The sequence below is a fragment of the Streptomyces sp. NPDC092296 genome, from assembly GCF_044755465.1.
Classification (GTDB): domain Bacteria; phylum Actinomycetota; class Actinomycetes; order Streptomycetales; family Streptomycetaceae; genus Peterkaempfera.
On the sequence record NZ_JBIVRB010000003.1, the window covers coordinates 533,939 to 591,609 of the forward strand.

General features: G+C 73.9%; 47 protein-coding genes (1 of these 47 cut by a window edge). 38 read left to right on the top strand and 9 right to left on the bottom strand.

The window, feature by feature from the left end:
- The 17 genes from ACIQGZ_RS12785 to ACIQGZ_RS12865 all read left to right on the top strand — a co-directional run.
- On the top strand, window positions 1-366 hold the end of the coding sequence (locus tag ACIQGZ_RS12785; protein ID WP_402601354.1) for a hypothetical protein. The gene continues 798 nt to the left of window position 1, outside the view; only the last 366 of its 1,164 coding nucleotides appear in the window; its start codon lies beyond the left edge, outside the window; its stop codon occupies window positions 364-366.
- Window positions 356-1,966 (top strand): CpaF family protein, encoded by a 1,611-nt coding sequence (locus tag ACIQGZ_RS12790; RefSeq protein ID WP_402601355.1) that lies wholly within the window; start codon window positions 356-358, stop codon window positions 1,964-1,966. Before ACIQGZ_RS12785 ends, ACIQGZ_RS12790 begins: the two co-directional genes overlap by 11 nt.
- Entirely contained in the window at window positions 1,966-3,060 is a 1,095-nt protein-coding gene (locus ACIQGZ_RS12795; RefSeq protein WP_402601356.1) for a type II secretion system F family protein, read from the top strand. Before ACIQGZ_RS12790 ends, ACIQGZ_RS12795 begins: the two co-directional genes overlap by 1 nt.
- Window positions 3,057-3,944, top strand: a complete 888-nt coding sequence (locus ACIQGZ_RS12800) for a hypothetical protein (protein ID WP_402601357.1) — start codon at window positions 3,057-3,059, stop codon at window positions 3,942-3,944. The genes ACIQGZ_RS12795 and ACIQGZ_RS12800 overlap by 4 nt, the downstream gene beginning before the upstream one ends.
- Window positions 3,945-4,002: 58 nt before the next feature.
- Window positions 4,003-4,269, top strand: coding sequence for a hypothetical protein (locus ACIQGZ_RS12805; RefSeq protein WP_402601358.1), 267 nt, complete (start codon window positions 4,003-4,005; stop codon window positions 4,267-4,269).
- A 50-nt stretch (window positions 4,270-4,319) separates the two neighbouring features.
- Window positions 4,320-4,688, top strand: a complete 369-nt coding sequence (locus ACIQGZ_RS12810) for a TadE/TadG family type IV pilus assembly protein (RefSeq protein ID WP_402601359.1) — start codon at window positions 4,320-4,322, stop codon at window positions 4,686-4,688.
- Window positions 4,685-5,158, top strand: a complete 474-nt coding sequence (locus ACIQGZ_RS12815; protein ID WP_402601361.1) for a TadE/TadG family type IV pilus assembly protein — start codon at window positions 4,685-4,687, stop codon at window positions 5,156-5,158. The genes ACIQGZ_RS12810 and ACIQGZ_RS12815 overlap by 4 nt, the downstream gene beginning before the upstream one ends.
- A gap of 117 nt (window positions 5,159-5,275) precedes the next feature.
- On the top strand, window positions 5,276-5,677 hold the full coding sequence (locus tag ACIQGZ_RS12820) for a hypothetical protein (protein ID WP_402601363.1): 402 nt from the start codon (window positions 5,276-5,278) through the stop codon (window positions 5,675-5,677).
- Entirely contained in the window at window positions 5,674-9,399 is a 3,726-nt protein-coding gene (locus ACIQGZ_RS12825; protein WP_402601364.1) for a LysM peptidoglycan-binding domain-containing protein, read from the top strand. Before ACIQGZ_RS12820 ends, ACIQGZ_RS12825 begins: the two co-directional genes overlap by 4 nt.
- Window positions 9,400-9,693: 294 nt before the next feature.
- Window positions 9,694-11,337, top strand: a complete 1,644-nt coding sequence (locus ACIQGZ_RS12830; protein ID WP_402601366.1) for a hypothetical protein — start codon at window positions 9,694-9,696, stop codon at window positions 11,335-11,337.
- 170 nt (window positions 11,338-11,507) lie between these two features.
- Complete coding sequence (locus ACIQGZ_RS12835) at window positions 11,508-12,509, top strand: LacI family DNA-binding transcriptional regulator (RefSeq protein ID WP_402601367.1); 1,002 nt, start codon at window positions 11,508-11,510, stop codon at window positions 12,507-12,509.
- 182 nt (window positions 12,510-12,691) lie between these two features.
- The gene (locus ACIQGZ_RS12840) at window positions 12,692-14,410 is read left to right on the top strand and encodes an ABC transporter substrate-binding protein (RefSeq protein ID WP_402601369.1); all 1,719 of its coding nucleotides are present in this window, start codon (window positions 12,692-12,694) and stop codon (window positions 14,408-14,410) included.
- A gap of 88 nt (window positions 14,411-14,498) precedes the next feature.
- Complete coding sequence (locus tag ACIQGZ_RS12845; protein ID WP_402601371.1) at window positions 14,499-15,665, top strand: ABC transporter ATP-binding protein; 1,167 nt, start codon at window positions 14,499-14,501, stop codon at window positions 15,663-15,665.
- Window positions 15,662-16,642 (top strand): ABC transporter permease, encoded by a 981-nt coding sequence (locus tag ACIQGZ_RS12850; protein WP_402601373.1) that lies wholly within the window; start codon window positions 15,662-15,664, stop codon window positions 16,640-16,642. The genes ACIQGZ_RS12845 and ACIQGZ_RS12850 overlap by 4 nt, the downstream gene beginning before the upstream one ends.
- Window positions 16,643-16,645: 3 nt before the next feature.
- The gene (locus ACIQGZ_RS12855; protein ID WP_402601374.1) at window positions 16,646-17,647 is read left to right on the top strand and encodes an ABC transporter permease; all 1,002 of its coding nucleotides are present in this window, start codon (window positions 16,646-16,648) and stop codon (window positions 17,645-17,647) included.
- Window positions 17,644-18,696: an ABC transporter ATP-binding protein gene (locus ACIQGZ_RS12860; RefSeq protein WP_402601376.1), complete on the top strand. Its 1,053-nt coding sequence runs from the start codon at window positions 17,644-17,646 to the stop codon at window positions 18,694-18,696. The genes ACIQGZ_RS12855 and ACIQGZ_RS12860 overlap by 4 nt, the downstream gene beginning before the upstream one ends.
- A 93-nt stretch (window positions 18,697-18,789) precedes the next feature.
- Window positions 18,790-20,211, top strand: a complete 1,422-nt coding sequence (locus ACIQGZ_RS12865) for a GH1 family beta-glucosidase (RefSeq protein ID WP_402601378.1) — start codon at window positions 18,790-18,792, stop codon at window positions 20,209-20,211.
- A 111-nt stretch (window positions 20,212-20,322) separates the two neighbouring features.
- Here the strand turns inward: ACIQGZ_RS12865 and ACIQGZ_RS12870 are convergent, their stop codons facing one another.
- Window positions 20,323-21,462: an aminopeptidase P family protein gene (locus ACIQGZ_RS12870; RefSeq protein ID WP_402601379.1), complete on the bottom strand. Its 1,140-nt coding sequence runs from the start codon at window positions 21,460-21,462 to the stop codon at window positions 20,323-20,325.
- A gap of 322 nt (window positions 21,463-21,784) precedes the next feature.
- Here ACIQGZ_RS12870 and ACIQGZ_RS12875 point away from each other — a divergent pair, with 322 nt between their 5' ends.
- From ACIQGZ_RS12875 to ACIQGZ_RS12915, 9 genes are all read left to right on the top strand, one after another.
- Window positions 21,785-23,098 (top strand): ABC transporter substrate-binding protein, encoded by a 1,314-nt coding sequence (locus ACIQGZ_RS12875; protein ID WP_402601381.1) that lies wholly within the window; start codon window positions 21,785-21,787, stop codon window positions 23,096-23,098.
- A gap of 19 nt (window positions 23,099-23,117) precedes the next feature.
- Window positions 23,118-24,080, top strand: a complete 963-nt coding sequence (locus tag ACIQGZ_RS12880) for a carbohydrate ABC transporter permease (protein WP_402601382.1) — start codon at window positions 23,118-23,120, stop codon at window positions 24,078-24,080.
- Window positions 24,077-25,000, top strand: a complete 924-nt coding sequence (locus ACIQGZ_RS12885; protein ID WP_402601383.1) for a carbohydrate ABC transporter permease — start codon at window positions 24,077-24,079, stop codon at window positions 24,998-25,000. The genes ACIQGZ_RS12880 and ACIQGZ_RS12885 overlap by 4 nt, the downstream gene beginning before the upstream one ends.
- Before the next feature lie 223 nt (window positions 25,001-25,223).
- Complete coding sequence (locus tag ACIQGZ_RS12890) at window positions 25,224-26,294, top strand: S1 family peptidase (RefSeq protein ID WP_402601385.1); 1,071 nt, start codon at window positions 25,224-25,226, stop codon at window positions 26,292-26,294.
- An 84-nt stretch (window positions 26,295-26,378) separates the two neighbouring features.
- Window positions 26,379-27,050 carry an HAD family hydrolase gene (locus ACIQGZ_RS12895; RefSeq protein WP_402601386.1) on the top strand — a complete coding sequence of 224 codons (672 nt, stop codon included), beginning with the start codon at window positions 26,379-26,381 and terminating at the stop codon, window positions 27,048-27,050.
- Window positions 27,047-27,892: a DUF1932 domain-containing protein gene (locus ACIQGZ_RS12900; protein WP_402601387.1), complete on the top strand. Its 846-nt coding sequence runs from the start codon at window positions 27,047-27,049 to the stop codon at window positions 27,890-27,892. Before ACIQGZ_RS12895 ends, ACIQGZ_RS12900 begins: the two co-directional genes overlap by 4 nt.
- 136 nt (window positions 27,893-28,028) lie before the next feature.
- Window positions 28,029-28,634: an AAA family ATPase gene (locus ACIQGZ_RS12905; protein ID WP_402601388.1), complete on the top strand. Its 606-nt coding sequence runs from the start codon at window positions 28,029-28,031 to the stop codon at window positions 28,632-28,634.
- Window positions 28,631-29,251, top strand: coding sequence for a guanylate kinase (locus tag ACIQGZ_RS12910; protein ID WP_402601390.1), 621 nt, complete (start codon window positions 28,631-28,633; stop codon window positions 29,249-29,251). The genes ACIQGZ_RS12905 and ACIQGZ_RS12910 overlap by 4 nt, the downstream gene beginning before the upstream one ends.
- Before the next feature lie 97 nt (window positions 29,252-29,348).
- On the top strand, window positions 29,349-30,797 hold the full coding sequence (locus tag ACIQGZ_RS12915; RefSeq protein WP_402601391.1) for a hypothetical protein: 1,449 nt from the start codon (window positions 29,349-29,351) through the stop codon (window positions 30,795-30,797).
- Between the two features lie 69 nt (window positions 30,798-30,866).
- Here the strand turns inward: ACIQGZ_RS12915 and ACIQGZ_RS12920 are convergent, their stop codons facing one another.
- The 3 genes from ACIQGZ_RS12920 to ACIQGZ_RS12930 form a co-directional block, all read right to left on the bottom strand.
- Entirely contained in the window at window positions 30,867-31,769 is a 903-nt protein-coding gene (locus ACIQGZ_RS12920; RefSeq protein ID WP_402601392.1) for a serine hydrolase, read from the bottom strand.
- A gap of 183 nt (window positions 31,770-31,952) precedes the next feature.
- Entirely contained in the window at window positions 31,953-32,954 is a 1,002-nt protein-coding gene (locus ACIQGZ_RS12925) for a TauD/TfdA dioxygenase family protein (protein WP_402601393.1), read from the bottom strand.
- Between the two features lie 270 nt (window positions 32,955-33,224).
- Window positions 33,225-33,320: a putative leader peptide gene (locus ACIQGZ_RS12930; RefSeq protein WP_402601395.1), complete on the bottom strand. Its 96-nt coding sequence runs from the start codon at window positions 33,318-33,320 to the stop codon at window positions 33,225-33,227.
- A 353-nt stretch (window positions 33,321-33,673) separates the two neighbouring features.
- Between ACIQGZ_RS12930 and ACIQGZ_RS12935 the strand changes: the two genes are divergently transcribed.
- From ACIQGZ_RS12935 to ACIQGZ_RS12960, 6 genes are all read left to right on the top strand, one after another.
- Window positions 33,674-34,933, top strand: a complete 1,260-nt coding sequence (locus ACIQGZ_RS12935) for an ROK family protein (RefSeq protein ID WP_402601396.1) — start codon at window positions 33,674-33,676, stop codon at window positions 34,931-34,933.
- Window positions 34,934-35,555: 622 nt separating this feature from the next.
- Window positions 35,556-37,154 carry an ABC transporter substrate-binding protein gene (locus tag ACIQGZ_RS12940; RefSeq protein WP_402601398.1) on the top strand — a complete coding sequence of 533 codons (1,599 nt, stop codon included), beginning with the start codon at window positions 35,556-35,558 and terminating at the stop codon, window positions 37,152-37,154.
- Window positions 37,155-37,156: 2 nt separating this feature from the next.
- On the top strand, window positions 37,157-38,101 hold the full coding sequence (locus ACIQGZ_RS12945) for an ABC transporter permease (protein ID WP_402601399.1): 945 nt from the start codon (window positions 37,157-37,159) through the stop codon (window positions 38,099-38,101).
- A gap of 3 nt (window positions 38,102-38,104) precedes the next feature.
- Window positions 38,105-39,043, top strand: coding sequence for an ABC transporter permease (locus ACIQGZ_RS12950; RefSeq protein WP_402601401.1), 939 nt, complete (start codon window positions 38,105-38,107; stop codon window positions 39,041-39,043).
- Window positions 39,040-40,953 (top strand): dipeptide ABC transporter ATP-binding protein, encoded by a 1,914-nt coding sequence (locus tag ACIQGZ_RS12955; protein WP_402601402.1) that lies wholly within the window; start codon window positions 39,040-39,042, stop codon window positions 40,951-40,953. Before ACIQGZ_RS12950 ends, ACIQGZ_RS12955 begins: the two co-directional genes overlap by 4 nt.
- A 24-nt stretch (window positions 40,954-40,977) precedes the next feature.
- Window positions 40,978-43,362 (top strand): arylsulfatase, encoded by a 2,385-nt coding sequence (locus ACIQGZ_RS12960; RefSeq protein WP_402601403.1) that lies wholly within the window; start codon window positions 40,978-40,980, stop codon window positions 43,360-43,362.
- Between the two features lie 314 nt (window positions 43,363-43,676).
- Here ACIQGZ_RS12960 and ACIQGZ_RS12965 read toward each other — a convergent pair whose 3' ends face one another.
- On the bottom strand, window positions 43,677-45,002 hold the full coding sequence (locus ACIQGZ_RS12965) for an FAD-dependent oxidoreductase (RefSeq protein WP_402601405.1): 1,326 nt from the start codon (window positions 45,000-45,002) through the stop codon (window positions 43,677-43,679).
- A gap of 688 nt (window positions 45,003-45,690) precedes the next feature.
- Here ACIQGZ_RS12965 and ACIQGZ_RS12970 point away from each other — a divergent pair.
- Window positions 45,691-46,188, top strand: coding sequence for a transglycosylase SLT domain-containing protein (locus ACIQGZ_RS12970; RefSeq protein ID WP_402601406.1), 498 nt, complete (start codon window positions 45,691-45,693; stop codon window positions 46,186-46,188).
- A gap of 327 nt (window positions 46,189-46,515) precedes the next feature.
- Here the strand turns inward: ACIQGZ_RS12970 and ACIQGZ_RS12975 are convergent, their stop codons facing one another.
- A complete protein-coding gene (locus ACIQGZ_RS12975) occupies window positions 46,516-46,935 on the bottom strand; it encodes a DUF2809 domain-containing protein (RefSeq protein WP_402601407.1) in 420 nt (139 codons plus the stop codon).
- A 373-nt stretch (window positions 46,936-47,308) separates the two neighbouring features.
- Here ACIQGZ_RS12975 and ACIQGZ_RS12980 point away from each other — a divergent pair, with 373 nt between their 5' ends.
- Together ACIQGZ_RS12980 and ACIQGZ_RS12985 are read left to right on the top strand one after the other, a co-directional pair.
- Entirely contained in the window at window positions 47,309-49,606 is a 2,298-nt protein-coding gene (locus tag ACIQGZ_RS12980) for a cellulose binding domain-containing protein (protein ID WP_402601409.1), read from the top strand.
- Between the two features lie 541 nt (window positions 49,607-50,147).
- Window positions 50,148-50,645, top strand: coding sequence for a transglycosylase SLT domain-containing protein (locus ACIQGZ_RS12985; RefSeq protein ID WP_402601411.1), 498 nt, complete (start codon window positions 50,148-50,150; stop codon window positions 50,643-50,645).
- Between the two features lie 91 nt (window positions 50,646-50,736).
- On the opposite strand, the gene ACIQGZ_RS12990 is transcribed toward ACIQGZ_RS12985, so the two are convergent.
- Together ACIQGZ_RS12990 and ACIQGZ_RS12995 are read right to left on the bottom strand one after the other, a co-directional pair.
- A complete protein-coding gene (locus ACIQGZ_RS12990; protein ID WP_402601412.1) occupies window positions 50,737-52,131 on the bottom strand; it encodes an MFS transporter in 1,395 nt (464 codons plus the stop codon).
- The gene (locus tag ACIQGZ_RS12995; RefSeq protein WP_402601413.1) at window positions 52,128-52,790 is read right to left on the bottom strand and encodes an ArsR/SmtB family transcription factor; all 663 of its coding nucleotides are present in this window, start codon (window positions 52,788-52,790) and stop codon (window positions 52,128-52,130) included. The genes ACIQGZ_RS12990 and ACIQGZ_RS12995 overlap by 4 nt, the downstream gene beginning before the upstream one ends.
- Window positions 52,791-53,329: 539 nt before the next feature.
- On the opposite strand from ACIQGZ_RS12995, the gene ACIQGZ_RS13000 reads away from it, so the two are divergent.
- Entirely contained in the window at window positions 53,330-53,779 is a 450-nt protein-coding gene (locus ACIQGZ_RS13000) for a transglycosylase SLT domain-containing protein (protein WP_402601414.1), read from the top strand.
- A 106-nt stretch (window positions 53,780-53,885) separates the two neighbouring features.
- Here ACIQGZ_RS13000 and ACIQGZ_RS13005 read toward each other — a convergent pair whose 3' ends face one another.
- Window positions 53,886-54,755 carry a LysR substrate-binding domain-containing protein gene (locus tag ACIQGZ_RS13005; RefSeq protein ID WP_402601416.1) on the bottom strand — a complete coding sequence of 290 codons (870 nt, stop codon included), beginning with the start codon at window positions 54,753-54,755 and terminating at the stop codon, window positions 53,886-53,888.
- Between the two features lie 201 nt (window positions 54,756-54,956).
- Here ACIQGZ_RS13005 and ACIQGZ_RS13010 point away from each other — a divergent pair, with 201 nt between their 5' ends.
- Both ACIQGZ_RS13010 and ACIQGZ_RS13015 read left to right on the top strand, forming a co-directional pair.
- Window positions 54,957-56,009, top strand: a complete 1,053-nt coding sequence (locus ACIQGZ_RS13010; RefSeq protein ID WP_402601417.1) for a bile acid:sodium symporter family protein — start codon at window positions 54,957-54,959, stop codon at window positions 56,007-56,009.
- A gap of 45 nt (window positions 56,010-56,054) precedes the next feature.
- Window positions 56,055-57,350: an amidohydrolase gene (locus ACIQGZ_RS13015; protein ID WP_402601418.1), complete on the top strand. Its 1,296-nt coding sequence runs from the start codon at window positions 56,055-56,057 to the stop codon at window positions 57,348-57,350.
- Window positions 57,351-57,671 lie beyond the last annotated feature (321 nt).

Sequence of the window (57,671 nt, forward strand, 5' to 3'; positions counted from 1 at the left end):
CGGCCCGCTCGGCAGGCCGGCCCGCACGCGCCGGGCCCGTACGCCTCGGAGGCGTACGCCGCGGAGCCGTACGCCGCGGAGCCGTACGCCGCCGGGCCGCTGGCCGGGCTCGCCCCGCACCCCCCGGCGCCCGCGCCCTTCCCCACGTCGCAGCCCGCCCCCGGCGGGTACCCCGGCCGGCCGGGGCCCGACCCGTACGGCCACCCCGCGCAGGCCCCCGGGCCGTTCGACGCGGCGGCGGCCGTGCCCGGCACCACCGACCCCTTCGGCGGGCCCGCCGCCCCGGCGCCGCCCGCCCCGCAGCCGCCGCCGCCCGCGCCGTTCCCCGGCCAGGCCCACGGCGAGGGGGTGCTCCGTGCGCGGTAAGCCCCTGCACGACCGGCCCGCCGACCAGGCGCCCATCCCCGTCCCCGGCGGCCGCACCCCGGGCGGCGGCGCCCAGCCGCACCCCGCCTCGCTGCCCTGGACCACGCCCTACCCGACCCCCGGCTTTCCCGGCCTGGCCAAGCCCGCGCCCGCCGCCGCCGGGCCCGCTCCCGCCGGGCCCGCGAGTCTGCCCACCCTGCCGTCGCCGCACGGCTACGGCACCGCCCCTGCCGTCGACCCGCAGGTCGCCCGGGAGCTCAAGCGCCAGGTCGCCGCCGAACTGCACGAGCAGCTGGTCGGGCAGCACGAGCGCGGCGCCGGGATGGACCGCGCCACCCGCCGCCAGCGCGGCCGGGCGATGATCGAGGAGGCCGTCGCCCGCTGGTCCGACGCCTACGCCCAGACGCACGGCGTCCCGCCCACCCGCGACCAGGACCGCGCGCTGGCCGAGGCCGTCTACGACCTGCTGTTCCGGGCCGGCCGCCTCCAGCCCTACCTGGACGACCCCGACATCGAGAACATCCTGATCAACGGCTGCGACGACGTCTGGGTCTCCAAGGTCCACCAGCCGCTGCGCCAGGTCCCGCCGGTGGCCGACAGCGACACCGAGCTGGTCGAACTGCTCCAGGACCTCGCCCGCCAGCACGGCGGCGGCGAGCGCAGCCTCTCCACCGCCAGCCCCACCCTGGCGCTGCGGCTGGAGGGCGGGATGCGCCTCCAGGCGATGACCGAGGTCACCCCCCGCCCGTATGTGGCCATCCGCCGCCACCGGGTGGCCTCCGCCACGCTGCGCGACCTGATCGCGCTGGGCACGGTGGACGCCACCCTGGCCTCGTTCCTCGCCGCCGCCATCCGGGCCCGCAAGAATGTGATGATCACCGGCACCCAGGGCGTCGGCAAGACCAGCCTGCTGCGCGCCATGGCCGGGGAGATCCCGCCGGACGAGCGGGTCGGCACCCTGGAGAGCGAGTACGAGCTATGGCTGCACACCCTCGGCCATCTGCGCCAGGTCGTCCCGATGGAGGCCCGCGAGGGCAACGGCGAGCGGATCGACGGCCGGATCGCCGGTGAGCTGACGATCGGTGAGCTGATCCCCGCCGCACTGCGGATGACGCTCTCCCGGATCATCGTCGGTGAGGTCCGCTCCTCCGAGGTCGTCCCGATGCTGCGGGTGATGACCAACGGCGAGGGCGGCTCCATGTGCACCCTGCACGCCCGGGGCCCGCACATGGTGGTCGACCGGATCGCGGAGCTGTGCCTGGAGTACGGCGCCCATATGACCGACACCCTCGCCTACCGGCTCACCGCCAACGCGGTGGACTTCGTCGTCCATGTGGCGATGGTCGACGAGACCGCCGTCGGCGGCCGGCGCCACCGGTTCGTCTCGCACGTGCTGGAGGTCACCGGGCTCGGCGAGAGCGGCCGCCCCGCGATGAACACCGTCTTCGGCCCCCGGGAACCGGAGCCCCGCGCCGTCCCGCACACCCCGCCGTCCTGCCTGGACGACCTGCGCCGGGTGGGCTTCGACGCCCGGCAGCTCCAGTCCCCGTACGGCAGTTGGGGCACCCCGCTGGACCTGCGGATCGGAGGCGGTGTCTGATGCTGCTCTATGTCGTGTGCGGGGTCGCGGTGGCCGGCGGCCTGGTCGCGCTGGTCGCCGGGCTGATCGGCAGCGACCGGGCCCCGGAGGCCGCCGCCCCCAGCCGGCTCGCCCTGCGGCTGCGCACCCTCTGGTACGGCGCCCCCGGCACCGCCGATCCCCGGCTGCTGCGGCTGCGCCGGGCACAGGTGGTGCTCGGCGCGGCGGGCGGCCCGCTGATGTGGCTGTTCAGCGGCATCCCGCTGACCGTGCTGCTGGTGCCGGCCGCCGTCTTCGGCGTCCCCTGGCTCTTCGGCAGCACCCGTTCGCACACCCACCGGGTGGAGAAGCTGGAGGCCCTGGCGGAGTGGACCCAGCGCCTGGCGGACGTGCTGCTGCTCGGCGTCGGCCTGGAGCAGGCCATCGTCACCAGCCGCCGCACCGCCCCCGCCAAGCTGGAGGCGGAGATCGACGGTGTCGCCTCCCGCCTCCAGGCCAACTGGCGGCTGGAGGACGCACTGCGCGACCTCGCGGACCAGCTCTGCGACGCCACCGCCGACAAGGTGCTCGCCGCGCTGCTGCTGCGGGCCAGCGACCGGGGGCCCGGGTTGGCCAGGGCACTGGCCGACATGGCCGAGTCGGTGCGCGAGGAGGTACGGCAGCGGCGCGCCATCGAGGCGGACCGGGCCAAGCACCGCACCACCGTGCGCTGGCTGGTCACCATCATCCTCGGCGTGGTGCTGGTCGGCTCCTTCAACCGCCGCTACACCGCCCCGTACAGCAGCGCGCTCGGCCAGGCGGTGCTGGCCCTGATCGCCATCGCCTTCGTGGGCATCGTGCTGTGGATGCGCAACCTCGCCACCCACTCGCCGCTGCCGCGCCTGCTGGAGCCCGACCGGCGCAGCCGGGCCGGCGCCGCCGCCAGGCCCGACGCCGGGCCGGAGGAGGAGGCACACGCCGGGCCGGAGGCACCCGAGCCGACCCCGGCGCGCGGCCGGTTGCGCAAGCCGTCGCCCGTTCAGTCGTCGACCGCGCAGTCGTCGTCCGCGCAGTCGTCGACCGCGCAGCCGTCGCCCGCTCAGTCGTCGCCGTCGCCGAGCAAGGAGCCGCGATGATCTCCCCCTGGGCCGTGCTGGCCGGCGCCGCCGTCGCGGGTGGGGTCGCCCTGCTCGCCGCCGAGCTGCGCCCCGCGCCGCCGGACCTCGGCTCGGCGCTGGACCGGCTGCACCGCGCCCCGGTCCGGGAGCGCTCCGGTGCGCGGCCGGTCCGGACGGTCTGGTACGACCGGCTGGGCGACCGGCTGACGGCCTCGCCCGGGGCCCGCATCCCGTACCGGGAGCTGTCGCTGATCGGCCGCACCCCGGCCCGCTTCATGGTGCAGAAGCTGATGTTCGCGCTGATCGGGCTGCTGCTGCCCGCCTACCTGGGCGCGATGGCCGCCGTGATGGACGTCGGACTGCCGGTGATCCTGCCGGTGCTGGCCGGGCCGGTGCTGGCCGCCGTGCTCTGGCTGGTGCCGGACGCGGTGGCGCGCGGCGAGGCCAAGGAGGCGCGGATCGAGTATCTGCACGCCATCGCCTCCTACCTGGAGCTGGTCGCCCTGGAGCGGGCGGCCGACTGCGGCCCGGCGGACTCCCTGATCCGGGCGGCGGCCGTCGGCCGGGGCGCCGTCTTCCGGCGGATCTCCGAAGCCATCGAGCGCGCGGCCACCGACCGGCTCCCGCCCTGGGACGGCCTGGAAGCGCTCGCCACCGAACTGGACCTCACCCCGCTCCAGGACGTCGCGGACATCATGCGGATCTCCGGTACCGACGGAGCCGCCGTCTACGACACGCTGCGCGCCCGAGCCAAGAGCCTGCGGGCCGAGCTGCTGGCCGAGGACCTGGCCCGCGCCAACGCCGACAGCGAGCGGATGGTCGCTCCCGGTTCGGCGCTGACCATGCTGATGACCGTACTGATCGCCTTTCCCGCCCTGTACCAGATGCTCCACAGCGGTTGAACCCCCGGCCGCGTTCCTTCCCCCGTCGCACCGCCCCCTCGATCCGGGAGCCCCTGACATGAAGAGTCTCAAGCACGTCGCCGCCCTGCTCACGACCACAGCGCTGCTGCCGCTGCTGATGGGCGCCCACCTGTTCCGCTACCGGGCGTACCGGGTCCGCCGGGCCGTGCAGAACGGCGACCGCGGCGCCATCAGCATCGAGCTGGCCCTGGCCATCATCGCGCTGGTCGCGGTGGCCGGCGCCGTGGTGGTGGCCCTCAAGCTGCTCGCCGGCAAGGTGACCAGCGAGATCCCGAAGGACCCCGCCACGGGCGCGGGAGCATGAGCCGTACCCCGCCGCGACGCCGCCGGGCAGCCGCCCGGGACGACGGGTCCATGAGCATCAGCCTGGCCATGGTCTTCCCGGTCGTGCTGACCATGGTGCTGCTCGTCGTCCAGGCGTCGCTGTGGTGGTACGCCCGGGAGGTGGCCCTCACCGCCGCCCGCGAGGGTGCGGAGGCCGCCCGCTCCAGCACCGCGAAGGCGGGGGCGGGGGAGGCCAGGGCCAGGGCGTTCCTGGTCCGGGCCGGCAGCATCGTCTCCGACCCCGAGGTCTCCTCGGCCGGCAGCACCGACACCGAGATCCGGATCACCGTCACGGTACGCGCCCAGTCCCTGGTGCCCGGCTTCCACGGGCAGACGATCACCCAGCATGTGACCGTCCCCGTGGAGCGGTTCGTCCCCCGGGGGGAGAAGAAGCCGTGAAGGGTAGTGCTCACACCGGACGCGACGGACGCGACGGACGCGGTGGTCGCGGGAGTCGCGGTGAGGAGGGCAGTGTCGCCCTGGAGGCGGCGATCGTCGCGCCCGCCCTGGTGATGTTCGTCCTGATCGCCATCGCCGCCGGCCGGCTCCAGACGGCCGGCGGCACGGTCGACGCCGCAGCCCGCGCGGCGGCCCGCAGCGCCTCGCTGGCCCGTACGGCGGACGCCGCCCGGCAGGCCGGGACCAGCGCGGCGAAGGAGACCCTGAAGCAGCAGGGCGTGCACTGCGGTGACCCGCAGGTCGAGATCGACACCAGCGGCTTCGCCACCCCGCTGGGGCAGACCGGGATGATCACCGCCGTGGTGCGCTGCACCGTGCCGCTGAACGACCTGCTGCTGCACGGCCTGCCGGGCAGCCGGACCATGACCGGCCGGTTCACCTCGGTGCTCGACCGCTACCGGGAACGCTGAGGAGGGGGAGCCATGAGGAGCGCAGCGAACCGGCGGGGGCACGCGCCACCGGCGCCGGGCCGTCCGTCGGAGGCGGGCGCCCGGTCGGAGGTGGGTGCCCGGTCGGAGGTGGGTGCCGTGTCGATCTTCGTCGCGCTGTGCGCCGTCGGCCTGCTGGCCGTCCTCGGCATCGTCATCGACTGCGGCGGTCGGCTGCGCGCCATCGAGCGGGCCGACGCGCTGGCCCAGGAGGCGGCCCGCGCCGGCGGACAGCAGATCGACCCCGCCTCCACGATGTCCGGCGGACCGCTCACGGTCGACCCGGAGGCCGCCCGGCGGGCGGCCAAGGCATACCTGACGGCCAACGGCGTCCGGGGCAGCGCCTCCGTGGACGCCGCCGGCCGCACCATCCACGTCACCGTGGACGGCACGTACGACACCGCCCTGCTGGGCGTGATCGGTATCGGCAGCATGACCGTGCACGGCGAGGGCAGTGCCAGCCTGGTGCACGGCGTCGGAGAAGCGGAGAACGGCGGATGACCGTCCCACGCGCGCGTACCCACCGACTCGACGGCCGCAGCGCCCCTGCGCCGCTCCCGCCACGCGGCCGGGGCGGACCGGGGCGCCGACCGGGCGGCCGGTTGCGCTCCCTGGTCTCGGCCCTCGGCGCCCTGGTCGCGCTGGCGGCGCTGCTGGTGGGCGTGCCCGCGCTGCTGCTGTACGGCACCCGGGCGGTGGCGGCCATGGGGTCGCCCGCCCACAGCGGCTTCTTCGACCTGCTCACCCGCCCCGACGACGGGCGGCTGTTCCTCTGGGCGCTGGTCGGCATCGGCTGGGTGGCCTGGCTCTGCTTCGCGCTCTCCGTACTGCTGGAGATCCCCGCGCAGCTACGCGGCCGGGTCGCCCGCCGCATTCCCACCCTCGGCTGGAGCCAGCGGGCCGCCGCCGGACTGGTCGGTGCCATCGTGGCGCTGCTGCCCGCCGCCGGGGCGTCCTTCGCGGCCACCCCCGCCCATGCCCCGGTGGCCATCACCGCCGCACCGCAGCACGCCGCGCTGACCGCCGCGCCGGCCTCCCTGGCGACCGAGCCGCAGACCTCCCTGGACCGGCCCGTCTACACCGTCCGCGACAGCCGGCCCGCCGACAGCCTCTGGTCGATCGCGGAGCAGCGGCTCGGTTCGGGGGAGCGCTGGCAGGAGATCGCCAGACTCAACCAGGGCCGGGTGATGGACGACGAGGGCCGCCGGTTCGACGCCGACCGGCCGATCTACCCCGGCTGGCGGCTGCTGATGCCGGCGGACGCCAAGCCGGACCCCCAGTCGCAGGTCCCGCAGCCCGCCCGCGAGGCGGCCCAGTCGGACGTCGGTGACGGCGCCGCCGACCACGCGGGCGGGCCGGACACCGTCACCGTGCGGCAGGGCGACACCCTGTCGGCCATCGCCAAGCGCGAGCTGGGCGACGCCGATGCCTGGACCGGCCTCTACTCGGCCAACAAGGGCGTCCGGGCACCGGACGGCGTACGGCTCACCAACCCCGACCTGATCACCCCCGGGATGGTGCTGAAGCTGCCGGGCACCCACACCGGCACCCCAGCCCCGTCCACCGCCAAGCCGTCCACCGCCAAGCCGTCCACTCCCAAGCCGTCCACTCCCAAGCCGCCCGCCGCCGAGCACCCGGCCACCCCCACCACGCCGCCGCCGAGCAGCGCAGCACCCAGCAGCGCCCCCGACGCCGGGCCGGGCGCCACCGCCGACCAGGCCGATGCCACGCCCCCGGCCGCCACCCCCGCACCCGTTGCCGAGGCCGAGCAGCAGCCCACCGCCGCCGCAGGCGGTGACCGCAGCGTCGCCCTGGCCGCCTCCGGCATCACCGTGCTGCTCGCCGCCCTGCTGGTCGGCACCGTCGCCATGCGGCGCGGCCGCCAGCAGCAGCGCCGCCGCCCGCGCCACCGGATCGCCCTGCCCGCCCCGCCCGCCGCCGCCTTCGAGGCCGAGCTGAGGATGCGTCAGGATGCCGCCGGGCTGGACCTGGTCGACCGCGCCCTGCGCACCCTGGCCCGCAACGCCCTGGCGGCGGGCAAGCGGCTCCCGGCCGTCATCGCCGTCCGCATCACCCCCGGCCACAACGTCGAGCTGCACCTCTCCGTCCCCGCCACGCCCATCGCCCCGTTCCGCGCCGCCCATGCCTCCACCTCCTGGTGGTGCCCCGCCGACGCGCCCGACCTGCTCTCCACCGCCGAGGCGTCCACCGTCACCGCGCCCTACCCGGCCCTGGTCGGCCTCGGGTCCTCGCCGGACGGCGGCGCGGTGCTGGTCGACCTGGAGGCCGTCCGGCTGCTGCACATCGCGGGCGACGCGCAGGACGTACGGGCGGTGCTGCGCACCGTCGCGCTGGAGCTGGCCCACAGCCCGTTCGCCGACGGGCTGCACATGCACCTGGTCGACGTGGCCGAGGACCTGCCGGTGGCGGACAGCGCCACCGACCGGGTACGCCGCCACGACACCCTGGAGGAGGCGCTGACCGAGCTGGCCGCCCGGGACACCGCCGCGCGCTCCGCCCTGCTGGCGGCGGGCGCGGCGCACCCGCGCGAGGCCCGCAGCCGGGGCCGGGCGGGCGACGCCTGGACCCCGGAGATCGTGCTCTGCGGCCACTCCCCGGCGGGCTCCACCCCGGCCGAGCTGGGCCGACTGCTGGACGCCCGCCCGCGCACCTGCCTGGTGGTGGTCACCCAGGCCCCCGAGCGCGGCAGCGGGCCGATGGCCCGGTGGACGCTCTCCACGGCCGGTCCCACGGCGCTGCCCGGACTGGGGCTCACTGTCGAGCTGCAACGGCTGACGGACGAGCAGTACGGCTACTGGGGCGAGCTGCTGCGCACCTCCGGCAGCATGGAGCAGCACCCGGCACCGGCCTGGACCGTGGAGGGGCCGGAGCCGGACGCCGAGGAGTGGCCGTTCCCGGACCGGGCGGAGCCCGAGCAGGCCCCGGCCCGCGCGGCGCTGCCCGCCGCCCGGCCGGTGGTCGCCACCGGTACCAGTGCCTTCGCGGGCACCGACCCGGTCACCCCGGCCGGGCCGCAGGGCGCGACGGCGGTCCAGACCCGGCCCGAACCGCGCCCCGCCGAGCCGCGCCCGGCCGACTCCCGCCCGGCCGACTCCCGGTTGGCCGAATCCCGCCCTGCCGCCGCCCCGCAGCCGGTCGCGCCCGAGCCGCGCCCGGCCGATCCGCGCACCCCCGATCCGCGTACGCAGGGCCCCCGTACGCAGGACCCCCGTACGGCGGACCCGCGCGCCGTCGACCCCCGGCACCGGATCAACGGCCGGGGCATGCACGCCGCTGCCGCCGCGCCGACCCCCGAAGCCGCCGCCCCGGCCGCACCTGCCGCGACCCCCGCGCGCACCCCGGCGCCCGCCCCGGCCCCCGCGCCAGCCGGGGCCGCCAGGCCAGTGCGCACCGACGCCGAGGAACTGCTGGCGATCCTCCGCTCGCCGCGCGCCCACACCGTGCGCTCCGCGCCCCGGGTGCGGCTGCTCGGCCCGGTGGACGTGCTCGGCGCGCACGGCCCGGTGGACGCCGCCTCCCGGGGCCGCCTCACCGAGGTCGGCGCCTATCTGGCCCTCAACCCCGGTACCGACCAGCGCGCCCTGGACCTGGTGCTGCACCCCGGCGCCGTCCAGCGCGACCCCGAGGCGGCCGAGCAGGCCGGCCAGGAGCTGGCCACGGCCGTCGACCGGCTGCGCGACTGGCTGGGCCAGGACCAGGAGGGCCGGTCCTTCCTGCCCGCCGAGAGCAGTGGCGCGCACACCTTCTCACCAGCCGTCACCTGCGACTGGGACGACTTCCGCAGCCTGTACCGGCGCGGGATGCGCAGCACCAGCCCGGCCGCCGACGCCGCGCTGGCGCATGCGCTGGCCCTGGTCAGGGGAGCTCCGTTCGCGGAGGTGGAGCGCGGTGCGTACGGCTGGGCGGAGCCGTTCCGGCAGGACATGGTCGCCGCCGTGCTGGACACCGCCCATGAGCTGGCCGCCCGCCGCCTCCAGCACGGCGACTTCCGCAGCGCCGAGGCGGCCGCCTACCGGGGCCTGGCGGTCGCGCCGGACGCCGAACTCCTGCACCGGGACCTGCTCTACGTCTACGCCTCCGCCGGTGCCCGGGAGCAGTTGCTGAAGGCTGTCAACCGCCTCGACGCCACCAGCCGCCACGCCTCCCGCGACCTGGAGCCGGAGACCGTCGCCCTGCTGCACGACCTGATCGAGCAGCACTGAGCGGCACCGGCGGCTGCCGCCCGCCGCCCGTGCCCGGCAGCGGTCCGCCGGGCACGGACCGTCAGGTGCGGCCGCCGGACGGGGTGCGTCGGATGGCCGAGCGGGCGGCCGAACCCATAAAGTGGCGCAACTGGGAGCGGCGATCGGCGCCGTGCGGGGGACGGACGCGGCGGCAGCAGCGGAACGGGACGGTGACCTGCGGTGACGGGGAGCTCGACAACCTCGGTGTCGGACACCGCCGGGCGGCCACCGTACCCACCGTCGCCCTCGGCGCCGCCGACCGAGGAGACCGCTGTGCTGCCACCCCTGCCCGGCCCGGCCGCGCCCACCAGCCCCACCGGCCCCATCAGCCCCACCCGCCTCCGCCCGGTGAGCCGCGACGCCGTCCATGACACCGGGTCGGCGCCGCGTGGCCGAATCCTGGTGGTCGAGGGCGGGTTCGCCGCCTCCGGGCGCTGGCCCTGGTCCCGGCAGGCGATGTCCTCCGGCGCGCCCGCGCTGTCCGCCGTGCTGGCGGCGGTCTCGCCGCAGGTGCTGCTGGCGGCGGAGGCCGTGGACGCGGTCCATCTGCCGTCCGCCACCGATCCGCAGACCGTACTGGCCCATCTGCGGGCCGCCGCCCGCCACCCCGGGCCGGTGCTGATCCACCTGGCCGGGCATGTGCTGGCCGACCGGCGCGGTGGGCGGCTGCACCTGGCACTGCGGGACACCCGGCCGTCGTCGGTGCGGCACGACGGGCTGCCCTGGCAGTGGGTCGCCGCCGAGCTGAGGTCGCGTCCGGCGGAGTGGGGCGCGCTGGTGATCGCGGACCTCAGCGCGGACGAGGACGTCTGGCCGCAGCTGCACACCGTGCCGTCGCCGCTCGCGGAGGGACTGCCGCTGTGGGCGGCGGTCAGTCCGGACCCCGAGCATGTGGGGATCTTCACCCGGGCGCTGGTGGAGGCGCTGCACAGTGGCCAGCCGGGCGCGGGTGCGGCGCTGACGCCGGAGCAGTTGCAGCATCAGGTGCAGTCGGTGCTGCGGCCGGAGGTGCTGGTGGTGGCCTCGCACGGGCCGGGGCGCCCGGTCTTCCGCAACACCGCGCGCCGTACGGAGCACGCGCGGCCGGTCCCGGCGGTCCGACCCGCCCCGGCGCCCGGCCCCGCCACCGTCGTGCCGCGCGGCACCGGCACCGGATTCGCCGCCGTCGCGGTACCGGCACCGGCTCAAGCGCCAGACCCGGCACCAGCCCCGTCCCCGGCCCCGACACCGACACCGACACCGGCCCCGACCCCGGCAGCAGCCCCGCCGCCCACCCGCGCCCCGGCTCCGGCTCCGGCTCCGGTGACACTGGACAAGGGCCGGCCGCCGCGCGGCCCGGTGACGCTGCACAAGCCAGGCGTACCGGTCCTGCCGCCGGTCGACCCGCCCGCGCCCAGCGCGCCCCCAGTGGTCGCACCGCCAACAGCCGAGCCCCCCGCCGCCGGGCAGGGCCGCGAGCAGACCCCTGAGCAGGCCCTGGCCGAGTACCGCGAGCCCATCGGCCGCATCGTGCAGGCCGCCGACGCGGGCCGGCACGCCACCGCGGTCGCCCTGGCCGCCGCCCTGGAGCGGCAGGCGTTCGCCAAGCACGGCGACGCCGCGCCGCCGTCGCTGCACGTCCGCCAGGTGCGGGCGCATGTCTCCCGGCTGGCGGGCCAGCAGGCGCTGGCGGCCGACCTCTACCGGGACGTGGCGGTGAAGCTGCTGCGGGCCCGGGGACCGGAGCACCCGGAGACGCTCCAGGCGGCGTCCAACGCGGAAGCCTGCTGGCGGGCGGTCCACGATGTGGCCGAGGCACGGCGGATCGCACCGTCCATCATCGAGCTGCGCGGCCAGGTGCCGGGCCCCGAAGGCCGCAAGCTGCGCGCCGCCGAGCGGTACCTCGCACAACTCGGGGAGATGCGGCAGGGCGGCTGACCAGCCGCGTCGGCGCCGCCGCCGGATTCCCGGCCGGATGCTTGTCGAAAGTGTTGACGGACACCGCGCCAAACGGTTCACTCTCACTCCGTAACCGGTCCCGGTACCGGTTACGGGACCGGTTCCGCTGCCGTCGAGGACGACGGCCGGAGGGCGAGGGGGGTGTGGCCGTGCGCGTCACCATCGCGGACGTGGCACGCCGGGCGGGTGTCAGCAAGACGACCGTCTCCCGGGTGCTGAACGGCAAGTCGGACGTGGACGCCGACACCGCCCACCGCATCCGCGAGGTGATCGCCGAGACCGGCTATGTGCCGAGCTCCCGGGCGGTGGGCCTGGCCCGTGGCCAGGCCCGCACGGTGGGGATGCTGGTGCCCTCGCTCACCTGGCCGTGGATGGGCATGGTGCTCCAGGGCGCCGTGGACGTCCTGGAGGCCGATGGCTACGGCGTACTGCTGTACACCTGCAACCGGGGGGACGAGTCGCTGCGGCGGTTCGCCGTCCAGGTCTCCGCCAGTGCCTTCGACGGCCTGCTGGTGATCGAGCCGGAGAACACCCTTGACTACATCGCCCAACTGCACAGCAAGGGCCTGCCGGTCGTGCTGATCGACGACCGGGGGCACCACCCGGGTTTCCCCTCCGTCGCGACCACCAACCGCGAAGGGGCAGCGGCAGCCGCCCGGCACCTGGCGGCGATCGGCCGCCGCCGACCCGCCATGGTCACCGGGATCGGTCACTTCGGCTGCGTACGCGATCGGTCGCAGGGCTTCACCGAGACCGCCGCCGCCGAGGGGTTGCGGCTCGACCCCCGGCTGGTCTTCGGGGGCGACTTCACCAAGGAGTGCGGCCGTACGGCGGTCAACGAGATGCTGGCCGCCGGCCTCGACTTCGACTCCGTCTTCGCGCACAACGACCTGGCCGCCGCCGGTGTGCTGGGCGCGCTGCGCGACGCCGGGCTGCGAGTGCCGGAGGACGTCGCGGTGATCGGCTTCGACGATGTCCCGGTCGCCCTGCACACCGAGCCCACCTTGACCACGATCCGCCAGCCACTGCGCGAGATGGGGGAGGCCGCCGCCCGGCTGCTCCTCTCCCACCTGCGCGGGGCTCCCGCGTCCGCCGACCCGCTCGTCCTGCCGACCTCGCTGGTCGTACGGGATTCGGCACCCTCGATCTAGCGGGCGGGGCGCTCCCGGCCCCACTCGCACCTCACGCACACCCCTGCTGTACCGCACCACCGGGGCAGGCACAGCGGTTCACTGAGAGCGCTCTCTTGAGGGTGCTCACCCGTGGACCGCCGTGCCGCCCACCCGCCCCGGAGCCCTTCCCCTCCCTCCCCATACACCTTCAGGGAGCAGTGATGCACGGCAGACGAAGCAAGACCACCCCCACCCTGCTGGCCGTCCTGGCCGCCGCCGCGCTGGTCGCCGGCTGCACCAGCGGAACCACCGCCGGGCCCAGCGGTCCGGTGGCCGGCAGCAGTGACAGCGGCAGCGGCAAGAGCGGCGGCGGCGCCACCACCGGGGTGCTGAACGTCGGCATGCCCAACGGCCCGCAGACCAACAACAGCAACCCGTTCCTCGGCACCTCCGCAGGTGCCTCGCTCGGCTATCGCTTCATGATCTACGAGCCGCTGGTGATGTTGAACGGCGTCCGCCCGAGCGACAAGGGCGTGCCCTGGCTGGCCACCGCCTGGGACTGGGCCGACAACTACAAGAAGCTCACCCTCACCATCCGGGACAACGTCAGCTGGTCCGACGGCAAGCCGCTCACCGCCGAGGACGTGGCGTACACCTTCGACCTGATGAAGAAGACGGAGGCGCTGAACATCAACGCCATCCCCTTCCGGGACATCACCACCACGGGCAACCAGGTCGAACTGACCTTCCCCAGCTCGCAGTTCGTCAACCAGACGAAGATCCTCCAGCAGTTCGTGATCCCCAAGCACATCTGGTCGACCGTCAAGGACCCGTCCACCTGGACCGACCAGCAGCCGGTCGGCTCCGGTCCCTACACCCTGAAGTCCTTCACCACGCAGACGGTGACCCTGACCCGCCGCGACAGCTACTGGAAGGACCTACCGCAGGTCAGCGAGTTGCGGTACACGTCGTACAACGACAACACCGCGCAGACCACCGCACTGGCCAGCGGCGCCAGCGAATGGTCCTTCGTCTTCATGCCCAACTACAAGCAGATCTACATCGCCAAGGACCCGCAGCACAACAACCTCTGGTTCCCCTCCGGCCTCGGCATCCACGGCCTCTGGCTGAACACCGCGAAGAAGCCGCTGGACAACCCCGCGCTGCGCCGCGCCATCAACCTGGTGGTGGACCGGGAGGCGATCTTCGTCCAGGCGGAGTCCTCCCTCTACCCGAAGATCGAGAGCCCCACCGGCATCCCGCTGCCCGCCGGTGAGCCCTATCTGGCGCCGGAGTACAAGGACGCCAGGCTGGCCGTCGACATCGACGCGGCCAAGAAGGAGCTGACCGACGGGGGCTTCACCTTCGACGGCGACACCCTCAAGGACCCCAGCGGCAAGCCGGTGAAGATCACCCTCACCGACCCGGCCGGCTGGTCCGACTACCTCACCGGACTCGCCATCATCAAGGAGAGCCTGAAGAAGATCGGCATCGCCGCCGACGTCCGCACCCAGACCGTGGACGCCTGGACCTCCGCCGTCAACAACGGCGACTTCGACGCGGTGCTGCACTGGACCAACAGCGGTGCCACCCCGTACGACATGTACGAGAACATCATGGACGGCTCGCTCCTCAAGCCGCTCGGCAAGGCGGCCACCGGCGGCAACTTCGGCCGGTTCAAGAGCGACGACGCCACCAAGGCGCTGAACCAGTACGCCAACGCGGCCGATGACGCCACCCGCACCGACGCGCTCAACAAGCTCGAGAAGATCATGGTGGAGCAGGTGCCGGTCGTCCCGACCTCCGCCGCCCCGATCGGCGCCGAGTACAGCACCAAGCACTGGACCGGTTGGCCGGACGAGTCCAACCCCTACGGGCCGCCGCAGCCCACCCAGCCCAACTCGCTGGACGTGGTGCTGCACCTCAAGCCCGCCTCCTGACCCACCCACTCGTCCGACCCCCGGGTCCCGGGGCGGCCCACCGCCGCCCCGGGACCCGGGGGACCGCTCCAGACCAGAGAGCCAGACCATGGCCATAGCCGACACGGCCCCGGACCCGGTCGCCGCCGCGGACGAACCGGCGGTCCTCGAGGCCCGCGGAGTCACCAAGCACTTCTCCGTGAAACGCAAGGGCCGGGAGATGCTCACCCGGGCCCCGCGCGTCGTCCACGCCGTCGACGACGTCTCCCTGCAACTGCACCGGGGGCGGGTCACCGCCCTGGTGGGCGAGTCCGGCTCCGGCAAGTCGACCGTCGCCCGGCTGCTCGCCCAGCTGTACCCGATCACGGGCGGCGAGATCCGCTACGCGGGCCGGGCGGCCCGCCCGGCGACCCGGGGCCGCCGCTTCCGGGCCTGGTGCGGCAACGTCCAGCTGATCTTCCAGGACCCCTTCGCCTCGCTCAACCCGGTCCACACCGTCCGCTACCACCTCACCCGTGCGCTGCGCATCCACGGCCGGGGCGGCGCCGACCGGACCGAGCTGGAGAACAACCTGCACGCGCTGCTCGCCCAGGTGCAGCTCACCCCGCCCGAGCGCTATGTCGACTGCTTCCCCCATGAGCTCTCCGGCGGCCAGCGGCAGCGGGTCGCCATCGCCCGCGCGCTGGCGGCGGCCCCGGCGGTGCTGCTCGCGGACGAACCGGTCTCCATGCTGGACGTCTCCATCCGGCTGGGCGTGCTCAACCTGCTCAAGGACCTCAAGGAGCGGCTGCGGCTGGCCGTCCTCTACATCACCCATGACATCGCCTCGGCCCGCTACTTCGCGGACACCACCCTGGTGATGTACGCGGGCCGGATGGTCGAGGGCGGCGACAGCGAGACCGTCACCCAGGCACCCGCCCACCCGTACACCCGGCTGCTGATCGAGTCGGCGCCCGACCCGGACCGGCTCGGGGAGGACGCGGCCGAGCAGCAGACCCCGCCGGGTGAGCCGCCGAGCCTGATCAACCCGCCGACCGGCTGCCGCTTCCACCCGCGCTGCCCCGCCGCCATGGAGCGGTGCCGCAGCACCGTGCCGCCCCGCTTCGACCTCCCCGAGGACGGCCACTGGGCGGCCTGCTGGCTCTACGACGGCACCGGGACGGCTGCCACGGCCGGGACGGCCGCAGCCGCCGCGCCCACCGCAGCCGCCGAGCCCACCGCAGCCGCCGCGCCCGCCGAGGCGGCGCCCGCACCCGGGAAGGGGGCACGGCCGTGAAGTACCTCCTCCAGCGCATCGCCTTCTACGCGGTCACCGCGTGGGCCGCGATCACCATCAACTTCATCATCCCCCGGCTGATGCCCGGCGATCCGGTGCAGTCGCTGATCGCCCGCTACCAGGGCCAGCTGAGCACCAAGGCGATCGGCTCGCTGTACGCCCTCTTCGGGCTCGACCACCACAAGAGCCTCTGGCAGCAGTACCTGGACTACTGGTCCACGCTGTTCCACGGCGACCTGGGCCTGTCCTTCACCTTCTTCCCCACCCCGGTGGCCGACGTCATCAGCCAGTGCCTGCCCTGGACGCTGGCGCTGGTCGGCACCACCACCCTGCTCAGCTTCCTGCTGGGCACCGGCATCGGCGTCTTCAGCGGCTGGCGGCGCGGCTCCTGGATGGACAGCCTGCTGCCGGTCGCCACCTTCTTCTCCTCGGTGCCCTACTTCTGGCTGGGCCTGATCGCCATCTCGCTGCTGGCCACCGCCTGGCCGGTCTTCCCGGCGGGCAACGGCTTCGACAACGGACTGGTCCCCGGCTTCACCGGCGACTTCATCGCCAGCGCCGCCTATCACGCCGTCCTCCCCGGTGCCACCATCGTGATCAGCGCGGTGGCCGGCTGGATACTCGGCATGCGCAACATGATGGTGACCGTCTCCTCCGAGGACTACGTCACCGTCGCCCACGCCAAGGGCCTCTCCGAGCGCCGGGTGATGTTCTCCTACGCCGCCCGCAACGCGGTGCTGCCCAATGTCTCCGGCTTCGCGCTCTCGCTGGGCTTCATCGTCGGCGGCACCCTGCTGGTGGAGATGGTCTTCAACTACCCGGGCATCGGCCTGATCCTGCTCCAGGCGGTCGGCGCCAAGGACTATCCGCTGATGCAGGGCATCTTCCTGATCATCACCCTCTCGGTACTCGCCGCGAACCTGCTGGCCGACCTCGCCTACATGCTCCTCGACCCCCGCACCCGGCGGGAGGGCTGACCGATGACCACCCAAGCCAGCGACACCGCCGTCGTCGCCGCCGAGCCGCCACCGGTCGGCACCGACGCACCCGCCCGGGTCTCCCGGGGCCGGCTGACCTTCCTGCGCAACGGCAAGACCGCCACCGGCCTGACCATCCTCGGCGTCTTCGTGCTGCTCGCGATCATCGGCTCCTGGATCGCCCCGTACGACCCGTCGGCGATGAGCAACGACATCCTCCAGTCGCCCTCCTGGAAGCACCTGCTGGGCACCACCCAGACCGGCGAGGACATCCTCTCCCAGCTGCTGGTGGGCACCCGGGGCGTGCTGATCGTCGGCTTCACGGCCGGCATCATCGCCACCGCGCTGTCGGTGCTGATCGGCGTCACCGCCGGCTTCCTCAGCGGCGTCACCGATGAACTGCTCTCCGCGCTCAGCAATATCTTCCTGGTCATCCCGGCACTGCCGCTGATCATCATCATCACCTCCTTCGACCCGGACGCGGGCGACTTCTTCATCGCGACGGTGATCAGCGTCACCGCCTGGGCCTGGGGTGCCCGGGTGCTGCGGGCCCAGACCCTCTCGCTGCGCCGCCGCGACTACGTGGAGGCGGCCAAGGCCACCGGGGAGTCGACCTGGCGGGTGATCGTCTTCGAGATCCTGCCCAACCTCACCGCCATCATCGCCTCCAGCTTCGTCGGCACGGTCGTCTTCGCGGTGCTCACCGAGATCACCCTCTCCTTCATCGGCGTCGCCAACATCTCGCACTGGAACTGGGGGACCATCCTCTTCTGGGCCCAGAACAACCAGGCGCTCGCGCTGGGCGCCTGGTGGTGGTTCGTCCCGGCCGGCCTGTGCATCGCGCTGCTGGGCACCGCGCTGTCCCTGATCAACTTCGGCATCGACGAGTTCGTCAACCCCCGGCTGCGCACCGCAGGACGCCACACCGGCGCCGGTAGGGTCCGGATGCGCACCGGCTTCACCCCCGTCGTCCGCGCCGAGCAGAAGGGCGGCAAGCGCCCATGATCACCCCACCCGTGCCGGAGACCCGGCCCGCCGCCTCCGCCGCCGCCGGCCGCTCCCCGGTACTGGAGATCCGCGGTCTCGATGTCGACTACGGCCTCGGTGACAGCGCCGTGCACGCCCTCCAGGGCATCGACCTCACCCTGCACCGCGGCGAGGTGCTGGGCCTCGCCGGGGAGAGCGGCAGCGGCAAGTCCACCCTGGCGTACGCGGTCACCCGGCTGCTCGCGCCGCCCGGCGTGATCACCGGCGGCGAGGTCCGCTACCACTACCGCGACGCCGCCGCCCCGGTGGACATCCTCGACCTCACCCCGCAGGAGCTGCGCCGCTTCCGCTGGAACGAGACCTCCATCGTCTTCCAGGGCGCGATGAACTCCCTCAACCCCGTGCACAAGGTGGCCACCCAGCTCACCGACGTCCTGAAGACCCACCGCCCGGGGATGTCCCGCGCCGACCGGCTGGAGCGCGCCCGCGAGCTGCTGAGACTGGTCGGCATCGCCGCCGACCGGCTGGACAGCTACCCCCACCAGCTCTCCGGGGGCATGCGGCAGCGCGTCATGATCGCGATGGCGCTGGCGCTGGACCCGGAGATCGTCATCATGGACGAGCCCACCACCGCGCTGGACGTGGTGATGCAGCGTCAGATCCTCCAGCAGCTGATCCGGCTGCGCGAGGAGCTGGGCTTCTCCGTCATCTTCATCACCCATGACATCTCGCTGCTCATCGAGTTCTCCGACCGGATCGCCATCATGTACGGCGGCCGCATCGTGGAGCAGGCGCCCGCCGCCGACATCTACCGCGACGCCCACCATCCCTACAGCCATGGCCTGCTGCACTCCTTCCCCGCGCTGCACGGCCCCCGCCGCGCACTGACCGGCATCCCCGGCTCACCCCCCGACCTCAAGGCCATGCCGCCCGGGTGCGCCTTCAACCCCCGCTGCCCCAAGGCCCACGAGCCCTGCGCCCGCGACCTGCCCCTACTCACCCCCCTCCCCGGCGCCGAGGACCGCTCGGTCGCCTGCTGGCTGCACCACCCCGCCCCGACCCGCTGACCCCGGTTCCGCCGTGCCCGCCCCCCGGCGGGCACGGCGGAACCAGGCTGCCCGGACAGCGGCAGCTCCGTATCCGAACCCTTGAGGACAAGCATGGACGCCACCACTGACAGCCGCCCCGCCGAGGCGGCGGCCGACGCCGCAGCGGGCCTGCCCGCCGACTTCCTCTGGGGTGTGGCCACCTCCGCCTACCAGATCGAGGGCGCCCACGAGGAGGACGGCCGCACCCCCTCCATCTGGGACACCTTCTGCCGGGTGCCCGGCGCCGTCGTCGGCGGCGAGAACGGCGACACCGCCTGCGACCACTACCACCGGATGCCCGACGACGTGGCGCTGATCGCCGGCCTGGGCGTGGACGCCTACCGCTTCTCGGTCTCCTGGCCGCGCGTCCAGCCCGGCGGCCGGGGCCCGGCCAACGCGCGCGGCCTCGCCTTCTACGACCGCCTGGTGGACGAGCTGCTCGCCAAGGACGTACTGCCCTGGATCACCCTCTACCACTGGGACCTGCCCCAGGAGCTGGAGGACGCCGGCGGCTGGCCCGCCCGGGACACCGCCCACCGCTTCGCCGACTTCGCGGAGCTGGTCATGGACGGCCTCGGCGACCGGGTACGGCACTGGACCACCCTCAACGAGCCCTGGTGCTCCGCCATGCTCGGCTACGAGCAGGGCGTCCACGCACCCGGCCGCAAGGACTTCCCCGAAGCCATCCGCGCCGTCCACCACCTGCTGCTGGGCCACGGCCTGGCCGCCCAGCGGCTGCGCGCCGCCGCCCCCGAGCCGATCCAGCTGGGCATCACCCTCAACATGGGCACCGCCTACCCGGCCAGCGACCGCGCCGCCGACCGCGACGCCGCCCGCCGCGCCGACGGCCTGGGCGCCCGGATCTACCTCGACCCGCTGCTCCGGGGCCGCTACCCCGCCGACGTGGTCGCGGACCTCGCCCTCGCCGGCGCCGAACTGCCCGTCCAGGACGGCGACCTGGAGCTCATCGCGGAGCCGCTGGACCTGCTGGGCGTCAACTACTACTCCAGCCATGTCTTCTCCGGCACCCCCGAGCACGGCGAGCCCGAGGCCGCGCCCACCGGCGAACCGTTCTCCCGGATCGTCCCGCAGCAACTGCCGGTCACCGCCATGGGCTGGGACATCATCCCCCGGGGCCTCACCGACCTGCTGGTCCGCCTCGGCCGCGACTACCCCGGGCTGCCGCTCTACATCACCGAGAACGGCGCCGCCTTCGACGACACCGCCGCCCCCGACGGCACCGTCGAGGACGCCGACCGCACCGCCTACCTCGCGGACCACATCCGGGCCGTCGCCGCCGCCCGCACCGCGGGCGCCGACGTCCGGGGCTACTTCGCCTGGTCGCTGATGGACAACTTCGAGTGGGCCTACGGCTACGACAAGCGGTTCGGCCTGGTCCGGGTCGACTACGACACTCAGCGCCGCACCCCCAAGCGCAGCGCCCTGTGGTTCAGCGACACCGTCCGCCGCCACCGCGAGCAGCGCGGCGGCTGACCCCCCCCAGACCCCCAGACCCCCAGACCCCCAGACCCCCGGCTCCCGCTCCCCGCCCCCAGAACCCCGCCTCCGGCCGACCGACCCCGGCCGGAGGCGGGACCCACCCGGCTACTCCACCAGCGCCATCCCGTGCGGGGTGGCGTTCAGCCGCCGCCCGCCGTCCTCGGTGCAGACCACGATGTCCTCGATCCGGACCCCGAACCGCCCCGGCAGATAGATCCCCGGCTCGATGGAGAAGCACATCCCCGGCACCAGCGGCAGCCGCTCGCCCGCCACCAGGTACGGCGGCTCATGGGTGGTCACCCCGATGCCGTGCCCGGTCCGGTGGATGAAGTACTCGCCGTACCCCGCCTCGGTGATCACCGCCCGCGCCACCCGGTCCACCTCCTCGCAGGCCACCCCGGGCCGCACCGCCTCGAACGCCGCCTGCTGCGCCTCCCGGACGATGTCGTGCACCCGCTGCTCCTCGGCGGTCGGCTCGCCCACGTGCACCGTACGGGTGGTGTCCGAGCCGTAGCCGTGCTTGAGGCCGCCGAAGTCCAGCACCACCATGTCGCCGTCCACGATGACCCGCTCCCCGGCCTCGTGGTGCGGGTCGGCGCCGTTCGGCCCGGAGCCGACCACGGTGAAGTCGACCTGGCTGTGCCCGTGCGCCAGCAGCAGCGCCGCCAGGTCGGCGGCCACCTCGGACTCCCGCCGCCCGGCGAAGCGCACCGTCAGGACGTCCCGGTACGCGGCGTCCGCCGCCGCCCCGGCCGCCGCCAGCCGCGTCAGCTCCGGCTCGTCCTTGACCGCCCGCAGCATCGGCAGCGCCTCGCTGAGCGCCGCGTACGCCGTGCCCGGCAGGGCGCGCTGCAACCCCAGCAGGTGCATGGCCCAGGAGGAGTCCGAGATCCCGTACCGGCCGTCCGGCCGCAGCAGCGCGGCCGCCGCCGCGTACGGGTCCTCGCCGTCCTTCCAGCCGGTGGTCCGGTACGCGCCGGCCCCGGCCGTCGCCCGCGCGTCGCCCTGCTCCAGCACCGGGACCAGCATGCCGGGCTCCCGGTCCGGCGCGAGGACCAGCATGGTGAGCCGCTCGGTGGTCGCGGTCGGCAGATAGCCGGTCAGCCAGGCCAGGTCGGGGCCGGGCATGACGATCAGTCCGGCGAGCCCCGCGTCGGCGGCGGTCCGGGCGGCGCGGGCCATCCGGTCGGCGTAGTCGGCGCTGGTGAACGGGGCGGGAGCGGCCTGGGTGCCGGTGTCGGCCATGGGTCCTCCGTGAGGGGTTCGGCGGCCCGGGGGCGGGCGTCGCATCGCTGGGGTGCTGTCCCGGCAGACGATACGCAGCCGCTCGCGGGGCGCGGCGGTGGCCCGGTCGGAAGGCCGCTGCGGTCCGGGAGGGGCCGGACGCGGGAAACCGGCCGGACCCGGCGCGGCGGGCGGCGGCGGAATGGCGGGACCGGGAATTCCTCGGCCATTCGGGTGAGGGAATCGGCCGCCCGGTGCGGGTCCTTGACAGCGCCGCCGCCGAATTGGTGCCATCTGAACGATCGCATTCGGTCGTTCCCCCTCCCGTACCCCCGGAGCGGTTGTGCCGCATTCCCGCACCGGCGGCCCACCGGCGCCCGGTGGCACCGCCCCGCTCTCCCGCCGCCGCCTGCTGCGCGGCGCCCTGGCCGCCACCGGCGCCGTCACCCTCCCCGCGCTGCTCACCGCCTGCGCCGCCGGTCCCGGAACCGCCGTCACCCTCGGCTCCAACGCCTCGGACCCGGTGCCGCGCCGGGCGTACGGCGACGCCCTGGCCCGCTACCGGGACCGCACCGGGCGCGGCGTACGGGTGCGGACGACGGACCACGACACCTTCCAGGAGAACATCAACCGCTATCTGCAGAGCCGCCCGGACGACGTCTTCATGTGGTTCGCCGGGAATCGGATGCAGTTCTTCGCCGCCAAAGGACTGCTGGACGACATCAGCGACCTGTGGCGGGATTTCCACGGCTTTCCGAAAGCACTGAAGGACCAGTCCACCGGCGCGGACGGCAAGCAGTACTTCGTCCCGTACTACACCTACCCCTGGGCCGTCTTCCACCGGCGGAGCGTCTTCCGGCGGTACGGCTACCAGGTGCCGGAGACCTTCGACCAGTACACCGCCCTGGCCCGGCGGATGCGGCAGGACGGCCTGGTGCCGTTCGCGCTCGGCGACCAGGACGGCTGGCCCGCCATGGGCACCTTCGACTACCTCGACCTGCGCGCCAACGGCTACGACTTCCACCGGTCGCTGCTGGCCGGGCGGGAGTCCTGGACCGACCGCCGGGTGCGGCAGGTCTTCGACCTGTGGCGGAGCCTGATGCCGTACCACGACCAGGGCGCCAACGGCCGCACCTGGCAGCAGGCCGCCCAGAGCCTGGCGGCCGGGCGGACCGGGATGGCCGTCTTCGGACTGCCGCACCCCGGACAGCAGTTCCCGGCGGCCGACCGCGCCGACCTGGACTTCTTCCCCTTTCCCGAGATCGACCCCCGCTGGGGCCGACGGGCGGTCGAGGCACCGGTCGACGGCTTTCTGCTGCCCCGCCGGGGTGGCAACAAGGAGGCCGCCCGGCAGCTGCTGGCGTACCTCGCCACCCCCGCCGCCGAGGAGGCGTACGCCGCCGTCGACCCCGACACCGTCGCGGTGAACTCCGTTGCCGCCACCGGCCACTACAACGCCCTCCAGCGCAAGGCCGCCGCGCTGGTCGCGAACGCCGAGCACGTCTCGCAGTTCCTGGACCGCGACACCCGCCCCGACTTCGCCGCCACCGTGCTGGTCCCGGCCCTGCAGTCCTTCATCGACCGGCCCCGGGACATCGACGGGCTGGTCAACGGCATCGAACGGCAGCACAAGTCCCTCCTCGCCGACGAGGGCTGAACCGAGGGGACCACCCACCGTGCCCGACACCCGGCCGTCCCACCGCCCGTGGTCCGCCCACCGCCGACGATCCCCCCACCGCCGGCGGCTGCGCCGCCGCGACCTGCTGGTGCTCGCCGCGCTGCTCGGGCTCCCGGTGCTGCTCGACCTGGCGCTGGTCTGGGGGCCCGCACTCGCCACCGTCGGCCTGTCGTTCACCTCCTGGGACGGCATCGGCGCGATCCACGGCGTCGGCCCGCGCAACTACACCGACCTGGCCACCGGCTACCCGCCGTTCTGGCCCGCCGTCCGGCACAACCTGCTCTGGCTGGGCTTCCTCGCCCTGGTCGCCACCCCGCTCGGCCTGCTCCTGGCGGTGCTGCTGGACCGGGGCATCCGCTTCAGCCGCCTCTACCAGAGCGTGCTCTACCTGCCGGTGGTGCTCTCGCTCGCGGTGATCGGCTTCATCGCGCAGCTGATCTTCTCCCGCGACCAAGGCGCCCTCAACAGCCTGCTCGGCCGCACCGCCGACCCCGTCGACTGGATCGGGGACCCCAGGCTCAACCTCTGGGCGGTACTGCTGCTGACCGGCTGGCGGCACACCGGCTACGTCCTGATCCTCTACCTGGCCGGGCTGAAGTCCGTCGACCCGACACTCAAGGAGGCCGCCGCCCTCGACGGCGCGGGGGAGGCCCAGACGTTCCTCCGGGTGGTGCTGCCCACCCTGCGGCCGGTCCATGTCATCGTCGGCGTGGTCACCGTGATCGAGTCGCTGCGGGCCTTCGATGTCGTCTACGCCGTCAACCACGGCCGCAACGGCCTGGAACTGCTCAGCGTGCTGGCCACCGCCAACATCATCGGGGAGGCGGGCCGGATCGGCTTCGGCTCCGCCATCGCGGTGGTGCTGCTGGCCGTCTCACTGGTCTTCATCGCCTGCCACCTCGCCCAGGAACCGCGCCGGGACGGCCCACGCCGCCCCGCCGCCCGGGGGAGCCGGCCGTGACCGCCGTCGCCGCCCCGCCCGCGCCCGGCACCCGGACCACCACGCCCACCGCCGGACCGCGCCGCGGCACCCGCCCCGCCCGGCTGCTGCTGCACGCCGTCCTCTGCCTGGTCGCACTCGGCTGGCTGGCCCCGGTGCTGCTCGCGGTGTACGCCTCGCTGCGCCCGTACCAGGAGACCGCGCGGGACGGCTACTTCTCGCTGCCCCGGCGGCTCAGCCTGGACTACTACCGGCAGGCGTTCACCCAGTCGGACATGGCCCGGCACTTCGCCAACTCGCTGCTCATCGCGGTGCCGGGGGTCGCGGTCACCCTGCTGCTGGCCTCCTTCACCGCCTTCGCGGTGGCCCGGCTGCGCATCTGGGGCGGGGTGGTGCTGCTGACCCTGTTCACGGCGGGCAACCTGCTGCCGCCGCAGGCGCTGGTGACACCGCTGTACGTCCTGCTCAACCACATCCCGCTGCCGTACGCACTGGCCGGCTCGCCGGTGCTGTACGACTCCTACCTGGGCGTGATCGCGGTCCAGGTGGCCTTCCAACTGGGCTTCTGCGTCTTCGTCCTGACCGGATTCATGCGGGCGCTGCCCGAGGAGATCTGCGAGGCGGCGATCGTGGACGGCGCGGGGGTGTGGACCCGGTACTGGCGGATCACCCTGCCGCTGTGCCGGCCCGCGCTGGCCGCGCTGGCGACGCTGGAGTTCACCTGGATGTACAACGACTTCCTCTGGGCGCTGGTGCTGGTCGACGACCCGGACAAGCTGCCGGTGACCAGCGCGCTCAACAATCTGCGCGGGCAGTTCTTCACCGATGACAACCTGCTGGCCGCCGGGTCGGTGCTGGTGGCGCTGCCGGCCGTGCTGGTCTTCCTGCTGCTGCAACGCCACTTCGTCGCGGGCCTGACCCTGGGGGCGGGCAAGGGCTGAGCCCGGCGGCGCAACCGTAAGGCCGAATTCCGCCACTGGCCACAAGTCGCCCGGACCGGGCCTTGCGGCGAGGTGCGGACCGGTCGGAGACTACCTGTCAGTTTGACATGTACGCGGCAACCGCTCATCGGGCGGGCTGCCGTGCGCCGGGCCGCTCCCTCCCGCCGACCGGCGGGTCCGGGCGTGCCCCCGTGTCCGCTCTCCAAGCCTCCAGGAGACCCCCGTGAGGATCAGTCGCATCCACGGCCGCCGTACCCGCCTGCTCGCCACCGCGGCGGCGGTGCTGGCCGGTACCGCCCTCGCCCTGCCCCAGGCCCAGGCAGCCACTCCGGCCCCGGCCACCCTCAGCCCGCAGCAGGTGTCCACCCTCTCCGCCCAGGTGCAGCAGCAACTCGGTGACGCCCACACCGCCGGCTCGTACCTCGACGGCGGCCGACTGGTGGTCACCGTCACCGACTCCGCCTCCGCCGCCAAGGTCCGCGCCCAGGGCGCCGTGGCCAAGCTGGTCACCCGCAGCGGCGCCCAGCTGAAGGCCGCCACCGCCACCCTCGACCGTACCGCCCGCATCCCCGGCACCGCATGGGCCGTCGACCCCGCCACCGACACGGTCGTCGTCACCGCCGACTCCACGGTGACCGGCGCCAAGCTGACCCGGCTCCGCGAGGCCGCCGCCGCACTCGGCTCCGCCGTCCGGATCGAGCAGCAGCCGGGCACCCTCAGCCTGCGGCTCAGCGGCGGCCAGGCGATCTACGGCGGCGGCTACCGCTGCTCGCTGGGCTTCAACGTCAAGAGCGGCTCCACGTACTACTTCCTCACCGCCGGGCACTGCGGCAATGTCGCCTCCACCTGGTACTCCAACTCCGGGCAGAGCACCAAGATCGGCACCACCTACGACTCCCGCTTCCCCGGCGACGACTTCGCGCTGGTGAAGTACAGCACCACCGGCACCCCGTCCGGTGACGTCTACCTCTACAACGGCTCCTACCAGGACATCACCACGGCCGGCACCCCCTCGGTCGGCCAGACCGTCTACCGCAGCGGCAGCACCACCGGCGTCCACAGCGGCACGGTGACCGCCCTCAACTCCACCGTCAACTACGCCGAGGGCACCGTCAGCGGCCTGATCCGCACCACCGTCTGCGCCGAGGGCGGCGACAGCGGCGGCGCCCTCTACGCCGGCACCGTCGCCCTCGGCCTCACCTCCGGCGGCAGCGGCAACTGCACCTCCGGCGGCGTCACCTACTTCCAGCCCGTCACCGAAGCCCTCAACTACTACGGCGTCAGCGTCTACTGACACGCTCCTCCATGGCCGCCGGGTGCCCCTCTTCCGGCGGCCATGGCCCACTGCTCGGCCCTCGCCGTCGTACAGTCTTGCCCTGTGCGATCCCTGGTGCTCTTCGACCTCGACAACACGCTCGTGGACCGGCAGCTCACACTCGCGGCCTGGGCCGCCCGCTTCCGGGCGCGACACGGCCTCGACCTGGAGTCCGAGCGCTGGCTTTTCGACCTCCTCGCGGACCGCGCCACCCCGCACCACTTCGCCCGGGTCCGTGACCGGTTCGGCCTCAGCGGCTCCGTGCAGGCGCTGTGGGACGGCTACCGCTCCGACATCGCGGCCACGATGGTCTGCCCGCCGGAGGTGCTGTCCGGCCTGGAGCGACTGAGGGCCGGAGGCTGGCGGATCGGAGTGGCGACCAATGGAGCCGCCGACATCCAGCGGGCCAAGCTGAGCGCCACCGGAATCGCCGACCGGGTGGACGCCACGTGTACGTCCGAGGAAGCCGGTACACGCAAACCCGACCCGGCCGTCTTCCGCGAAGCGGCACGCAGATGCGGGGTGGGCGACCGGCCCCTCGAAGGCTGGATGGTCGGCGACGACCCGGTGAACGACATCTGCGGGGCGCGGGCCGTCGGCCTCCGTACGGTGTGGATCGACCGGGGCCGCCACTGGCCGGACGGTCTGGGGTTGCCCGACCACCAGGTCACCGACGCCCGTGCCGCGATCGACCTGCTGACCACTGTGGGAGCGACGAAGGGGAATCTCGGATGATCGGGGCCGGTTCGACCGTGGGCATCCTGCACCCAGGGAGCATGGGCGCGGCAGTGGCCGGCCAGCTCCGGCGGAGCGGAGTGCGGGTGCTCTGGCATCCCCAGGGCCGCAGCGGCGCCACCGCGGCGCGTGCGGCGGCAGTCGGGCTCGAAGCCGTTGCCGACCTCTCGGCACTGCTGGCGCGGGCCGATGTCATCATCTCGCTCTGCCCGCCGGCGGCCGCTGAGGACGTCGCCCGGGAGGTCGCCGGCCACGGCTTCACCGGTAAGACGTACATCGAGGCCAATGCCGTCGCTCCGCAGCGGATGCTGGCCATCGCGCGCCTACTGCCGGATGCCACCGTGGTGGACGCGGCGGTGGTCGGCTCGCCCCCGACGGGCGGCAAGCAGCCGCGCCTGTACGTCGCCGGTCCGGCCGAAGCGGCCGCCGGACTCGGGGAACTCTTCGCGCCGACCGACGTGCGGGTCCGTCCGCTGGGCGAGGAGATCGGCAGGGCGTCCGCGCTCAAACTCGCCTACACCAGCTATCAGAAGGCGTCCCGCGTCCTGGCGGCCGTCGCGTACGGCGTGGCCGAAGCCAACGGGGTCGCCGACGAATTGCTCGACATCGCGGGCAGCCGCTCGGGCAGCTACCTCATCGAGACGGACTACATTCCCAAGACCGCAGCACGTGCCTGGCGCTGGGGGCCGGAACTCGACGAGGCCGCCGACCTGCTCGCGGAGGCCGGCCTGCCCGACGAGTTGATGCGTGCCGCCTCCGCCGTACTCGCCCGATGGGCGGGCGCACGCGACACCGAACTCAGCGTCGCCGAGGCCCTACGGGCACTGCGCGACACCCCGTGAACGACCGACCGGACCGCACGCTGCCCGAATCCGGGCGACCGAGAACCGCCCCGACCCGTATCATCTGGCTGGGCGTCAGTACGGCGGGCGCCGTGCGCGGACGAGGTGAGGCGCGGAGCTTCCGGGGGGCAGCAGAGTGACGACCGACACCGCAGCAGCGAGCACACTGACCTTCGCCCTGGTGGGGGGCTTCGCCGGGTCCGGCAAGTCGGAAGCGGGGAAGCTGCTGGCAGCATCGACCGGTTGGGCCATGCTGGACAAGGACACCTTGACCAGGCCGCTCACCGAGCAACTGCTGGTCGCTTTCGGCAGCGACCCCGACGACCGGCACACCGACGTCTACCTCGAGCGGGTCAGACCGTTGGAGTACGACTGCCTGCTGAAGGCGGTCTGGGAGAACCTGGAGTGCGGGATCTCCGTCGTGGCTGTGGCGCCGTTCATCAAGGAGGCGACCGACACGCACTGGACATCGCGTGTCGTGCGGCGCTGCAGGCGGCTGGGGGCGCGCTTCGAGACCTTCTGGGTCGACAGCGACGCCGACTCCATGCGGGAGCGCCTCACCTCCCGCAACGCCTCCCGCGACACCTGGAAGCTCACCCACTGGTCCAGCTATGTGGCGGAGACGGACTTCGGTCTGCGTCCGGTGCTCGACCACCATCTGATCGACAACCGGATAGCCGCCGCCCGCCCGCTCGCCGAGCAGGTGGAGTCGGCCGCCCAGAGACTGCAGGTGGCCGCATGAGCGCCGTCGTCCTCTACGGTCCACCCACCGCGGGGAAGGACACCGTCACGGCGGCCCTCACCGGCGCCGACCCGAGGTTCCGCCTGGTGACCAAGCTCAAGCAGGGAACCGGCCGGTCGACCGGGTACCGATTCGTCACCGCCGAGCAACTGGACCGGCTCCGGGACCAGGGCCGCATCGTGGTGGAGACGCACCGCTACGGCAACGTGTACGCCGTCGACCGCCTTGACCTGGAAGAGATGCACTCCCAGGGGCTGGTCCCCGTGGTGCACATCGGCAATGTCGCGGACCTCCGACGACTTCTCGCCGGAGCCCCGGCGGACTGGCTGCGGGTGCTGCTCTGGGTCCCCAGGGACGTCTGCGCGGAACGGTCCCGGCTGCGGGGCGACGTCGACACCCCCAAGCGGTTGAGCGCCTGGGACGAGACGGTCGCGGATCTCCTGGGCGCGGACCTCCGGGACCTCTTCGACCTGGTGGTCCGTACGGACGGCCAGAGTTGTGACGCCTCGGTCGAGTCGATCAGCGCGGCACTCTCCGCCGCCAGGGCCGCCTGCGCCCCGGAGGAACTGCGGGCGGCACTGGACGGCCGTCCGATCGGCGCGGCGGGCCGGGACTGACGTACTGCGGCCCACCCGCACACCGGGACCCGGACGGGGAGCGCAGCCCCGGATCGGAACACATGCCCACCCGCCACATGCAGTGAGGGGACCGCCTGTGGGGACCATTCGTACGCTTGAGGAACTGGCCACCGTCGGTCGGCAGCGGACCGTCTCCGACCGCAGTCTCAGCCTCCACCGCGACGAGATCGACACCGCGCTCCTGCTGGACACGGTGTCCGCAGACCGGATTTCCTTCGAGCACATGTCCGTCGACGGGCCGTTGACCATCCGCTCGTGCCATATCGAGGAACTGGTCATCGACCATGCCGAGGCCGACGCCATCCTGGTGACCAATTCCCGCATCGGCAGGCTCACCGTCCGCAACGCGTCCACCGGGTGCGATGTCACGGTCACCGACACCTCGCTCGTCTCGCTCGACCTCCACTCCTGTGGAGACGTCCAACTCCAGCGGTTGCGTGCCGAGCAGTCGGTGCAACTGACCGCCCTGCGCGGATCGGTCAGCATCGGCAACTCACGGGCCGCCGCCATCGCACTGAGGAGCCAGGTGGCCGCCGGGCGTCTCGGGCGTCCCAGGGTCGAGGTGAGCGGGCTGCATCTCTCCGAGTCCCTGTCCCTGGACGACCTCTGGCTCGCGAGCCTGCTGCTGCACGATGTGGACGCACGGGACCTGACGCTCAGCCGCGTCCGACTGGACGAACCGCTCAGAACCACGGATCTGCGCTGCAGCGACACTCTGCGCGTCAACGGCCTGGTCATCCCCCCGGACGAGAGCTCCGTCGCCGACAGCGACATCCGCGGTCCGGTCGACCTACGGGGGCTCGCGGTGAACAGTGGCCAGGCAGAGGCAGAGGCACCGGCCCGGCTGAGCTTCAGCAACAGCACTGTGGCCCGACTCACCGCCAGCTCCAGCGCCCCCGCCGTCATCAGCCTGCGCGGCACCTCCGTCACGGGGGCGCTCGGCCTTCCCGGCGGCCGGTCCCGCTACGCCCTGGACGACGGCTGCAGCGTCGGTGACCTGGAGCTGACCGGCCAGACCCTCCGGAATGTGGAGCAGGTCCTCACCTTCCTGGACTGCTCCTTCACCGAGGTGACCGCCGCAGCGTTGGAGACGGTCCGGGCCGCCCTGGCCAAGCGGAACCGCAACGGCGAAGTCGACCAGCTCTACTACCTCACCCGTCAGCGGGAGGCAGCCCAGCTGCGCGGTCCTCGACGCCACCTCACTCTCGGCGTCGTCGGCGGCGTCCTCGGTTGGGGTGTACGGGTGCGCAACCCGACCCGGATCCTGCTGTTGGGCATCCTGGTCACCGCCGCCGGTCTGCACTTGGCAGGTCCCCTGCGCGAGGCCGGCCAGGGCCTGACGAGCGTACCGGCGGCGGGGCGGGCGCTGGTCCTGTCCGTGGCCCTCTGGCTGAATGTGGGGACCGGCGCTCCCTCCCAACTCACCTCTCCGGCTTGGACGGCGCTCGCCGTCGCTCTCACATCGGCCGGGCTGCTCTTCACCACGCTCATCGTCGGCATCGTCATCCGCAAGCTGGTCCGCTGAGGGAGCGTCCTTCGCAGCGCGGTGGTTCGCGGGGCCGTGCGGGGATGCTCGCCGGGACGGCGGCGGGGGTCAGGAGCCGGACGGCGTCCCCTCGTCGTCGTCCGGCTCCTGGCGTGTGGCGGTGGCGAGGTCGCGGTGGACGGCGCGGGAGACGCGTTCGATGGTGGCCACGCCGTAGGACATCGTGCGGTTGTCCTGGGTGAGGACCACCAGGCGGTAGCCCAGGCCGGTCGGGCGGGTGAAGGTGCCGATGCTGTGGACCCGCCAGCCGTGGGTGGCGCGGGGGAGCCAGCCGTTCTTCACATGTACGCCCACGCCGGCCGGTGCCCCGGCGGGGGTGCCCCAGCGCTGGGCGGGCACCACCCGGGCCAGCTGGCTCATGGCGTAGCGGCGGGAGACGGCGGTGAGGACCGGGTTGGCGCTGTCCAGCAGGGCCAGGACGCGCAATTCGTCCTGGGCGGTGATCCGGGTGAGCCCCCAGGTGCTGCCGGCGCCCGGGGTGGTGTGGGTGAGGCCGGCCAGCTTGAGGAAGCGCTGCACCCGCTTCCGGCCCAGGCTGCGCCAGAGCGTACTGGCGGCATTGTTGTCCGATTTGGTGATCATGGCGGTGACCAGGGTGTTCTCCCGCTTGGTCAGGCCCCGGCACAGCTCCTGCGCCCGGTGGAGCACCGCCGCCATCAGCGTCGCCTTCACCACGCTGGCCGAGTCGTAGTGCCGGGTGTACCCCACGCCGCACCAGGTGCCGGTGGCCCGGTCCCAGAGCCCGACCGAGACGGTGCCCGACCGGCCGGCCAGGGCGGCGCGGATGTCCTTGTCCAGCTTGGCCGCGAGCTCCGGCCGGGCGGTCGAGGTGCAGATCCCGGGCGCGGCACCGGCCGCCGCCGCCGGGGCCGGGATGGCGAGCGGCAGCAGGGCGAGTACCAGCGCGGCCGGTGCCGTACGCCGGGCCGTGCGGCGGAGGGAGGGGCGCATGGGAGTCCTTCCGGGAGGGTGGGCCGGGCGGCTGGACCCGCCGTGCGGACGGAGTCTGCCGGATCTCCGACGCTCCGTCACCCCGTCCGGCAACCTGTTCGGCACCCCGCCCTGCAACCTGTTCGGCACCCCGGCTGCGGGCCGGGCGGCGGCGGCCGCCCGGCCCGCAGATGCGGCCGCCGGTCAGCCGGCCGCGGTCGAGGCGCCGGAGGCCGGGCCGAAGGACGGCTCCGGGACCTCCGTCGGGTGCAGCAGCACGCTGGGCCGCCCGTCGACGCCCACCGGGACGTCGCCGTCGATGGTCACCCGGCGCAGCTTGCGGTCGTGGTCGTCGGAGTCGTCCACGCCGTAGTGCTGGGTGGCCCGGTTGTCCCAGATCGCCACGTCACCGACCTGCCACTGCCAGCGCACCGTGTTCTCCGGACGCTCGATGTGCCGCTGGAACAGTTCGACCAGCAGCCGGGAGTCCTGGCCCGGCACGTCCGCGATCCGCTTGACGAAGTTGCCGAGCAGCAGCACCCGCTCGCCGCTCTCCGGGTGGACCCGCACCACGGGGTGCTCGGTGAGGAACTTGGTCGAGGTGAAGACCTGGCGATACTGCTCCAGCGCCTCACTGCTCGCGGTCGGCCGCACCGCGAGGTAGTCGTACTCGTTGGAGTGGACGGCCCGCAGGCTGTCCGCCAGCGCCCGCAGCGGCTCGGACAGCTCCGCGTACGCCGCAGCGGTGTTGGACCACAGGGTGTTGCCGCCGTAGGGCGGCAGCACGGCGGCGCGCAGGATGGAGAACGCCGGGTAGGCGGGCACGAAGGTGACGTCGGTGTGCCACTGGTTGGCGCGGGCGCCGTGGTCGGAGTCGATCGCCAGCGAGTAGCGGCCGTCGGCCGACGGCACGGTGGGGTGGGCGATCGGGGTGCCCAGCAGTCGGCCGAACGCCTCGTGCTGCTCCTCGTCCAGGTGGTGCTGGCCGCGGAAGAAGACGACCTTGTGGGCGATGATCGCGGCGCGGATCGCGGCGACGGTCTCCGGGTCGAGGTCGCCGCCGAGGCGGACGCCGCTGATGACGGCGCCGATCCGGCCGTTGATCCGGGTGACCTCGATGCCGGACGGGGTCTCGGTGCTGTTCTCGGTGCCGGTGCCGGTGCCGGTGCCGGTGCTGCCGGCGGTCTGCTCGGGTGCGATGGTCATGGCGGATTCCTCCGGGAGTCACATACGTACGGGCTGTGGAGACGGCACGCTTCGGGGCCGCCGCGCCGCTGTGGGCGGGATAGTTCGGCTCGAAGCGAAATAAATTCCGACCGCCGAAAGAGCGCGGCGGGGGAGGTGGCGGGGAAGGACGCGGAATGGCAGGGGCTGCCGGGAGTACGGCGCGGAGCACCGGGCCGGCGGTGTCGGCCACCGCTGGTGGGCCTCAGCCGTCCGGGTCACCGGGACCGGTCGGACGGGCGGGAGGCGGCGTCAGGCGAGCGGCACGGCGCTGGGACGACATGCCGCCGACGCGATGCGGCCCAGGTCGATGTGGAGCCGCGAGACGAGAGCACTCTTCGCTGGCATGTCCCGGAGGTTGCCAGCGCCGCCGGGCCGCCGTCAACAGCCCCACCGCACCCCCGAACACGGCCCGGCGCCGCCTTGCCGCAGCCGCCGCCCGGCCCGCAGCCCGCCCGTCCGCTCCCCGCTGCCCGGCCGCTGGCCTGCGGATTCGCCCCCTGCCTGTGGGGCGGTTCCTCGCCGGGCGGTGCGCCGTCGGCCGTCGTACGGGACGCGGTGGCGGCCGGTCGGCATTTCATGAGGCTGCAACAAACGGCCTCCCACCACCGGCCCGTACGGGGGCAGACTCGTCGGACGGACGCGCCACCCCGCCGTCCCGCCGGGGGTTGCCCGGTCCCCGTCCGACCGTCAGGAGTGCGATGACCCGCCCGCCGCTGTCCGCGCCCGCCGCCGACCTCCCGTACCCGCCCGAGCCGCCGCAGGACGGGCAGTCCGGGCCGCGCGGCGGTGACGGACGCCGCGACACCAACGCCGCCGCCGTGCTGCTCACCGTGCTCGACCACGGGCCGATCGCCCGGACCGGGATCGCCCGGCTGTCCGGCCTCAGCCCGGCGGCCGTCTCCCGGCAGTACCTGGACCTGGCCCGGCTGGGGCTGGTGCGCGAACGGCCGGAGTCGGCCGTCGGCGGGGCGGTCGGCCGCCCGCAGGTGCCGGTGGACATCGACACCTCGGGGCCGCTGGCCGCCGGGGTGCACCTCGGTGTGCCGTACGCGACGCTGTCGCTGGTGGACCTGCGCGGCCGGACCGTGGCCCGCGAGACCGTGCCCCCCTCGGGCGTCGGCGGCGGGGACGTCCCGGCCGCGCTGCTCGACCGGCTGCCGGAGTTCATCGCCGGGCGGTCGGCGGGTCGGCCGGTGCTCGGCGTCGGCGCCATCACCGGCGGCTGGGTGGACCCGGGGCGCGGCGTGGTGGTGCGGCACGTCCCGCTGGGCTGGCGGGACGTACCGCTGCGGGCGCGGCTGGAGCACGCCTGCGGCCTGCCGGTACGGGTCGACAACCACGCTCGGGCCATCGCCCAGTCGGAGATCCTGTTCGGCCGGGCCAGGGCCCGGCGCAGCGTGGTGCACCTGTTCGTGGGCAGCGTGGTGGACGCCGCCCTGGGCATCGCGGGCGTCGTCCACCAGGGGCCCCGCTCCGCCGCCGGCGACGTCGCGCATCTGCCGGTGGACGACACCGACGCGCGCTGTCCCTGCGGTCGCACCGGGTGCCTCCAGGCGGCGGCGTCGGACGAGGCGCTGGTCGGCCGGGCGGTGGCGGAGGGCGTCCTCGACCGGCCGGACGTCTTCCGGCTGGTGGAGCTGGCCGCTGCCGGGGACCGCCGGGCGGACCGGCTGCTGCGGCACCGGGTGCGGCTGGTCGCTCAGGCGGCCGCGCTGCTGATGGACGTGGTCAACCCGGACCTGGTGCTGGTCACCGAGGCGTCCACGCTGCTGCACGCGGACTACCTCGCCGTGCTGCGGGAGGAGTTGCTGGCCCGCTCGCGGATCTGCGACGACCCGGAGCGGGTGGCGGTCTCCCACGCCGGCCCGGACGCCCTCACGGTCGCGGCGGGCACGGCCGTCCTGGCCCCGCTCTACCGCAGTCCGCTGCACGTCACAGCCCTGAGCCGCACCCCGTGAGGCCACTCGGCGGCGGAGCTTTCCCGCAGTTGGCAAACCCCCACCTCCCCCGGGGTGAGCAGCCGTGCGCGCCCTGGGGGAGGTGCCCGGCCGGTCCCCGGTGGGCCATGGGTGACCGTGTTTGAGCGATTCTGATGATGGAGCGTCAGTTCTGGACCGGCGTTGACCACGCCCGCGACGGCTGCCATTCTGACGGCGTGAACCAGGACGTCGTACTCGTCTGCCGCCTGCATGTCGACCTCCGTCGACAGGCCAGCGCGGTCTGTGCCGTCCGGACCCTGTCCTGCCGCTGACCGGCAGTCGACCCGGGCCGCGCGGTCGCGCGCCGTCCGGCCGTCACCGCAGCCGCTGATCCCGCGCCACTGACGGCGGCGGGCTCCCGTGAGCCGTTCCCGTCCCAGCACTGAGCCCCGCCGCTGAGCCCTGCCGTACGAGGCCCGGTGGCCCATGGGCCGCCCGGGACGCGGTTCCTTGCTCTCCCACAGCAATCAAGCCCCGCTCCTCCCGTACGCCTCCCGCACCGCTCCCGCGCGCCCGCCACCGGCCGGAGCGCCGCACCCGCGCACCCGCACCCCCGGCAGGCGGCGCAGCTCCGCCATGCCTTCACCGAGGTTAGGAACCCATGGACCAGACCGCCTTCCAGCAGCCCCCCGGACTGCCCCGACGCACCGTGCTGCGCGCCGCCGGCGCGGCATCCGCCCTGCTGGGGCTGTCCGCCTGCCGCGCGGCCGTGGACGAGGACGCCTCCGCCGCCGCCCGCCCGGGTACGTCCGGCGCGCCCTCGCCCAGACGCGGCGGCACCCTCGCGCTGGCCACCCCGGTCGACTTCACGCCCAGTCTGCTGTTCGCGCAGAGCAGCATGTCGCTGCCGCAGCGGCTGCTGTTCAACACCCTCACCCGGTACGACGACAGCCTGCGCCCGCAGCCCGAACTCGCCACCGGCTGGCAGTCGGCGGCCGACGGCAAGGCGATCACCCTGAAGCTGCGCGAGGGCGTCACCTTCCACGACGGCCGGCCGTTCACCGCCGATGATGTGATCTTCGCGGTCAAGAACCTCCAGAATCCGCTGCGGGCCGCCCAGTTGCGGTCCACCGCCGTGGCGATCAGCGGGTTCGAGAAGCGCGGTGACCATGAGATCGTGCTGAAACTGGCACACCCGGTGAGCAATCTGTTCGACCTCTTTGAGTTCATGATCATCACTGATCGGAACAGTGTCGAGGACGCCGTCAGCGGCAAGCGCCTGATCGGCACCGGCCCCTTCACCTTCCAGCAGTGGAACCCCGGGTCGCAGCTCAGCTTCGCCCGCAACGACCACTACTGGCTGCCCGACCGCCCCTACCTGGACGCCGTTGAACTGCGCATCATCCCGCAGGCCGACTCGCTGCTCTCCTCACTGCGCACCGGCCAGACCCAGCTCACCTACGGCCTCTCCGGCCAGGACGTCGCCCACCTCAAGGGCAACCCGCAGTTCCGGATCAAGGAGTACGCCACCGGCGCCGGCGCGGTCTACCTGGGCGTCAACGTCACCGCCGACCCGGTCCGCAACAAGCTCGTCCGGCAGGCCCTCGCCTGGGCCGTCGACCGCGAACGCATCGTGCGGCAGGCCCTCGGCGGCTACGGCCTCGCCAGCGCCGCCCCCTGGCCGGCCTCCTCCCCGGCCTACACCGAGGCCAACGCCAAGCACTACGGCCACGACCCGGCCAAGGCCCGCGCCCTGCTGAAGTCCGCCGGAGTGACCGGCCTGGACCTGCCGCTGCTGTACGCCTCCAACCCCGGCGGCGCCGCCATCGCCCAGATGCTCCAGTACGACCTCCAGCAGGTGGGGGTACGCACCACGCTGGAGCCCACCGACCCGGCCACCGCCCAGAAGCGGCTGATCTCGCAGACCATGCCCGCCCTGTGGACCACCAGCCACGGCTTCGCCCAGGTCCACCCCTCGACCCTCGCCGTCAGCGCGTACCCCTTCAACGAGGCCAAGAACACCTCGAAGTTCCGCTCCGCCGCCTACACCGAAGCCGTCCAACGCGCCTGGCAGCGCACCGACTCCGACAGCGCCGCCGCCCGCGCCGCCTACCAGCGGATCTCCGACATCCTGCTGGACGAGGCGTTCCTGATCGACCTGGCGGTGCTGGCCAGCCTGGAGGTCTCCGGGACCTCGGTGCACGGCCCGACGCTCAACAAGTTCAGCTATCTGAACCTCGACAACGCCTACCTGGCCTGACCATGCGCCGCTACCTCCTCAAGCGGATACCGTCCGCCCTCCTGGTCCTGCTCCTCGCCTCCTTCGTCATCTTCCTCATCCTCCGGCTGATCCCCGGCGACCCCGCCACCAGCCTCGCCGGGCCCGACGCCCCCCCGGACGCGGTGCACGCCATCCGGGACCGCCTCGGGCTGGACCGCCCGCTGCCGGTCCAGTACGGCTCCTGGCTCGGCGCGCTGCTCACCGGCCACCTCGGCCCCTCGTACGCCATCGGCGGCCAGGTCTCCGACCTGATCGGCAACGGCCTCGGCGCCACCCTGGAACTCACCGCCGGGGCGCTGCTGCTGGTCGTCCTGCTCGGCGGCGCCTTCGGCCTGGTCGGGGCCACCTCCCGCAACCGCGCGGTGCAGGCGGCGCTGCGGGTGGTGACCACCGGGGCGCTGGCGGTGCCGCCCTTCGTCAGCGGGGTGCTGCTGGTGCTGCTGCTCGCGGTCGGCCTGGGCGTGCTGCCCTCCGGCGGCTACCGGCCGCTGTCGGACGCCCCCGACATCGCCGTGCAGTACCTGGCGATGCCCGCGCTCTGCCTGGCACTGCCCAGCGCCGCCGTACTCGGCCGCTATCTGCGCGACGGCCTGGAACGCACCCTCACCGAGGACTACATCCGCACCGCGACCGCCCTCGGCGTCACCCGCCGCCGCATCGTCCGGCGGCACGCCCTGCCCAACGCGCTGCCGCCGGTGGTCACCGTGCTCGGCATGCAGGTCGGCCAACTCCTGGGCGGCGCCGTGCTGGTGGAGGCCATCTTCGCCTGGCCCGGCCTGGGGCAGCTCGCCCAGCAGGGCGTGCTGCGCCGCGACTACCCCGTGGTGCAGGACCTGCTGCTGCTCCTGGTCGCCGTCTTCGTCCTCGTCCAACTGCTCACCGACGCCGTCTACGCCTGGCTCGACCCCCGGATCAGGTGGGAGTGACCCATGACCACCCAGCCCCTGCCCACCCAGCCCCTGACCACCCAACCCCTCGCCGGTCAGCCATCAGCCGATCAGCCCCCAGCCACCCACCCCCCAGCCGATCAGCCCGGCCGGCTCCACGCGCTGCGCGCCCGCCACGCCTACCTCGACGGACTGCTCACCCCACGCGGACTGACCGGCCTGGCCCTGGTCGGCGCCATCGTGCTGGCCGGACTGCTCGCCCCGCTGCTCACCTCGGCCGACCCGCTCGCCCAAGGCCCCGACGCGCTCGCCGCACCGGGCGGCGCCCACCTGCTGGGCACCGACGACCTCGGCCGCGACCTGCTCAGCCGGGTGCTGTACGGCATCCGCACCGACCTGGTCATCGCCGCCGCCGCCGTACCCGTCGGCGCCGCCGCCGGCTGCGCCCTCGCCGTGGCGGCCACCACCTCCCGAGCCGCCGACGTGGTGGTGCAGCGCGCCTTCGACCTGATCCTGGCCTTCCCCGGCCTGATCCTGGCCCTGGCCGTCACCGCCATCCTGGGCGCCGGCACCGCCCCGGTGGTCATCGTGATCGCACTCGCCGAGATCCCCGGCTTCGGCCGGATGCTGCGCAGCGGCATCCTGGTCCAGCGCGAGCGGGAGTACGCCCTCGCCGCCCGGGTCGGCGGCGCCTCCCGGCTGCGGGTGCTGGTACGGCACGTCCTGCCCAACTCCGCCGACCCGCTGGTGGTCCAGCTCGCCGTCTCGCTCTCCATCGCGGTCTTCATCGAGGGCGGCATGAGCTTCCTCGGCGTCGGGGTGCGGCCGCCCGCGCCCTCGCTGGGCGGCATCCTCAGCCAGGCGATGCCGTACCTGGAGCAGGACCCGGCGTTCGCCGCCGTACCGCTGGTCGCCATCACCGGACTCGTCCTCGGCCTCACCTTCCTCGCCGAGTCGCTGAACAGGGGGAACCGCCGATGACACCGCCGACCACCCGCCCGGAGGCGGCAGCGCCGGCGCCGGTCCTGGACGTACGCGGTCTCGGCGTCGCCTTCACCGGCGCGGGCCGCACCGTCCGCGCCGTGCAGGACGTCACCTTCTCGCTCGCCCCCGGCGAGACCCTCGGCATCGTCGGTGAGTCCGGCTCCGGCAAGTCCACCACCGCGCTGGCGCTGATGGGCATGCTCCCGCCGCCCGGCCGGATCACCGCCGGGTCGGTACGGCTGGCGGGCACCGACCTCGCCGCCGCCGACCCCGAGACGCTGCGCGCCGCGCGCGGCAACCGGATCGGCATGGTCTTCCAGGACCCGCTGACCGCCCTCAACCCGGTGCTCTCCATCCAGCAGCACCTGGACGAGGCCATGCGCGCCCACGGCCGGGGCGACCGCCGCTCCCGCCGGGCCCGCGCGGTGGAACTGCTCGACCTGGTCGGCATCCCCGACCCGGCGCGGCGGCTGACCGACCACCCGCACCAGTTCTCCGGCGGCATGCGGCAGCGCGTCATGATCGCCCTCGCGCTGGCCAACGAACCCGCCGTGCTGCTCGCGGACGAACCCACCACCGCGCTGGACGCCACCGTCCAGGACCAGATCCTGCGCCTGCTGGACACGCTCAACCGCGAGACCGGCACCGCGCTGGTGCTGATCACCCACAACATGGGCGTGGTGGCCCGCTCCTGCCGCCGGGTGCTGGTGATGTACGGCGGCCGGATCGTCGAGGACGGGCCCACCGCCGACGTGCTCGACGCCCCGCGCCACCCGTACACCGCCGGGCTGCTCGCCGCCGTACCCCGGCTGGACACGCCCTCCGGCACCCGGCTGCGCAGCATCCCCGGCAGCCCGCCCGATCTGGCCCTGCCGCTGGCCGGCTGCGCCTTCGCCGCCCGCTGCCCGCTGGTCGAGGACCGCTGCCGCACCGACGCCCCGCCGGTGGCGGCCGGGGCCGACGGCCACCGCACCGCCTGCTGGGCGACCGGCAGCCGGCCGGTGGCCGCAGTGGCCGTTCCCGTACCCGTGCCCGTGCCCGTGCGGCAGGGCGTTGCCGCGCCCGGCGGGGCGAGCGCGGCCGCCGCACCGCCGGACGTGCTGCTGGAGGTACGCGACCTGCGCAAGACCTTCCCCGGCAGCGGCCGGCTCGGCCGCCGCACCCCCGTCACCGCGCTGGACGGCGTGAGCCTGACCCTGCACGCGGGCGAGACCCTCGGCATCGTCGGCGAATCCGGCTCCGGCAAGTCCACCCTGGCCCGCACCCTGGTCCAGGTGCACCCGGCCACCTCCGGCAGCGTGCTGTTCCGGGGCCGGGAGCTCGGCGGCGGGGAACGGTCGCTGCGGGAGCTGCGCCGCGAGGTCCAGCTGGTGTTCCAGGACCCGTACGCCTCGCTCAACCCCCGGCTCACCGTCGGGGAGATCATCGCGGAACCGCTGATCGCGCACCGCCTGGGCGACCGGGCCGAGCGGGCCCGCCGGGTCGCCGCGCTGCTGGAGCAGGTCGGCCTCGACCCGGACGTCACCGACCGCCGCCCGCGCGTCTTCTCCGGCGGCCAGCGGCAGCGGATCGGCATCGCCCGCGCCCTGGCGCCCGAGCCCTCCGTGCTGATCTGCGACGAACCGGTCTCCGCGCTGGACGTCTCGGTACAGGCCCAGGTCGTCAACCTGCTGATGGACCTGCAACGCGACCTCGGCCTGGCGCTGCTGTTCATCGCCCACGACCTGGCGGTGGTACGGCAGGTCAGCCACCGCATCGCCGTGATGCACCGCGGCCGCGTCGTGGAGACCGGCGACGCCGACCGGATCTGCTCCGCGCCCCAGGACCCGTACACCAAGGCGCTGCTCGCCGCCGCCCCCACCGTGGACGCCGCCCGCCGCCCGGCCCTCGCCGGCACCCGGGCCTGAACCGAACCACCCCAGGAGCCCGCCATGCCCGAGCCCACCGAGCCCACCGAGCCCACCGAGCCCGACGGACCCGCCGACCCGCACCGCCGCGACCCCTACGCCGGATTCACCGGCCGGGTGGGCCGCACCTTCGCGGAGTCCCGCCCCGCCTGGCCCGCCGCCCACCGCCCGGCCGGACCGGGCGGGGGCCGCCGCGCCCCCAACATCGTCGTGGTCCTGGTCGACGACATGGGCTACAGCGACATCGGCCCGTTCGGCGCCGAGATCCCCACCCCCGCCCTGGACCGGCTCGCCGCACGCGGCCTGCGGCTGACCAACTACCACACCATGCCGCTCTGCTCGCCCGCCCGCGCCGCCCTGCTCACCGGCCTCAACCCGCACCGCGTCGGCTACGCCATGGTCGCCAACTCCGACCCCGGCTTCCCCGGCTACGGCATGGACATCGCGGACGACATCCCGACCCTGGCCGAACTGCTGCGCGACGCCGGATACGCCACCTACGCCGTCGGCAAGTGGCACCTGGTCCGCGACTCCGCCTCCAACGCCGCCGCCGACCGCCGCACCTGGCCGCTCCAGCAGGGCTTCGACCGCTACTACGGCGTACTGGAGGGCCTGACCAGCCTCTTCCACCCGCACCAGCTGGTCCGCGACAACAGCCCGCTGGACATCGACGCCCTCCCCGACGGCTACTACTACACCGACGACATCACCGACGAGGCCATCGCCATGGTGACCTCGCTCCGCGCCCACGACGCCGACAAGCCCTTCTTCCTCTACCTCGCCCACAACGCCGTCCACGGACCGCTCCAGGCCAAACCCGAGGACCTGGCCCGCCACCGGGGCCGCTACGACGAGGGCTGGGACGTGCTGCGCGAACGCCGCTTCGCCCGGCAGAAGGAAACCGGACTCTTCCCGCCCGACACCGAACTGCCCGCCCGCAACTCCGAGGCCGGGCAGGAGGTCGGCCCCTGGGACGAGCTGACCCCCGACCAGCAGCGGCGCTACGCCCGCTACATGGAGGTGTACGCCGCCATGGTCGACAACGTCGACCAGAACCTCGGCCGGCTGCTCGACACCGTCGAGGCGCTCGGTGAACTCGACGACACCATCGTCGTCTTCACCTCCGACAACGGCGGCACCGGCGAGGGCGGCGCCGAGGGCACCCGCAGCTACTTCAGCCGCTTCACCCACCACCCCGGCCTGCCCGGCGACTGGCAACCCGACGTCGACCGCGACATCGACCTCATCGGCGGCCCGCAGAGCCTGGTGCACTACCCGCGCGGCTGGGGGATGGGCTCCAACACCCCCTTCCGCCTCTACAAGGGCCAGACCTACGCGGGCGGCGTCCGGGTCCCCTTCGTCGTCTCCTGGCCCGCCGGGCTGCGCCCCTCGGACGGGCCCGGCGCCGTACGCCCCCAGTACCAGTACGTCACCGACGTCCTGCCGACCCTGCTCGACCTGGCCGGCGTCGAGCGCCCCCGGCACCGGCGCGGCCTGGCCGTCCAGGACCTGGACGGCATCGGCTTCGCCGCCGTACTGGCCGACCCGGCCGCCGCCAGCACCCACCCCGAGCAGTACTGCGAGATGGCCGGGAACCGCAGCTACTACCGCGACGGCTGGAAGCTGGTCACCCACCACCGGCCGGGCACCCCGTACGACGACGGTGAGTGGGCGCTGTACGACATCACCACCGACCCCACCGAGATCCACGACCGCGCCGCCGACCACCCCGACCTGGTCAAGGAGCTCGCCGCCGCCTGGGAGGCCGCCGCCTGGCGCAACGCGGTCTTCCCACTGGCGGACGGCAGCGGCGGGACGTTCCGGCGCGGGCCGGAGGAGCAGCGGCTGCGCCGCCCGCTGCGGCTGCTGCCGGGCACGCCCGAGCTGGAGCGCTACCGCTCCTCGCAGCTCGTCTCGTTCCGGTCCTTCGAGGTGCTGGTGGAGTTCGCCGCCCACACGGCCGGGGACGCCGGGGTGCTGGTCTCGCACGGCGACCAGGGCGGCGGGTACAGCCTCTACGTCGAGGGCGGGCGGCTGCGGTTCGCGTACAACGAGTACGGCGTGCTGCGGGAGGCCGACGCCGGACCGCTCGACCCCGGCACCCGTACGGCCACCCTGACCGCCACCGCCGTACCCGGCCTGCGCTGGGCCTTCACCATCGCCGTCGACGGGCGGCCGGCGGGACGGCTGGACAGCGTCCACCAGCTCATCGGCATGGCACCTTTCCAGGGCATCAGCGTCGGCATCGACCGCAGGTCACCGGTCTCCTGGCCGCTGTACGAACGCCACGGCACCTTCCCCTACACCGGCCGCCTCACCGCCGTCACCTACACCCCCGGCCCCCCGGCCCCCGACGACCCGACCGCCGTCGCCCAAGCCCTCAAGGAAGCCGCCGCCAGCTTCGAATAACCCGGCACCCCCCAGCCCAGGGGCGCGGGAAACTGCGCGAACAGCCCCGCACTTCCCTGGGCCGTGCTACGGACAGCATCCCGGCACCACCCAGGGGCGCGAGGAACTGCGCGAACAACCCCCCACCTCCCGAGGCCGCAAACAAACAGCAACCCCGCGCCCCCGGTGGTGCCTGGCCGATCCACGTTCCGCTTCCGCGCCTCCGTGCCGGGCTTGTCGCGCAGTTCCTCGCGCCCCTGGGGTGGTGCGTGGCTGGGCTATGGGGGGTTCTGTCACCTCTGGGCGGGGCTTGTCGCGCAGTTCCCCGCGCCCCTTCACTCGGGCGCCGGGCGGCCGGAGCGGAGGACGGCTCGGAGGACCGGTGGTGTGAAGAGTCGGGTCGGCGGTGCGCAGAGCGACAGCACGTCGATGAAGGCGTCCGCCGTGGCCCGGTCGGCGGTGGCGGCCCGCAGCACCCGGTCCAGATACCCGTGCTGCAACCGCAGCAGCGGACTCCGCCGCCGCCCGTCCGTCGCCGGAAACCGCAGGTCCTCCGACTCGCCCATGGACCAGGCGACATCCGCCTCCCGCGCGACGGCCCGCTGTATCCCCGTGCCCAGCGCCGCAGACGGCCCCCGCAGGGCCAGCACCCGCCGGAGCGCCAGCGCACCCCGGGCGGCGACGGTCATGCCCTGCCCGTACACGGGATTGAAGGTGCACCCGGCGTCGCCCACCACCAGGAAGCCCGCCGGGCGGTCGCGCAGCCGGTGGAAGTGGCGGCGGCGGCTCGCGCCGGGGCGGAAGCCGTGCAGCGGCGAGTCGGGCACGGCCGTGGTCAGCACCTCGTGCAGCCGGGGCGACCGCAGCCCCGCCGCGAAGTCCACGAACTCCGCCGGGTCGGTGGGCGGCTCCTCGCCGCGCATGCCGCCGAGCGCGACGATCCAGCGGTCCTGCTGCACCCGCAGGGCGATGCCGAAGCGGGGGCTGCCCTGGGTGGAGGTCTGCACGTAGATGCCCGGTACGTCCTGACCGGCGACGTCCGGCCGCCGGAACAGCCCGGTGGCGTACGCCACGCCCGCGTCGACGCGTTCCTCGGCCGGGGCCCGGCACCCCGCCTCGGTCAGCCAGCGCGGGGCCCGCGAGCCGCGCCCGGTGGCGTCCACCACCACCGAGGCGGCCAGGGTGCGCTCCTGCCGCTCCTCCCGCAGCCGCAGCCCCCGCACCGAGCGGCCGGCCACCTCAAGGCCCACCGCCTCCGCGCCCTGGATCAGCGAGATCCGGTCATGGGCCAGCACCCGGCGGCGTACGGTCCAGTCCAGCAGCGGACGGGTGCAGCTCAGCATGGTCCGCCGGGACGGGCGGCGGGGGACGGTGCCCAGCGGGGTCAGCCACTCCAGGTCGCCGGGCAGTCCGACCTCGACCGCCCCGGCCGCCCGCAGCTCGTCGATGATGCCGGGCAGCAGCTCCTCGAAGGCGGTCAGGCCGCCCTCGAACAGCAGATGGGCGTGGCGGCGCTGCGGTACGCCGCCGCGGAACTCCGGCCCGTCCGGCAGCCGGTCGCGTTCCACCACGGTCACCGCGGCGCCCGACTCCGCGAACACCAGCGCGGCGAAGAGCCCCGCCAGACTGCCCCCGGCCACCACGACACCGTCGACTGCCACATCGCCCCCAGAGAAACGCACCCGCAACGTCGCCGCCGAGCCTCCCACAGCCGACCCCCGCCGGTCCGCCGGACGCGTATCCGGACGGCGCGCGCCGCCCGCCGTACGCGGATTCCAGCCACCAGCGCCCCGCGTCCGCCCACCCAGCCCGGCTCGATCAGGCCCGGCTGCTCCCCGCGCCGGACCGGCTCGACGGGGTGCTCCGCGAGCTCGGCGGCCTCGGTCCGCAGCGCGGATGGCGGCGCTGGGCGTGAAGAGGCTCACAGGGGCTTCGGGGGGTACGGCCGGGCGTAGTAGGGGGTGTGGGCGCCGGTGTGCCGGGGGCTGGTCCGAGAAAGCGGGCGGGTGGGTGTTTCGGTGGCCTGGTCACTGGTTTGCGCAGGTGGGCGGGGGTTTCGGGGTGGGGGGCCGGAGGGGTTGCGGGGGCTGTTCCGGGGTGGTCGGGTGGTTTTCGGGGTGGGGTGGTTTGGGGGCTTGGGTACGGGTTGGGGTAGTAGGTGGGGTGTTTGTCGGGGTTTGGGTGGGCCGCTAAGACTGGGACGAGTCCGATGGCGTCGGCGGGTTCGCATTGCTCCTGACGCTGCCACCAGGCACCAGCCGAAACCGGGGTGCCCCGGGCGCCGGGTCCAGGGAGATCCGGGTCGTCCAAGCCAACCGATTGAGGTCTCAGATTTTGAAGCGCATCACCATGCCCCGTCTCCGTTCGACCGCCGCTGTCGTGGCCGCCGCCGCGTCGCTGGGTGCTGTGGCGGCGGTGGCCGCTCCGGCCGCGTCCGCCGCGACGATGAGCGCGCACCGGCTGCACCTGCACCACGTGAACCATGTGAACCACGCCGCCGGCGCGCACCATGCCGCCAAGGCGGGGCTGGAGCGTTCGGCCGTGGCCGCGCCGGTGACGGCGGGCGGCGTGCGGGGCATGGCGCAGTCGATCGTGCCCGCCGGCCAGTGGGCGGCGTTCGACGCGATCGTCAGCCATGAGAGCGGCTGGAACCCCTCGGCGGTGAACGCGTCCTCGGGTGCGTACGGTCTGGGCCAGGCGCTGCCGGGCTCCAAGATGGCCGCCGCCGGGTCGGACTGGAAGACCAACCCGGCCACCCAGGCCAAGTGGGCGCTGTCGTACATGAACGACCGCTACGGCAGCCCGAACAACGCGTGGGCCTTCTGGCAGACCCACCACTGGTACTGAGCCGACCCAGGCACCACCAGCAGCTGAACACCGGAAACGGCGGTGGATCGATCCATGCGATCCACCGCCGTTTCCGTCATGTGCGGGGTCGGCCGCCGAGAACGGCGGGACCGAGTCGGCCCGCAGCCGGGGCGTCCGGTATAGCGTCGTCGGCCGCGCCGGGCCAGCCGAGCAGCCGATCTCGCGGGTGGCGGCGGCCCGGCTGGTGGAGCTGACGCTTGGTCGGCTCGCCGGACGCGTGCCGGGTCCGAGGTGCACCCGCTGGGTGAGCTGCTTCAGGGCTATTTCCGGGCACGCGGACCCGGGAGAATCCGCCGAGCGGGTGGGCTAACCCGCCCGCTGCCGCCCGTAGCGGAGGCGTTCGGCGGTCGCATGGAGGGCCCAGCAGAGCGCGGCCCCCAGTGCGTACCAGAGCAGGTCGGGCGGGTCGAAGGTGGAGCCCAGCACCAGCCGGGCCGCGACGCTGCGCCGGGACAGCTCGGCCGGTACATCGCTGAGCTGGGAGAACTCGACCGCCCAGCTGATCGCCAGCGCCGTACCGGCTGCCACCACCGGGCGCACCCGGGGCGCGACCAGTACGACCAGCGTGCCGACCAGGACCGTGTACAGCGCGTCACCGGTGATCTTGGCGAAGCCGCCACCCGTAGCGGCCCGCACCCCGAGCCCCGCGCCGACCGTCAGCACCGCCGCCCCCACCGCAGCGGCCCGGACGCCCCGACCGCCGCCGCCCGCCCGCAGTCCACCCATGCCGGACACCCTAGGGCCTCGCCGGGCGCTGGCCGTTCACGGCCAATCAGCGGGTGTGCCAGGCGGTCGGTGTGCCTGGCTGATTCTCCGGTTGCACCACGGCTGACCTGCGGGTATGTCGGCCATGGCCGGGCCGGGTGCGGGTCGGTGGCACCCGTTGACACGCCATCGGGCGGCGGACATCCTGTGGTCCGGGTCGGATGATGTCCGGCACCCTCACGCTGATGCATCGCCGCGTACGGCGCTCAGCGGGTGTCCGTCGAGGCGTCAGCGGCCCGCTCCGGCCGGGAGTCCATGCGCGCGGTCGCGGGACGGGCACGGCACGGCGACACCGCCTCCCCCCGTCGGAGATCCCGCCCGTATTGGAGACCCCGTGACCACACCCCATGCGAAATCCCGCCGCAGCTGGGTCGCCTGGACGGCGGTGGCCGCCGCAGCCGCCGCCACCACCCTCGGCGCAGTGACCGGCGGCCCCGCCGCGGCGGCAACGGCCGGCTGCCGGGTCGACTACACGGTGACCAGCGGCTGGCCGGGCGGCTTCGGCGCCGAGGTGACGATCACCAACCTCGGGGACGCGCTCCAGAGTTGGTCACTGCGGTGGAACTACTCAGCCGGGCAGCAGGTCAGCCAGGCGTGGAACGCCGATGTCACCCTCGGCACCTCCGCCGTCACCGCCACCAACGTCAGCTACAACGGCGCGGTCGCCACCGGCGGCACCGTCTCCTTCGGCTTCAACGGCACCCTCACCGGGACGGCCAACCCGGCACCGACCGCCTTCACCCTGAACGGCGTGCAGTGCACCGGCGCGGCGACCACCCCGACCCCCACCACGCCGACCCCCACCCCCACCACGCCGACCCCCACCCCCACCACGCCGACCCCGACGCCCAGCGGCTCCACCCCGGCCCCGGGCAGCGGGCGGCAGGTGGAGAAGCTGGACCGGGGCGTCACCTCCGTGCACTCCGGGTCCGGCAACCTGGTGTCCTGGCGCTGGCTGGCCACCGACCCCGACACCGTGGGCTTCAACGTCTACCGGGGCACCACCAGGCTCAACAGCTCGGTGATCACCGGCTCCACGAACTGGCTGGACTCCGGCGCCGCCGCCAACTCCTCGTACACGGTGCGCGCGGTGGTCGGCGGCACCGAGCAGGCCGCCTCCCCGGCCTCGCTGAACTTCGGCAACGGCTATCTGGACGTCCCCATCCAGCCCCCGGCCGGCGGCACCACCCCGGACGGCGTCGCCTACACCTACGAGGCCAACGACGGCTCGGTGGGCGATCTGGACGGCGACGGCCAGTACGAGTTCGTCCTCAAGTGGCAGCCGACCAACGCCAAGGACAACTCCCAGTCCGGCTACACCGGCAACACCGTCCTGGACGCCTACAAGCTGGACGGCACCCGGCTGTGGCGCATCGACCTGGGCCGCAACATCCGCTCCGGCGCCCACTACACCCAGTTCCAGGTCTACGACTACGACGGCGACGGCCGGGCCGAGGTGGTGGCCAAGACCGCCGACGGCACGGTGGACGGGACGGGCAAAGTGATCGGCAGCGCGAGCGCCGACTACCGCAACTCCGACGGCTACGTCCTGTCCGGGCCCGAGTACCTGACCGTCTTCAACGGGCTGACCGGCGCCGCCCTGACCAGCACCGACTACGTACCGGCGCGCGGCACCGTCTCCGCCTGGGGCGACTCCTACGGCAACCGGGTCGACCGCTTCCTGGCCGGCACCGCCTATCTGGACGGGCAGCGGCCCTCCATCATCGAGGCGCGCGGCTACTACACCCGCACCGTGATCACCGCCTGGGACTGGCGCGACGGCCGGCTGACCCGCCGCTGGACCTTCGACACCACCAGCTCCACCAACACCGGCAAGGGCTACGACGGGCAGGGCAACCACAGCCTGGCCGTCGCGGACGTGGACGGCGACGGCCGGGACGAGATCGTCTACGGCGCCATGGCCGTGGACGACAACGGCGCCGCGCTGTGGACCACCAAGAACGGCCACGGCGACGCCCTGCACGTCGGTGACCTGGACCCGTCCCACCCCGGGCTGGAGGTCTTCAAGGTCGACGAGGACACCGCCAAGCCCGCCGCCTGGTTCGCGGACGCCCGTACCGGCCAGATCCTCTGGCAGAACGCGAGCTGCGGCTGCGACAACGGCCGGGGCGTCTCGGACGACGTCTACGCGGGCAGCCCCGGCGCCGAGTCCTGGTCCAGCGGGGTCGACGGGCTGTTCAACACCAAGGGGCAGAACATCGGCCGCAAGCCCGGGTCGGCGAACTTCCTGGTCTGGTGGGACGGCGACCCGGTCCGCGAACTCCTGGACGCCACCCACATCGACAAGTACGGCACCGGCGGCGACACCCGGCTGCTCACCGGCTCCGGGGTGGCCGCGAACAACGGCACCAAGGCCACCCCGGTGCTCTCCGGCGACCTCTTCGGTGACTGGCGGGAGGAAGTGGTCTGGCGCACCTCCGACAACAAGGCGCTGCGGATCTACGCCACGCCCGTCGCCACCAGCACCCGGATCACCACGCTGATGCACGACACCCAGTACCGCACCGCCATCGCCTGGCAGAACACCGCCTACAACCAGCCTCCGCACCCGTCCTTCTTCCTGGGCGACGGCATGGCCACCGCACCCCGGCCCCGGGTCTACACCCCCTGATCCGAGCGGGCCTCCGGGGCGCCCGCAGCCGTCCGGAACACGGCTTTTGGGGCGATATGGCGGTGGCCCGGGTCACAACGGACGGGCGCCCCGGGTGAAGCGGGTCACAGGGGTCCGGCGGCACACGATCGCGGGTAGTAGGCGATCGGGGTGCCGCCGGACCCACGATCGGTCCGAGAAATCCGGCCCGCCGGTGTTTCGACGGTGTAGTCACCGGTCCGCGCAGGTCAGGGCGGTGAGGGTCGGCCGGAGAGCGGGTGGTTGGGCGCTCCGGAGGCCGCTCGCCGGGTGGATTCGGCGGTGGCTGCGGGGAGTTGGCGCAGGCCCTCGGCTACGGGTTGGGGTAGTAGGTGGGGTGTTTGTCGGTGTTTGGGTGGGGCGCTAAGACTGGGACGAGTCCGATGGCGTCGGCGGGTTCGCATTGCTCCTGACGCTGCCACCAGGCACCAGCCGAAACCGGGGTGCCCCGGGCGCCGGGTCCAGGGAGATCCGGGTCGTCCAAGCCAACCGATTGAGGTCTCAGATTTTGAAGCGCATCGCCATGCCCCGTCTCCGTTCGACCGCCGCTGTCGTGGCCGCCGCCGCGTCGCTGGGTGCTGTGGCGGCGGTGGCCGCTCCGGCCGCGTCCGCCGCGACGATGAGCGCGCACCGGCTGCACCTGCACCACGTGAACCATGTGAACCACGCCGCCGGCGTGCACCATGCCGCCAAGGCGGGGCTGGAGCGTTCGGCCGTGGCCGCGCCGGTGACGGCGGGCGGCGTGCGGGGCATGGCGCAGTCGATCGTGCCCGCCGGCCAGTGGGCGGCGTTCGACGCGATCGTCAGCCATGAGAGCGGCTGGAACCCCTCGGCGGTGAACGCGTCCTCGGGTGCGTACGGTCTGGGCCAGGCGCTGCCGGGCTCCAAGATGGCCGCCGCCGGGTCGGACTGGAAGACCAACCCGGCCACCCAGGCCAAGTGGGCGCTGTCGTACATGAACGACCGCTACGGCAGCCCGAACAACGCCTGGGCCTTCTGGCAGACCCACCACTGGTACTGAGCCGACCCAGGCACCACCAGCTGAGCACCGCACGCCCGGCCGGACCCGCACCCCAGCGGGACCGGCCGGGCGGCGGCATGTCCGGGCGCCGTCACCCGGCCCGTTCGGCGTGGACGGCCTCCCGTACCGGCGGCCCGTCACCCGGTCCGCCCGATTCACCCGGCTCACCCGCTTCACCCGGGTCGCCGGGGTCGACCGCCCGGCCCCGGCCGCGCAGCCGGTCCATCTCCCGCCACTCCGGCCGCAGCCCGGCCAGGCTGGTGGTGAGGAAGTACGCGGCGCCGACCGCCAGCAGCACCGGCGCCAGCCCGGCGGCGGCCACGGCCGCCCCCGCGAGCAGCCCGCCGACGGGGATGCCCGCCCAGGCCAGCGAGTCGCCCAGCGCCCCGACCCGGCCCAGCAGCCGGCGCGGCACCCGCTCGAAGGAGACCGCGCCCAGGATCGGGTTGAGGAAGCCGGAGCCGAAACCGCCGACGGCGAAGACGACCAGTACCGCCCAGAGCGGCGCGCCGCAGGCCAGCACCAGGAACCGGGGCGCCCCGGCGAGCAGGAAGCCGCCGAAGAAGACCGCCCGGCGCCGCATCCGGTGCGCCACCGCCGCCGCGATCAGGCTGCCGCCGATCGCCGCGATGCCCCAGGCGCTGCCGGTCAGGCCGATCGCCGCCGGGCCGCCGCCGGACTCCTTGGCCCAGACCGGCACCAGCACCGCCGCGAAGGCCGCGTCCAGCAGATTGGTGACGCCGATGGTGGCGATCACCGTGAGCAGCAGCGGTTCCCCGCGCAGAAAGCGGAAGCCCTCACCGAACCGCGCCCAGTAGCCGTCCGCCGCCCCGCCGCCGTCCGCGTCCCCGGTCGCGCCGGGCGCCGTACGGCCCATGCCGCGCGGCAGCGCCAGCGCGACCACCACCGAACCGAGCGCGAAGCAGGCCGCGTTGACCACCAGGCCGGCCAGCGGGCCGACCAGCGCCACCAGCGAGCCGCCGACCGCCGGGCCGACCGTGGAGGCCAGCCGCTCGGTGACGCCGGAGAGCCCGGTGGCCCGCTCCAGCGGCACCCGGCTCCAGTCGGCCGCCTCCGGGACCATGACGTGCTTGGCCAGGTCGCCCGGTCCGCGCACCGCGCCGATCACCGCGACCAGGGCCAGCAGCAGCGGGAACGAGAACACGCCGAGGCTGTGCAGCAGCGGGATCAGCAGGGCGGCGACCGCACTGACCGAGTCCGTGGTCCAGGAGACGGTGCGCGGGCCGATTCGGTCGACCAGCGGGCCGGTGAACGCCTTGACCACCACATAGGGGGCCATCTCGCAGAAGGCCACCAACCCGGTCCGGGTGGCGCTGCCCGTCGTGGCGAGCACGAACCAGGGGAGCGCGATGGCCGAGACCCGGGTGCCGGTGAGCGACACCGCCATCGCGGCGAGCACCCCGGCCAGCGGCCGGTAGCTGCGCGGGCCCGGGGCGCCGCCGGGTATGGACGCGGCCGTGGTCACGACTCCGCCGCTTCCGGTGCCGACCCGGCGCCGGCCACCGGCACGGGTACGTCCAGCTCGGGCAGGAACTGCGTGATCACCGCGACCCGCTCGGCCCCCTCGGGCGCGTCCGCCGCCTCCTCGGGGGTGTCCCGGCGGTAGCGCACCACCACCGAGAGCAGCTCCTCGCGCAGCCGCACCGCTTCCTCGGCGGTGAGCCGCAGCGACCAGTCGCTGAAGTCGAAGGCGTCCCGCCAGGGCCGTGGCATGGCCTGGAACTCGCCCAGCGCCTGCTGGGTGCGCAGGGTGTACGCGGTGGCGATGGACTGGAGGTACGCCATCGCGGCCTCGGGCTCCCGCTCGGCCAGCTCCCGGTCGCCGAACCAGGTCGACCGGTGGACCGCCCGCCACCAGCGCTCCCGGGCGTTGCCGCGCTCGGTGTCCTCCTCCACGAACCCGGCGGTGGCCAGCTGCCGCAGGTGGTAGCTGGTGGCGCCGGAGGTCAGGCCCAGCCGCTCCGCGAGCCGGGTGGCCGTCGACGGGCCGTACCGCCGCAGCAGGCCGACCAGCTGCACCCGCACCGGGTGGGCCAGGGCGCGCAGGCCCTTGGCGTCCAGTACCGCGTCCCGCTCCGGATCGGGGCCCAGTCGCCCGCCCGCGCGCTCGTCCTTGTCGCTCATGACGGCCATCCTAGGATCGCAAAGCAGTCTTTGCAAAGAACTCTTTGCGGATGGTTCGGGCCCGGATTCCGGGTGGTCCGGGTCACAACCGGGGGGTGGGCTGGGTGAAGCGGGTCACAGGGCCTCAGGGGAGAACGACCGCCTGTAGTAGCCGATCGGCGCCCCGGGGCGGAGCCGGTCGGCCGCAGAAATCCGGGAGGTGGATGTTTCGCCGGGTCGGCCATGGGTTTGCGCAGGTGGGAAGGGGTGCGAAGAAAGTCCGCCGGGAGGTGTTCCGGCGGCCGCCCCGGGGTAATGGCGCCGTTTCCGAAATGGGGTGATTTGGGAGTTGCTGTACGGATTGCGGTAGTAGAAGGGGTGTTTGTCGGGGTCCGGGGGGCCCGCTAAGACTGGGACGAGTCCGATGGCGTCGGCGGGTTCGCAAAGCTCCTGACGCTCCACAGGCACCAACCGAAACCGGGTGCCCCGGACGCCGGGTCGAAGAGATCCGGGCCGTCCAAGCCAACCGATTGAGGTCCCAGACTTTGAAGCGCATCGCCATGCCCCGCCTCCGTTCGACCGTCGCCGTCGCGGCCACCGCCGCCTCCCTCGCCTCCGTCGCGGCCTTCGCCGCTCCGGCCGCCTCCGCCGCGACCATGAGCACGCGGACCGCCACCGCGCAGTCGCACGCCGCGCAGAGCTCGGCGCTGGCCGCCACCTCCACCAGCGGGGTGCGGGCCATGGCGCAGTCGATCGTCCCGGCGGGTCAGTGGGCGGCGTTCGACGCCATCATCAGCCACGAGAGCAGCTGGAATCCCTCCGCCGTGAACGCGTCCTCGGGTGCGTACGGTCTGGGCCAGGCGCTGCCGGGCTCCAAGATGGCCGCCGCCGGGTCGGACTGGAAGACCAACCCGGCCACCCAGGCCAAGTGGGCGCTGTCGTACATGAACGACCGCTACGGCAGCCCGAACAACGCCTGGGCCTTCTGGCAGACCCACCACTGGTACTGAGCCGACCAGGCATAAGCAGCACGCATGGCACGAGGCCCCGGGCACCCGCCCGGGGCCTCGTGCCATGCCGTCGCGTCGCCCATCGCGTCTGCCGTCGCATCCGCTGTCACATCGGCCGGTGCAGCCGGTCGCCGCCGGCCAGGACCGCGGCGGCCAGCGCGTCCGCCGCCTCCTGTGCCGCCGTCGGCCGCAGCCGCCCGTACAGCAGCACGAAGTCGACCCGGCCCACCTCGGGCAGCCCGGCCCGGGGCGGCACCCGGACCAGCCCCGGCGGGATCAGGCCCTGGGCGTGCGCCATCACGCCGAGCCCCGCCCGGGAGGCGGCGATCAGCCCGCTGAGCGAGCCGCTGGTGCAGGCGATCCGCCAGGAGCGGCCCTGCCGCTCCATGGCCTCCAGCGCGCGGGCCCGGGTGATCGCGGGCGCCGGGTAGAGGATCAGCGGGACCGGACGGTCGGGGTCCAGCCGCAGCCGTTCACTGCCGATCCACACCAGCCGGTCCTGCCAGACCAGTCGGCCCGGTCCGTCCTCGCCGGCCCGCTTGCCGAGCACCAGGTCCAGCCGCCCGGCGGCCAGCTGCCGGTGCAGGGTGGCGGACAGCTCGACGGTCAGCTCCAGGTCCACTTCGGGATGGTCGCGCCGGAAGCCCTCCAGGATCTCCGGCAGCCGGGTCAGTACGAAGTCCTCCGAGGCGCCGAAGCGCAGCCGCCCGCGCGGCCGGGTGCCCGCGAACCAGCCGGCCGCCCGCTCGTTCGCCGCCAGGATGGTGCGGGCGAAGCCGAGCATTGCCTCGCCGTCCTCGGTCAGCTCCACCCCGTGGGTGTCCCGCGTGAACAGCGACCGCCCGGCGGCCTCCTCCAGCCGGCGCACCTGCTGGCTCACCGTGGACTGCCGCAGGCCCAGCCGGTGGGCGGCCTGCGTGAAGCTGAGGGTCTGCGCGACCGCGAGGAAGGTCCGCAACTGCACGGGATCGAACACGGCCCCAGCCTAGCCACGGCCCGGCCCGGCCCGGCGGCACCGGTCATCACGAATCGTGATGACAGTGAGTGCGGCAAAAGGGGTTCACGATCGCCGCCGCCGCCCGCAGGCTGAAGGGGCCGGACGCCCCGGCCCCCGCGCCAGAAGGCCCCCTGCCAGAAGGCCCCCGTGACAGAAGGCCCCCGTGACAGAAGGAAAGAGATGCGCCGCCTGAGGTACCCCTCCCGGCTCCCCCTGGACCCCTATGTCGCCGCGCTGCTGGGCACCGTACTGATCGCCGTCGTGCTCCCCGCCCGGGGCGCCGCCGCCCCGGTCGCCGGCGGCGCGGCCACCGGCGCGGTCGCGCTGCTCTTCTTCCTGTACGGCGCCCGGCTGTCCACCCGGGAGACCCTGGACGGCCTGCGGCACTGGCGGCTGCACACCGCCGTGCTCGCCGCCACCTTCGTGCTCTTCCCGCTGCTCGGGATCGCCGCCCGGCTGCTGGTCCCGCAGCTGCTGCCGCCGCAGCTGTACACCGGCCTCCTCTTCCTGTGCCTGCTGCCCTCCACCATGCAGTCCTCGATCGCCTTCACCTCGATCGCGCGCGGCAACGTCCCCGCCGCGATCTGCGCGGGCTCCTTCTCCAGCATCATCGGCCTGGTCGCCACCCCACTGCTGGCCGCCCTGCTGCTCGGCGGCAGCGGCGCCGGCTTCTCCGCCGCCTCGGCGCTCGGCATCGCGCTGAAGCTGCTGCTGCCCTTCGTCGCCGGGCAGCTGCTGCGCCGCCGGCTGGCCGGCCTCCTCGGCCGCCACCGGGCGCTGCTGGGCGGCCTGGACCGCCTGTCGATCCTGCTGGTGGTCTACACGGCGTTCAGCGAGGGCATGGTGGACGGCGTCTGGCACCAGGTGGCGTCCTACCGGCTGCCGGTGCTGCTCGGGATCGAGGCGCTGCTGCTCGCCGCCATGCTGGGGGCGACGTCGTACGGGGCGCGCCGGCTCGGCTTCGACCGCGCGGACCGCATCACCGTCCTCTTCTGCGGCTCCAAGAAGAGCCTCGCCGCCGGGCTGCCGATGGCCACCGTCCTGTTCGGCGCCCAGGCGAGCCTGGCGGTGCTGCCGCTGATGCTCTTCCACCAGATGCAGCTGATGGTCTGCGCGGTGATCGCCAAGCGCTACTCCCGCGACCCGCTGCCGGACCGGCCGTCCGCCACCGCCGAGCCGGTGCGGCCGGTGCGGCCGGTCGGCGGGGAGCGCATGTCGGAGGCGTGTAGTTAGCTGGTGCCCGGAGCCCGAACCGCCGGGAAGAACGGAGTGCCCACCATGGCAGCCGCGCCGCAGCACGCCACCGACCCCGCCACCGCCGCCGTGCTGGCCGGGCTCGACGACCTCCGACCCGAGCTTGAAGCCTGCTACCGCGATCTGCACACCCACCCCGAGCTGAGCGGCCAGGAGCACCGGACGGCGGCTCGGGCCGCCGAGCGGCTGCGCGAGTGGGGCTGCACGGTGCACGAGGGCATCGGCGGCACCGGCGTGGTCGGTGTGCTGGCCAACGGCGACGGCCCCACCGTGCTGCTGCGCGCGGACCTGGACGCGCTGCCGGTCCGGGAGGATACCGGCCTGCCGTACGCCAGCACCGCCACCGCGCGGGACGCCACCGGCGAGCAGGTGCCCGTGATGCACGCCTGCGGCCATGACGTCCATGTCAGCTGTCTGCTGGGCGCGGTCGGGCTGCTGGCGCGGGCCCGCGAGCGCTGGCACGGCACGCTGGTCGCGCTCTTCCAGCCCGCCGAGGAGACCGGCGCCGGCGCCGACGCCATGGTGGCCGACGGGCTCGCCGCCCGCATCCCCCGCCCGGACGTCGCCCTGGCGCAGCATGTGCTGCCCGCCCCCGCCGGGTCGGTCGGCACCCGCTCCGGGTCCTTCCTCTCCGCCGCCGACAGCCTGCGGATCACCGTGTACGGGCGCGGCGGCCACGGCTCCGCGCCGCAGAGCGCGATCGACCCGGTGGTGATGGCCGCGATGATCGTCGTACGGCTGCAGACCATCGTCTCCCGTGAGCTGGCCGCCACCCAGCCGGCCGTGCTGACCGTGGGCTCGCTCCGGGCCGGTACGACCGGCAATGTCATCCCGGAGTCGGCGGAGATCCAGCTCAACGTCCGCACCTACGACGAGGAGACCCGGCAGCGGGTGCTGTCGGCCGTGCGGCGGATCGTCCAGGCCGAGTGCGACGCCTCGGGGGCGACCCGCGCACCGACCTTCGAGGAGACGAGCCGCTTCCCGCCGACCGTCAACGACGAGCAGACCACCGACCGGGTCGCCGCCGCCTTCGCCGCGCACTTCGGCGACCGGGCCGGCCCGGCGCCGCTCCAGACCGCCAGCGAGGACTTCAGCCAGATCCCCGACGCCTTCGGCATCCCGTACACCTACTGGGGCATCGGCGGCATCGATCCCCGGGCCTTCGAGGAGGCGCGGCGGCGCGGCACGGTCCAGCAGGACGTCCCGACCAACCACAGCGCCCGCTTCGCGCCCGTCGTGCAGCCCACCCTGGACACCGGCGTCAGCGCGCTGGTCGTCGCGGCGCTCTGCTGGCTCGGCGGAGCGGGCGGCGACGGCTGAACCCCGGCGGATACGGGGCGCACTTCGGCCAGGATGTGCGCGCCCGGTGGCTGGTACGGCTGGTGCGGGCGCGGCGTGACGGGACGGCGGGGCACCCCGGGCACCCCGGTCGGACCGGACCGGTGGTAGCCCTGGGGCTGTAGGCGCTGCACGGTTCCGGAGACCGCCGGCGCGGCGCGGCCGAAACCGGGCGGTAGCCGGCCGCCCGGGTTGACCCGTACCTGTCGTAGGTCTGGGGCGGAGCACGCCGGACTCCTAGGATGACGCCACTGTCACGCCATGCGCTGACGGGATCTCCCGACCGGCACGCAGCTCTGCCGA

What these genes read in the sequence shown, in the direction of transcription:
- ACIQGZ_RS12795 (WP_402601356.1), top strand. Translation starts at nt 1,966, where the DNA reads ATGCTGCTCTATGTCGTGTGCGGGGTCGCGGTGGCCGGCGGCCTGGTC.
- ACIQGZ_RS12800 (WP_402601357.1), top strand. Translation starts at nt 3,057, where the DNA reads ATGATCTCCCCCTGGGCCGTGCTGGCCGGCGCCGCCGTCGCGGGTGGG.
- ACIQGZ_RS12805 (WP_402601358.1), top strand. Translation starts at nt 4,003, where the DNA reads ATGAAGAGTCTCAAGCACGTCGCCGCCCTGCTCACGACCACAGCGCTG.
- ACIQGZ_RS12810 (WP_402601359.1), top strand. Translation starts at nt 4,320, where the DNA reads ATGAGCATCAGCCTGGCCATGGTCTTCCCGGTCGTGCTGACCATGGTG.
- ACIQGZ_RS12825 (WP_402601364.1), top strand. Translation starts at nt 5,674, where the DNA reads ATGACCGTCCCACGCGCGCGTACCCACCGACTCGACGGCCGCAGCGCC.
- ACIQGZ_RS12840 (WP_402601369.1), top strand. Translation starts at nt 12,692, where the DNA reads ATGCACGGCAGACGAAGCAAGACCACCCCCACCCTGCTGGCCGTCCTG.
- ACIQGZ_RS12845 (WP_402601371.1), top strand. Translation starts at nt 14,499, where the DNA reads ATGGCCATAGCCGACACGGCCCCGGACCCGGTCGCCGCCGCGGACGAA.
- ACIQGZ_RS12855 (WP_402601374.1), top strand. Translation starts at nt 16,646, where the DNA reads ATGACCACCCAAGCCAGCGACACCGCCGTCGTCGCCGCCGAGCCGCCA.
- ACIQGZ_RS12860 (WP_402601376.1), top strand. Translation starts at nt 17,644, where the DNA reads ATGATCACCCCACCCGTGCCGGAGACCCGGCCCGCCGCCTCCGCCGCC.
- ACIQGZ_RS12865 (WP_402601378.1), top strand. Translation starts at nt 18,790, where the DNA reads ATGGACGCCACCACTGACAGCCGCCCCGCCGAGGCGGCGGCCGACGCC.
- ACIQGZ_RS12870 (WP_402601379.1), bottom strand. Translation starts at nt 21,462, where the DNA reads ATGGCCGACACCGGCACCCAGGCCGCTCCCGCCCCGTTCACCAGCGCC.
- ACIQGZ_RS12900 (WP_402601387.1), top strand. Translation starts at nt 27,047, where the DNA reads ATGATCGGGGCCGGTTCGACCGTGGGCATCCTGCACCCAGGGAGCATG.
- ACIQGZ_RS12910 (WP_402601390.1), top strand. Translation starts at nt 28,631, where the DNA reads ATGAGCGCCGTCGTCCTCTACGGTCCACCCACCGCGGGGAAGGACACC.
- ACIQGZ_RS12920 (WP_402601392.1), bottom strand. Translation starts at nt 31,769, where the DNA reads ATGCGCCCCTCCCTCCGCCGCACGGCCCGGCGTACGGCACCGGCCGCG.
- ACIQGZ_RS12925 (WP_402601393.1), bottom strand. Translation starts at nt 32,954, where the DNA reads ATGACCATCGCACCCGAGCAGACCGCCGGCAGCACCGGCACCGGCACC.
- ACIQGZ_RS12930 (WP_402601395.1), bottom strand. Translation starts at nt 33,320, where the DNA reads ATGCCAGCGAAGAGTGCTCTCGTCTCGCGGCTCCACATCGACCTGGGC.
- ACIQGZ_RS12935 (WP_402601396.1), top strand. Translation starts at nt 33,674, where the DNA reads ATGACCCGCCCGCCGCTGTCCGCGCCCGCCGCCGACCTCCCGTACCCG.
- ACIQGZ_RS12940 (WP_402601398.1), top strand. Translation starts at nt 35,556, where the DNA reads ATGGACCAGACCGCCTTCCAGCAGCCCCCCGGACTGCCCCGACGCACC.
- ACIQGZ_RS12945 (WP_402601399.1), top strand. Translation starts at nt 37,157, where the DNA reads ATGCGCCGCTACCTCCTCAAGCGGATACCGTCCGCCCTCCTGGTCCTG.
- ACIQGZ_RS12950 (WP_402601401.1), top strand. Translation starts at nt 38,105, where the DNA reads ATGACCACCCAGCCCCTGCCCACCCAGCCCCTGACCACCCAACCCCTC.
- ACIQGZ_RS12955 (WP_402601402.1), top strand. Translation starts at nt 39,040, where the DNA reads ATGACACCGCCGACCACCCGCCCGGAGGCGGCAGCGCCGGCGCCGGTC.
- ACIQGZ_RS12960 (WP_402601403.1), top strand. Translation starts at nt 40,978, where the DNA reads ATGCCCGAGCCCACCGAGCCCACCGAGCCCACCGAGCCCGACGGACCC.
- ACIQGZ_RS12970 (WP_402601406.1), top strand. Translation starts at nt 45,691, where the DNA reads ATGCCCCGTCTCCGTTCGACCGCCGCTGTCGTGGCCGCCGCCGCGTCG.
- ACIQGZ_RS12975 (WP_402601407.1), bottom strand. Translation starts at nt 46,935, where the DNA reads ATGGGTGGACTGCGGGCGGGCGGCGGCGGTCGGGGCGTCCGGGCCGCT.
- ACIQGZ_RS12985 (WP_402601411.1), top strand. Translation starts at nt 50,148, where the DNA reads ATGCCCCGTCTCCGTTCGACCGCCGCTGTCGTGGCCGCCGCCGCGTCG.
- ACIQGZ_RS12995 (WP_402601413.1), bottom strand. Translation starts at nt 52,790, where the DNA reads ATGAGCGACAAGGACGAGCGCGCGGGCGGGCGACTGGGCCCCGATCCG.
- ACIQGZ_RS13000 (WP_402601414.1), top strand. Translation starts at nt 53,330, where the DNA reads ATGCCCCGCCTCCGTTCGACCGTCGCCGTCGCGGCCACCGCCGCCTCC.
- ACIQGZ_RS13010 (WP_402601417.1), top strand. Translation starts at nt 54,957, where the DNA reads ATGCGCCGCCTGAGGTACCCCTCCCGGCTCCCCCTGGACCCCTATGTC.
- ACIQGZ_RS13015 (WP_402601418.1), top strand. Translation starts at nt 56,055, where the DNA reads ATGGCAGCCGCGCCGCAGCACGCCACCGACCCCGCCACCGCCGCCGTG.